This is a genomic window from Clostridium sp. (assembly GCF_047777555.1).
Lineage (GTDB): Bacteria > Bacillota > Clostridia > Clostridiales > Clostridiaceae > Clostridium_H.
This window is the reverse complement of record NZ_JBKEEV010000006.1, coordinates 115,343-168,242: the sequence shown is the minus strand read 5'-3', so window position 1 is coordinate 168,242 and position 52,900 is coordinate 115,343. Positions and strand designations below refer to the sequence as shown.

At 30.9% G+C, this 52,900-nt stretch carries 51 protein-coding genes, 5 pseudogenes and 4 riboswitches (1 of these 60 only partly in view); of the genes and pseudogenes, 16 read left to right on the top strand and 40 right to left on the bottom strand.

The window, feature by feature from the left end; translation table 11 throughout:
- Window positions 1–20: 20 nt before the first annotated feature.
- The 11 genes and pseudogenes from ACFWTK_RS10785 to ACFWTK_RS10735 all read right to left on the bottom strand — a co-directional run bounded on the left by ACFWTK_RS10785 (window position 21) and on the right by ACFWTK_RS10735 (window position 15,276).
- A pseudogene (locus ACFWTK_RS10785) lies at window positions 21–1,440 on the bottom strand (NCS2 family permease).
- Between the two features lie 88 nt (window positions 1,441–1,528).
- A riboswitch (purine riboswitch) is annotated at window positions 1,529–1,630 on the bottom strand.
- Window positions 1,631–1,714: 84 nt separating this feature from the next.
- Window positions 1,715–5,487 (bottom strand): annotated as a pseudogene (locus ACFWTK_RS10780) (phosphoribosylformylglycinamidine synthase).
- A 12-nt stretch (window positions 5,488–5,499) separates the two neighbouring features.
- Window positions 5,500–6,765, bottom strand: a complete 1,266-nt coding sequence (gene purD, locus ACFWTK_RS10775; protein ID WP_415876013.1) for a phosphoribosylamine--glycine ligase — start codon at window positions 6,763–6,765, stop codon at window positions 5,500–5,502.
- A 54-nt stretch (window positions 6,766–6,819) separates the two neighbouring features.
- Window positions 6,820–8,322: a bifunctional phosphoribosylaminoimidazolecarboxamide formyltransferase/IMP cyclohydrolase gene (gene purH / locus ACFWTK_RS10770; protein WP_415876012.1), complete on the bottom strand. Its 1,503-nt coding sequence runs from the start codon at window positions 8,320–8,322 to the stop codon at window positions 6,820–6,822.
- 45 nt (window positions 8,323–8,367) lie between these two features.
- Window positions 8,368–8,973: a phosphoribosylglycinamide formyltransferase gene (gene purN / locus ACFWTK_RS10765; protein WP_415876011.1), complete on the bottom strand. Its 606-nt coding sequence runs from the start codon at window positions 8,971–8,973 to the stop codon at window positions 8,368–8,370.
- Window positions 8,961–9,956 carry a phosphoribosylformylglycinamidine cyclo-ligase gene (purM, locus tag ACFWTK_RS10760; RefSeq protein ID WP_415876010.1) on the bottom strand — a complete coding sequence of 332 codons (996 nt, stop codon included), beginning with the start codon at window positions 9,954–9,956 and terminating at the stop codon, window positions 8,961–8,963. Before purM ends, purN begins: the two co-directional genes overlap by 13 nt.
- A gap of 8 nt (window positions 9,957–9,964) precedes the next feature.
- Window positions 9,965–11,371: an amidophosphoribosyltransferase gene (gene purF, locus ACFWTK_RS10755; RefSeq protein ID WP_415876009.1), complete on the bottom strand. Its 1,407-nt coding sequence runs from the start codon at window positions 11,369–11,371 to the stop codon at window positions 9,965–9,967.
- Between the two features lie 18 nt (window positions 11,372–11,389).
- Complete coding sequence (gene purC / locus ACFWTK_RS10750; RefSeq protein WP_415876008.1) at window positions 11,390–12,097, bottom strand: phosphoribosylaminoimidazolesuccinocarboxamide synthase; 708 nt, start codon at window positions 12,095–12,097, stop codon at window positions 11,390–11,392.
- A 1-nt stretch (window position 12,098) separates the two neighbouring features.
- The gene (purE, locus tag ACFWTK_RS10745; protein WP_273091925.1) at window positions 12,099–12,578 is read right to left on the bottom strand and encodes a 5-(carboxyamino)imidazole ribonucleotide mutase; all 480 of its coding nucleotides are present in this window, start codon (window positions 12,576–12,578) and stop codon (window positions 12,099–12,101) included.
- A 110-nt stretch (window positions 12,579–12,688) separates the two neighbouring features.
- A riboswitch (purine riboswitch) is annotated at window positions 12,689–12,790 on the bottom strand.
- Window positions 12,791–13,017: 227 nt separating this feature from the next.
- Window positions 13,018–14,402: pseudogene (locus ACFWTK_RS10740) on the bottom strand (alanine/glycine:cation symporter family protein).
- Between the two features lie 77 nt (window positions 14,403–14,479).
- A riboswitch (glycine riboswitch) is annotated at window positions 14,480–14,584 on the bottom strand.
- A 179-nt stretch (window positions 14,585–14,763) separates the two neighbouring features.
- On the bottom strand, window positions 14,764–15,276 hold the full coding sequence (locus ACFWTK_RS10735) for a folate family ECF transporter S component (RefSeq protein ID WP_415876007.1): 513 nt from the start codon (window positions 15,274–15,276) through the stop codon (window positions 14,764–14,766).
- Window positions 15,277–15,333: 57 nt separating this feature from the next.
- Window positions 15,334–15,436, bottom strand: a riboswitch (THF riboswitch).
- A gap of 170 nt (window positions 15,437–15,606) precedes the next feature.
- On the opposite strand from ACFWTK_RS10735, the gene ACFWTK_RS10730 reads away from it, so the two are divergent.
- Complete coding sequence (locus ACFWTK_RS10730) at window positions 15,607–15,861, top strand: hypothetical protein (protein ID WP_415876006.1); 255 nt, start codon at window positions 15,607–15,609, stop codon at window positions 15,859–15,861.
- 334 nt (window positions 15,862–16,195) lie between these two features.
- The gene (locus ACFWTK_RS10725; RefSeq protein ID WP_415876005.1) at window positions 16,196–17,092 is read left to right on the top strand and encodes a tyrosine-type recombinase/integrase; all 897 of its coding nucleotides are present in this window, start codon (window positions 16,196–16,198) and stop codon (window positions 17,090–17,092) included.
- A 785-nt stretch (window positions 17,093–17,877) separates the two neighbouring features.
- Here the strand turns inward: ACFWTK_RS10725 and ACFWTK_RS10720 are convergent.
- The 3 genes from ACFWTK_RS10720 to ACFWTK_RS10710 form a co-directional block, all read right to left on the bottom strand.
- Window positions 17,878–19,278: an SIR2 family NAD-dependent protein deacylase gene (locus ACFWTK_RS10720; protein ID WP_415876004.1), complete on the bottom strand. Its 1,401-nt coding sequence runs from the start codon at window positions 19,276–19,278 to the stop codon at window positions 17,878–17,880.
- Window positions 19,279–19,328: 50 nt separating this feature from the next.
- On the bottom strand, window positions 19,329–20,195 hold the full coding sequence (locus ACFWTK_RS10715; RefSeq protein ID WP_415876003.1) for a Swt1 family HEPN domain-containing protein: 867 nt from the start codon (window positions 20,193–20,195) through the stop codon (window positions 19,329–19,331).
- 837 nt (window positions 20,196–21,032) lie between these two features.
- On the bottom strand, window positions 21,033–21,353 hold the full coding sequence (locus ACFWTK_RS10710; protein WP_415876002.1) for a hypothetical protein: 321 nt from the start codon (window positions 21,351–21,353) through the stop codon (window positions 21,033–21,035).
- On the opposite strand from ACFWTK_RS10710, the gene ACFWTK_RS10705 reads away from it, so the two are divergent.
- The 3 genes from ACFWTK_RS10705 to ACFWTK_RS10695 all read left to right on the top strand — a co-directional run bounded on the left by ACFWTK_RS10705 (window position 21,334) and on the right by ACFWTK_RS10695 (window position 22,396).
- Window positions 21,334–21,600 carry a hypothetical protein gene (locus tag ACFWTK_RS10705; protein WP_415876001.1) on the top strand — a complete coding sequence of 89 codons (267 nt, stop codon included), beginning with the start codon at window positions 21,334–21,336 and terminating at the stop codon, window positions 21,598–21,600. The genes ACFWTK_RS10710 and ACFWTK_RS10705 overlap by 20 nt on opposite strands.
- Before the next feature lie 53 nt (window positions 21,601–21,653).
- The gene (locus ACFWTK_RS10700) at window positions 21,654–21,908 is read left to right on the top strand and encodes a hypothetical protein (RefSeq protein WP_415876000.1); all 255 of its coding nucleotides are present in this window, start codon (window positions 21,654–21,656) and stop codon (window positions 21,906–21,908) included.
- Window positions 21,909–22,006: 98 nt separating this feature from the next.
- Window positions 22,007–22,396 (top strand): integrase core domain-containing protein, encoded by a 390-nt coding sequence (locus ACFWTK_RS10695; RefSeq protein ID WP_415875999.1) that lies wholly within the window; start codon window positions 22,007–22,009, stop codon window positions 22,394–22,396.
- Between the two features lie 35 nt (window positions 22,397–22,431).
- Here ACFWTK_RS10695 and ACFWTK_RS10690 read toward each other — a convergent pair whose 3' ends face one another.
- The 4 genes and pseudogenes from ACFWTK_RS10690 to ACFWTK_RS10675 form a co-directional block, all read right to left on the bottom strand.
- Entirely contained in the window at window positions 22,432–22,584 is a 153-nt protein-coding gene (locus tag ACFWTK_RS10690; RefSeq protein WP_415875998.1) for a hypothetical protein, read from the bottom strand.
- 835 nt (window positions 22,585–23,419) lie between these two features.
- A pseudogene (locus ACFWTK_RS10685) lies at window positions 23,420–23,729 on the bottom strand (hypothetical protein).
- A 148-nt stretch (window positions 23,730–23,877) separates the two neighbouring features.
- Window positions 23,878–25,056 carry a C40 family peptidase gene (locus ACFWTK_RS10680; protein ID WP_415875997.1) on the bottom strand — a complete coding sequence of 393 codons (1,179 nt, stop codon included), beginning with the start codon at window positions 25,054–25,056 and terminating at the stop codon, window positions 23,878–23,880.
- Between the two features lie 56 nt (window positions 25,057–25,112).
- On the bottom strand, window positions 25,113–25,256 hold the full coding sequence (locus ACFWTK_RS10675; protein WP_415875996.1) for a FeoB-associated Cys-rich membrane protein: 144 nt from the start codon (window positions 25,254–25,256) through the stop codon (window positions 25,113–25,115).
- 271 nt (window positions 25,257–25,527) lie between these two features.
- Between ACFWTK_RS10675 and ACFWTK_RS10670 the strand changes: the two genes are divergently transcribed.
- Window positions 25,528–26,145 (top strand): TIGR01906 family membrane protein, encoded by a 618-nt coding sequence (locus ACFWTK_RS10670; RefSeq protein ID WP_415876018.1) that lies wholly within the window; start codon window positions 25,528–25,530, stop codon window positions 26,143–26,145.
- A gap of 72 nt (window positions 26,146–26,217) precedes the next feature.
- Here ACFWTK_RS10670 and cysK read toward each other — a convergent pair whose 3' ends face one another.
- On the bottom strand, window positions 26,218–27,150 hold the full coding sequence (cysK, locus tag ACFWTK_RS10665; protein WP_415876017.1) for a cysteine synthase A: 933 nt from the start codon (window positions 27,148–27,150) through the stop codon (window positions 26,218–26,220).
- A gap of 315 nt (window positions 27,151–27,465) precedes the next feature.
- Here cysK and ACFWTK_RS10660 point away from each other — a divergent pair, with 315 nt between their 5' ends.
- The 3 genes and pseudogenes from ACFWTK_RS10660 (at window position 27,466) to ACFWTK_RS10650 (ending at window position 29,897) form a co-directional block, all read left to right on the top strand.
- Window positions 27,466–27,723, top strand: coding sequence for an SHOCT domain-containing protein (locus ACFWTK_RS10660; RefSeq protein WP_106023953.1), 258 nt, complete (start codon window positions 27,466–27,468; stop codon window positions 27,721–27,723).
- Window positions 27,724–27,784: 61 nt separating this feature from the next.
- A pseudogene (locus ACFWTK_RS10655) lies at window positions 27,785–28,500 on the top strand (response regulator).
- Entirely contained in the window at window positions 28,497–29,897 is a 1,401-nt protein-coding gene (locus ACFWTK_RS10650) for a sensor histidine kinase (protein ID WP_415875995.1), read from the top strand. Before ACFWTK_RS10655 ends, ACFWTK_RS10650 begins: the two are co-directional and overlap by 4 nt.
- Before the next feature lie 226 nt (window positions 29,898–30,123).
- Here ACFWTK_RS10650 and ACFWTK_RS10645 read toward each other — a convergent pair whose 3' ends face one another.
- Window positions 30,124–30,354: an SHOCT domain-containing protein gene (locus ACFWTK_RS10645; RefSeq protein WP_415875994.1), complete on the bottom strand. Its 231-nt coding sequence runs from the start codon at window positions 30,352–30,354 to the stop codon at window positions 30,124–30,126.
- Window positions 30,355–30,527: 173 nt separating this feature from the next.
- On the opposite strand from ACFWTK_RS10645, the gene ACFWTK_RS10640 reads away from it, so the two are divergent.
- The gene (locus ACFWTK_RS10640) at window positions 30,528–31,061 is read left to right on the top strand and encodes a hypothetical protein (protein WP_415875993.1); all 534 of its coding nucleotides are present in this window, start codon (window positions 30,528–30,530) and stop codon (window positions 31,059–31,061) included.
- A gap of 48 nt (window positions 31,062–31,109) precedes the next feature.
- Here ACFWTK_RS10640 and ACFWTK_RS10635 read toward each other — a convergent pair whose 3' ends face one another.
- The 3 genes from ACFWTK_RS10635 to ACFWTK_RS10625 all read right to left on the bottom strand — a co-directional run bounded on the left by ACFWTK_RS10635 (window position 31,110) and on the right by ACFWTK_RS10625 (window position 32,730).
- Window positions 31,110–31,982 (bottom strand): IS3 family transposase, encoded by an 873-nt coding sequence (locus ACFWTK_RS10635; protein WP_415875992.1) that lies wholly within the window; start codon window positions 31,980–31,982, stop codon window positions 31,110–31,112.
- Between the two features lie 53 nt (window positions 31,983–32,035).
- Entirely contained in the window at window positions 32,036–32,365 is a 330-nt protein-coding gene (locus ACFWTK_RS10630) for a transposase (RefSeq protein WP_242976316.1), read from the bottom strand.
- Window positions 32,366–32,466: 101 nt separating this feature from the next.
- A complete protein-coding gene (locus ACFWTK_RS10625; RefSeq protein WP_415875991.1) occupies window positions 32,467–32,730 on the bottom strand; it encodes a hypothetical protein in 264 nt (87 codons plus the stop codon).
- Between the two features lie 82 nt (window positions 32,731–32,812).
- Between ACFWTK_RS10625 and ACFWTK_RS10620 the strand changes: the two genes are divergently transcribed.
- The 4 genes from ACFWTK_RS10620 (at window position 32,813) to ACFWTK_RS10605 (ending at window position 36,686) form a co-directional block, all read left to right on the top strand.
- Window positions 32,813–33,130, top strand: a complete 318-nt coding sequence (locus ACFWTK_RS10620; protein ID WP_415875990.1) for a hypothetical protein — start codon at window positions 32,813–32,815, stop codon at window positions 33,128–33,130.
- A 302-nt stretch (window positions 33,131–33,432) separates the two neighbouring features.
- The gene (locus tag ACFWTK_RS10615) at window positions 33,433–33,594 is read left to right on the top strand and encodes an aspartyl-phosphate phosphatase Spo0E family protein (RefSeq protein ID WP_415875989.1); all 162 of its coding nucleotides are present in this window, start codon (window positions 33,433–33,435) and stop codon (window positions 33,592–33,594) included.
- Window positions 33,595–33,635: 41 nt separating this feature from the next.
- On the top strand, window positions 33,636–35,333 hold the full coding sequence (locus tag ACFWTK_RS10610) for a methyl-accepting chemotaxis protein (RefSeq protein WP_415875988.1): 1,698 nt from the start codon (window positions 33,636–33,638) through the stop codon (window positions 35,331–35,333).
- 318 nt (window positions 35,334–35,651) lie between these two features.
- On the top strand, window positions 35,652–36,686 hold the full coding sequence (locus ACFWTK_RS10605) for a cell wall-binding repeat-containing protein (RefSeq protein ID WP_415875987.1): 1,035 nt from the start codon (window positions 35,652–35,654) through the stop codon (window positions 36,684–36,686).
- Window positions 36,687–36,775: 89 nt separating this feature from the next.
- On the opposite strand, the gene ACFWTK_RS10600 is transcribed toward ACFWTK_RS10605, so the two are convergent.
- From ACFWTK_RS10600 to ACFWTK_RS10580, 5 genes are all read right to left on the bottom strand, one after another.
- A complete protein-coding gene (locus ACFWTK_RS10600; protein WP_415875986.1) occupies window positions 36,776–37,387 on the bottom strand; it encodes a hypothetical protein in 612 nt (203 codons plus the stop codon).
- Window positions 37,388–37,427: 40 nt separating this feature from the next.
- Window positions 37,428–38,450 carry a cytochrome D1 domain-containing protein gene (locus ACFWTK_RS10595; protein WP_415875985.1) on the bottom strand — a complete coding sequence of 341 codons (1,023 nt, stop codon included), beginning with the start codon at window positions 38,448–38,450 and terminating at the stop codon, window positions 37,428–37,430.
- Window positions 38,451–38,491: 41 nt separating this feature from the next.
- Complete coding sequence (locus tag ACFWTK_RS10590; protein WP_415875984.1) at window positions 38,492–38,842, bottom strand: YHS domain-containing protein; 351 nt, start codon at window positions 38,840–38,842, stop codon at window positions 38,492–38,494.
- 58 nt (window positions 38,843–38,900) lie between these two features.
- Window positions 38,901–39,131, bottom strand: a complete 231-nt coding sequence (locus ACFWTK_RS10585; protein WP_415875983.1) for a heavy-metal-associated domain-containing protein — start codon at window positions 39,129–39,131, stop codon at window positions 38,901–38,903.
- A 138-nt stretch (window positions 39,132–39,269) separates the two neighbouring features.
- Entirely contained in the window at window positions 39,270–41,582 is a 2,313-nt protein-coding gene (locus tag ACFWTK_RS10580) for a hypothetical protein (RefSeq protein WP_415875982.1), read from the bottom strand.
- Window positions 41,583–41,886: 304 nt separating this feature from the next.
- Here ACFWTK_RS10580 and ACFWTK_RS10575 point away from each other — a divergent pair, with 304 nt between their 5' ends.
- Both ACFWTK_RS10575 and ACFWTK_RS10570 read left to right on the top strand, forming a co-directional pair.
- Window positions 41,887–42,456, top strand: a complete 570-nt coding sequence (locus tag ACFWTK_RS10575; RefSeq protein ID WP_415875981.1) for a LemA family protein — start codon at window positions 41,887–41,889, stop codon at window positions 42,454–42,456.
- A 17-nt stretch (window positions 42,457–42,473) separates the two neighbouring features.
- The gene (locus tag ACFWTK_RS10570) at window positions 42,474–43,259 is read left to right on the top strand and encodes a TPM domain-containing protein (protein WP_415875980.1); all 786 of its coding nucleotides are present in this window, start codon (window positions 42,474–42,476) and stop codon (window positions 43,257–43,259) included.
- A 129-nt stretch (window positions 43,260–43,388) separates the two neighbouring features.
- On the opposite strand, the gene ACFWTK_RS10565 is transcribed toward ACFWTK_RS10570, so the two are convergent.
- The 12 genes from ACFWTK_RS10565 to ACFWTK_RS10510 form a co-directional block, all read right to left on the bottom strand.
- Window positions 43,389–43,880, bottom strand: a complete 492-nt coding sequence (locus ACFWTK_RS10565; RefSeq protein WP_415875979.1) for a hypothetical protein — start codon at window positions 43,878–43,880, stop codon at window positions 43,389–43,391.
- 146 nt (window positions 43,881–44,026) lie between these two features.
- Window positions 44,027–44,914: a multicopper oxidase family protein gene (locus ACFWTK_RS10560; RefSeq protein ID WP_415875978.1), complete on the bottom strand. Its 888-nt coding sequence runs from the start codon at window positions 44,912–44,914 to the stop codon at window positions 44,027–44,029.
- A gap of 628 nt (window positions 44,915–45,542) precedes the next feature.
- Window positions 45,543–46,034 (bottom strand): DUF2691 family protein, encoded by a 492-nt coding sequence (locus ACFWTK_RS10555; protein ID WP_415875977.1) that lies wholly within the window; start codon window positions 46,032–46,034, stop codon window positions 45,543–45,545.
- Window positions 46,035–46,275: 241 nt separating this feature from the next.
- Window positions 46,276–46,701, bottom strand: a complete 426-nt coding sequence (locus ACFWTK_RS10550) for a SoxR reducing system RseC family protein (RefSeq protein WP_415875976.1) — start codon at window positions 46,699–46,701, stop codon at window positions 46,276–46,278.
- A 57-nt stretch (window positions 46,702–46,758) separates the two neighbouring features.
- Entirely contained in the window at window positions 46,759–46,974 is a 216-nt protein-coding gene (locus tag ACFWTK_RS10545; RefSeq protein WP_415875975.1) for a heavy-metal-associated domain-containing protein, read from the bottom strand.
- 116 nt (window positions 46,975–47,090) lie between these two features.
- On the bottom strand, window positions 47,091–49,547 hold the full coding sequence (locus ACFWTK_RS10540; RefSeq protein ID WP_415875974.1) for a heavy metal translocating P-type ATPase: 2,457 nt from the start codon (window positions 49,545–49,547) through the stop codon (window positions 47,091–47,093).
- 19 nt (window positions 49,548–49,566) lie between these two features.
- The gene (locus ACFWTK_RS10535) at window positions 49,567–49,722 is read right to left on the bottom strand and encodes an LDCC motif putative metal-binding protein (protein WP_415875973.1); all 156 of its coding nucleotides are present in this window, start codon (window positions 49,720–49,722) and stop codon (window positions 49,567–49,569) included.
- 101 nt (window positions 49,723–49,823) lie between these two features.
- A complete protein-coding gene (locus ACFWTK_RS10530) occupies window positions 49,824–49,979 on the bottom strand; it encodes an LDCC motif putative metal-binding protein (protein WP_415875972.1) in 156 nt (51 codons plus the stop codon).
- Window positions 49,980–50,001: 22 nt separating this feature from the next.
- Window positions 50,002–50,268 (bottom strand): metal-sensing transcriptional repressor, encoded by a 267-nt coding sequence (locus tag ACFWTK_RS10525; RefSeq protein WP_415875971.1) that lies wholly within the window; start codon window positions 50,266–50,268, stop codon window positions 50,002–50,004.
- A gap of 233 nt (window positions 50,269–50,501) precedes the next feature.
- Window positions 50,502–51,332 carry a prolipoprotein diacylglyceryl transferase gene (gene lgt / locus ACFWTK_RS10520; protein ID WP_415875970.1) on the bottom strand — a complete coding sequence of 277 codons (831 nt, stop codon included), beginning with the start codon at window positions 51,330–51,332 and terminating at the stop codon, window positions 50,502–50,504.
- 55 nt (window positions 51,333–51,387) lie between these two features.
- Complete coding sequence (locus ACFWTK_RS10515) at window positions 51,388–52,764, bottom strand: sensor histidine kinase (protein WP_415875969.1); 1,377 nt, start codon at window positions 52,762–52,764, stop codon at window positions 51,388–51,390.
- Window positions 52,765–52,900, bottom strand: the 3' portion of a protein-coding gene (locus tag ACFWTK_RS10510) for a response regulator transcription factor (protein WP_415875968.1). Its footprint extends 551 nt past the window's final position; 136 of the gene's 687 nt are visible here — the last part of the coding sequence; the start codon falls outside the window, past its right edge — the gene reads right to left on this strand; the stop codon is at window positions 52,765–52,767.

Here is a 52,900-nt window from a genome sequence, read left to right as displayed (position 1 = left end):
AAAATGCTGCGCATTTTTCTTTATTGCGGCAGCATAACAAATCTAAAGATAAATAATAATGCTAACACATACATAATTGGATGTACATCTTTTTGTATTTACCTGTAACTAACTTCATTATTGGGTAAAAGATGATTCCGGCTGCTACTCCATTAGCAATACTGTAGCTAAATGGCATAATAGCAATTGTAAAGAACGCTGGTAATGCTTCTGTAAAATCGTCAAAATCAATTTCTTTAACTGCTCCTAACATAAGAACTCCTACAATAACCAATGCTGGCGCTGTAGCTTCTGATGGAACTATCCCAATTAATCCGCCGAAGAAAAGTGATACTAAAAATAAAACTCCAACTACAAAAGAAGTAAGTCCTGTTCTTCCACCTTCTGCAATTCCTGCCGCTGATTCTACAACTGTAGCTAAAGTGGTAGTACCAAACATTGCTCCCATAGTCGTTGCTAAAGAATCTGATAAAAGTGCTTGTTTCATGTTTTTAACTTTTCCATCTTCCATTACCATATCTGCCTTTTGAGCTGTTCCTACTAATGTTCCTATACTATCGAATAAGTCTACAAGACTAAATGTTACTATAACCATGAATATGCTCACAATGGCACCAATTACTCCACTTCCTCCATGTCCTAATAATCCTTGAAAATCAAATGAGAAAAAAGTTTTTCCGATTGGTGGAACATAGAATAACTGCATTCCTCCTGTCTTAGTTATTCCCATAGGTATTCCTATAATTGTTGTTATTATCATGCTTATTAACATAGCACCTTTTTACTTTTTTAGCCATTAATATAGCCATAATAACTATACCTATTATAGTAAGTATAGTACTTGGATTTTTAAAATCTCCAAAACCAACTAAAGTACCTGGATTGGACACTATTATATTTCCACTCTTCAATCCTATTAATGATATGAATAATCCAATTCCTGCTGTTATAGCAAGCTTAAGATTTTGTGGTAGTGCATCTACTATTTTTTCTCTTATAGAGGTTAATGTTATTAATATAAATACACTTCCTGATATAAAAACTGCTGTTATCCCCTGCTGCCACGTATATCCTAGATTTAAGCAAACACTATATGAGAAAAATGCTGTAAGTCCAATTCCAGGAGCTAATACAATTGGTAAATTAGCATAAAATGGCCATTATAAAGGTACCTATAGCTGATGCTATACAAGTACTAGCAAAAGCCGAACCTACGATTGGATCATTCAATATAGTCAAAGTTCCTGCAGCATCTCCCTGTAATCCTGCTGAGTTCATGCCTGATGCCTTAAGTGTATTAGGAATTACTAAAAGCACATAAGCTACTGTAATAAATGTTGTAAGACCCGCTAATATCTCGGTTTTTATGTTTGTGTTATTTTCTGATAGTTTAAATGCTTTTTCAAGTATAGAAACTTTATCTTTGTCTGCTACTTCCATGTTATTCCTCCTTCGTTATAAAAAACTTTTTTAAAGTAAAAAATTCTAGCTACAGGCACAAGTAAACCTGCAACTAGAATCTATGACAATCGTAGCTAAGCTTACTCATAGTAGAAAAATTTAAGGTTTTCCTGTAGAAACTTCCGAACCGTATTATCGGATTTATATGAGTTAAATAAAAAGATATTTTGTTTTCTACTATGTTATCACCATATTCTACATTAGTCAACACATATGAACATTTTTTTATTTTTAAATTAAATAGCATTATTATTTATTTAAAATAGCTAACTCCAGCTTCAAATATTTTTTGATCCTTTTCACCTGCTATGTTTTTATAAAGATTTTCTCCAATTCTCTCTGAATGCCCCATTTTCCCAAATATTCTTCCATCAGGACTTGTTATGCCTTCAACTGCATACATAGATCCATTAGGATTAAATTCTATATCATAGGTTGGATTTCCACAAAAATCAACATATTGAGTTGCTATCTGTCCATTTTTTAATAACTCTTGAGCCATTTTAGGAGTACATACAAATCTTCCTTCTCCATGAGATATAGGTATACTATAGACATCTCCAAGACTTATATTAGAAAGCCACGGTGATAGATTTGAAACTTTTTTGGTCATTACAAAATTTAGAACTATGTCTTCCTATAGTATTGTAAGTTAATGTAGGAGATTCTTCATCTATATCCCTTATTTCTCCATATGGAAGCAGCCCCAGTTTTATTAGAGCTTGAAATCCATTGCATATACCAAGAATTAAACCATCTCTATAATTTAAGAATTTCATTACTGCATCTTTAACCTTAGGATTTCTAAATACGGTTGCTATAAACTTCCCTGAACCATCTGGCTCATCACCAGCGCTAAAGCCTCCTGGAAGAGCTATTATCTGAGAATTATTTATACTATCTACCATATCTTCTATAGATTCTTTTATATCCTTAGATGTCAAGTTTCTGAATACACTTACTTTGGTTTCAGCTCCAGCTGCTTTAAACCTCTTTTCTATATCATATTCACAATTTGTTCCAGGAAATACTGGAATATAAACCTTAGGTTTTGGAAGTCTTTATACAGGGTGCTCTACTTATCTTTCCTATCATATAGCTGTAATTCTATATCTTCACATATCTTTTCTACTTTAGTTGGAAATACATTCTCTAAAGGACCTTTCCCAATGCTCTATCAATGTCTCTAAATCTATTTCTACATCTTTAATCTTTATTTTACGTGTACTTTGAGTAAATCCAAGCAATATATAATTTATATCGTTCAATTCTTTCTTTAATTCTACCTTGTTGCATATTTCTAGAATGATAGAGCCATAATCTGGAGTGAATAAGTCTTCTACCTTTATATTATTAGAAAAATTAAAACCTATCTTATTACCAAAGCTCATCTTAGATATTGCTTCTGCAATTCCGCCCATTTTTACACTGTAAGCTGACAAGACTAACTTTCTGTTTATTAATCTATTAACTAATTCATAATTTTTTTTCAATTCATTAAAATCTGGTATATCATTTTCATTCTTTGGAGTCTTTATTAAGATTACTTTGCTCCCCTTTTTCTTAAATTCTGGAGATATAATATTGTCTATATTTGTTACATTTACTGCAAAAGCAACTAAAGTAGGTGGAACACTAATATCTTTAAAGGTTCCAGACATACTGTCTTTTCCTCCTATTGCTGCTATACCCAACTTTCTTTGTGCATAAAGCGCTCCTAAAAGTGCTGATAAAGGCTTGCCCCACTTTTTAGGATCATCTCCAAGCTTTTCAAAGTATTCTTGAAGCGTAAGTCTAACATTTTTATAATCTCCTCCTGAAGCAACTATCTTTGTTACTGCCTCTACTATAGCATATAATGCTCCATGAAATGGGCTCCATTTGCCTATTTTAGGGTTGTATCCATAAGACATCAAAGTACACTGTTGAACTCTCTCCATTTAGCACAGGTATTTTGAAGCACATAGCTTCCGCCGGGGTTTTACAGTATTTTCCACCAAAAGGCATAAGTACTGTTGATGAACCAATAGTATTATCAAATCTTTCTACAAGTCCTTTTTGACTGCATATATTTAAATTTTCAATAGTCTCTATCCATTTGCCTTTTATGTCTTCTATATTTGTTACCTTGAAATAGGACTTCTTCTGAAGGACTCTGTACTTTTACATTAACTCTTTTGCTTAACTCCATTAGTATCTAGAAAGTCTCTGCTTATATCAACTATGGTTCTGCCCTCTCCACAGCATTTTAAGTCTTCTATCTCCAGAAACCTTTGCTACTTCTACAGCTTCAAGATTTTCTTCTTTAGCATATTCTATAAATTTTGCTGCATCATCTTTTCCTACTACCACAGCCATTCTCTCTTGGGATTCAGAGATGGCAAGCTCTGTTCCATTCAATCCCTCATATTTTTTTGTAATTAAATCCAGGTTTATAGAAAGACCTTCACTTAATTCTCCTATAGCAACAGAAACTCCTCCAGCTCCAAAATCATTACATCTCTTAATGATTCTGCTTACTTTTGGATTTCTAAAAAGCCTCTGAAGCTTTCTCTCTTCAGGAGCGTTTCCCTTTTGAACTTCAGCGCCACAATTTAGGATAGATGTTTCATCATGTTCTTTTGATGAGCCTGTTGCACCACCACAGCCATCTCTTCCTGTTCTTCCTCCTACAAGTATAATAGAGTCTCCTTCTATTGGAGTTTCTCTAATAACATTTTCTTTAGGCGCTGCACCAATTACGGCTCCAATTTCCATTCTCTTAGCCAAAAAATCTTCATCATAAACCTCTGCTACATGACCTGTAGCAATTCCTATTTGATTTCCATATGAGCTGTAACCTTGAGCTGCTTTTATAGTAATCTGCCTTTGGGGAAGTTTTCCTTTTAAAGTTTCTTCAACTGGTTTTCTTGGATCTGCGCTTCCTGTTACTCTCATAGCCCCATACACATAACTCCTTCCTGATAGAGGGTCACGTATAGCTCCACCAAGACAGGTTGCAGCACCTCCAAAAGGCTCTATTTCTGTTGGATGGTTGTGAGTTTCGTTTTTAAACATTATAAGATACTTTTCACTTTTTCCATCCACATCTACGTCACATTCAATGCTGCAGGCATTAATTTCATCAGATACTTCTAAGTCCTCTAGAAGTCCTTTTTTTCTAAGTTCTTTCATACCAATTGTTGCTATATCCATTAAACATATATCTTTATTCTTTTCTTTATCTTCATAAACATAATTTCTCAAATTTTTATATTCTTCATAGGTTTTCTTTATTATATCTGTATACTTTCCTTCTTGGAATTCTACTTCTTGGATTTGTGTTTGAAATGTTGTATGTCTACAATGATCTGACCAGTAAGTATCTATTACTTTTATTTCTGTTATGGTAGGATTTCTTTTTTCTATATTTCTAAAATAATCTTGACAAAATTTTAGGTCTTCAAAGCTCATAGCAAGTCCATTATCATTCATAAATTCTTTAAGCTCATATGAATCTTTACTTATAAAATTCTCTAAAACTTCAACATCTTCTGGAGCTTTTAAATTCATTTCAAGACTTAGTGGTTTTTCTAAAGTTGTTTCCATAGAATCTACAGTATTTATATAATAGTTTTTAATATTTTCCAAATCTTCCCTGCTTAGATCTCCCGAGATTATAATAACCTTTGCACATCTAACTATTGGCTTATTATTCTGAGTTAATATCTGAATACACTGAGCTGCAGAATCAGCTCTTTGGTCATATTGTCCTGGCAGATATTCTACAGCAAATATATTTTCACTCTTCTTAACAGTTATTTCTTCATCATACACCATATCTACTACAGGCTCTGAAAAAATTATGCGTTTTGCTTTTTCATACTCTTCCTTTGATATTCCAGATACATCATAACGGTTTAAAACTCTTAGATTTTCTATAGTTTTTATATTCAAATTTTCTCTAATATCTTTTAAAAGCCCTTTTGCTTCTACATCAAAAGGAGATTTCTTCTCTACAAATATCCTTCTAATCTCAGTTTTCATGCACCTGTCTCCTTACAAATTATTTTTATCCAATCTTACTCCTATATCTCTTCTATAATAAATACCTTCAAAGGTAATCTTCTCAATTTCACTGTAAGCTATTTCCCTTGCCTCTTCTAAAGTACTTCCTAGAGCTACTACATTTAATACTCTTCCTCCAGAGGTAATTAAATTTCCCTCTCTTTCTTCTGCTCCGGCTATAAATACTTTGCAGTTTGTATTTTCTATACCTTTTATTTTATATCCTTTTTCATATTTTCCCGGATATCCCTTAGATACAGCTGTAACACAACAAACATGAGAATTTTTCCACTTTATATTATAGTTTTTCAGCTTTCCATCTAAGGCATTTAATATTAAATCTACGTAATCACTTTTCATAAGAGATAAAACTGCTTGAGTTTCAGGGTCTCCCATTCTTACATTGTATTCTAAAAGGTATACTCCTTTTTTAGTTATCATAATTCCAAAGAATATAGTACCTACATAATCCATTTTTTCTTCTCTTATTCCTACTAAAGTAGGCTCTAAAATATCTTTATTAAATTTCTCTAAAACTTCTTCAGTGCAATAAAAATTTGGTGCTATAACTCCCATTCCACCAGTATTAGGCCCCTTATCTCCATCAAATATCTGTTTATGGTCCTTACTTGATATAAATGGAATTATAGTTTTTCCATCAGTAATTGAAAGAATTGAAGCTTCTACTCCTTCTAAAAATTCTTCAATAACTATCTTAATTCCAGCACCTTCAAATATGTCTTTAATCATAATCTCCTGCACAGCATTTCTTGCTTCTTCCTCATTCTGGCATATAACAACGCCTTTTCCTGCTGCTAATCCATCTGCTTTTATTACTGTAGGATAAGTACATGTTTTTAAATATTCTAAAGCTTTAGCTGCATTATCAAAAGTTTGATACTCTGCTGTTTTAACCCCATACTTTTTCATAAAACTCTTTGAAAAACTCTTACTTCCTTCAAGAGCAGCAGCTTTTTTGCTTGGTCCAAAGATTTTTAAATCATTCTTCTTAAATTCATCCACAATTCCCTCTACTAAAGGCACCTCTGGTCCTACAATTGTAAGTTCTATTTTTTCTTTCTTTGCAAAAACAATAAGCTCTTCTATAGTTCTTAGATCTACATTCTCACATTTTTCTTCCATTCTTGTGCCTCCATTTCCTGGAGCACAATAGATTTTGTCTACTAAAGGACTTTGTGATATCTTCCATGCCATAGCATGTTCCCTTCCGCCAGAACCAATGATTAAAATCTTCATATTTTTAACCCCCAACCAAAATTTCAACTAAAGAAAATTGCTATGCAATTTTCTTTAGTGCTTAAAGTGCCTTGTTCCTGTGAACACCATTGCTATACCATTTTCATTACATGCTTTTATAGAATCTTCATCTCTAATAGAACCGCCTGGCTGAATAATAGCCTTAATTCCATATTCCGCTGCTGTTTTTACTACATCGTCAAATGGGAAGAAAGCATCTGATGCCATTACTACAGCACCTTTTCCTCTTTCTAGGGCTTCTTTAGCTGCCCAAATCCTATTAACTTGTCCTCCACCTATACCCACTGTCATTCCGTTCTTCACTACTACAATAGCGTTGGATTTTACATATTTACATATCTTCATAGCAAAGATTAAATCCTTCATTTCTTCTTCACTTGGCTTCTTTTCTGTTACTACCTCCATTTTCTCTGCAAATAAAGTATCTTCACTTTGAACTAGTATTCCTCCGTCCACTTTTGCTAAATTAAATTTATCCTCTGGCTTTACAGCACACTTTACAACTCTTAAGTTTTTCTTTGTTTTAAGTACATCTAGGGCATCCTCATCAAAATCTGGAGCAATTACTATTTCTAAAAATATAGATATCATTTTTTCTGCTGTTTTCTTGTCAACTTTTCTATTAAAGGCTACTATTCCTCCAAATATAGAAACAGGATCACAGGAATAAGCCTTCATATAAGCGTCATATACATCTTCCCCAAGGGCAACTCCACAAGGAGTATTATGTTTAAGTCCACAGCAAGCTATGTCCTCAAATTCAGAGACAGTCTTCCAAGCTATATCCATATCTTTAATATTGTTATAAGAAAGTTGTTTTCCATTTAATACTTTAAAGTTATTTATGGCACCTTTACCACTTGTTGCTGTGTAGTAAGCAGCAGTTTGATGAGAGTTCTCTCCGTATCTCAAATCCATAGATTTTTTATAAGAAAGTGACAAATATTCTGGATATTCCTCATCTTCTAAAAGAAAATTGCTTATAGCAGCGTCATAAGCTGACATAAGGTTAAATACCTTTCCTGCAAACCTTTTTCTAGTTTTATAGTCTACATCACCAGTATTTTCAATTTGTTCTATAACATTTTTATAATCCTCTGTATCTGTAAGTACCACCACATCTTTAAAGTTTTTGGCAGCTGCTCTTATCATGGTTGGACCGCCTATATCTATAAATTCTATCTTTTCATCAAAATCTAAATTCTCTTTAACTTTTTCAAAGAAAGGATATAAATTAACCACTACCATATCTATGGGCTTTATATTTTTTTCATTTATAACCTTCATGTGCTCTTTCTTATTTCTTATAGCCAATATTCCACCGTGTATGCTAGGATGAAGGGTTTTTACTCTTCCATCTAAAATCTCATCAAAACCTGTGACTTCGTTAACCTCTATAACATTAATATCATTCTCTTTTAAGTATTTGTATGTACCACCTGTTGATATAATCTCCACACCTTTGCTAACTAAAAATTTTGCTAATTCTAATATGCCCTCTTTGTTAAAAACGCTTATTAACGCTCTTTTAATCATATCAGTACCCCCTTGTTTAATAATTTATCACTTTAATAAACTAAATTATACGTAAATCTTTCCCTTTTGTAAAATCACCTTTTTCTCTGATATGAGTTTTATTGCTTCTACTAGTGCTTTATGTTCTTCTACAAGCACTCTTTTTTGAAGACTTTCTGGTGTATCGTCCTCTTCAACCTTCACTGCCTTTTGAATTATTATAGTGCCAGTATCAGTACCTTCATCTACAAAATGAACAGTGCATCCTGTAATTTTAACACCATATTCTAAGGCTTTTTCATGAACCTTTATTCCATACATACCTTTACCACAAAAGGATGGTATTAATGAAGGATGAATATTTATAATTCTGTTTTCAAATTTTTTTAGTATTTCGCCTTTTAAAATAGATAAATAACCTGCAAGAACTATTAAGTCTACCTTTTCATCTACTATCTCTAAAATTTTATCTGACAATGCTTGGCCATAGACTTTTCTGTTTAATACAAAAGTTTTTATATTGTGCTTTTTAGCTCTTTCTATAGCAAAGGCTTCTTCTTTATCGCTAATTACAAATTCTATGCTGCATTTTAAATCCTTTCTTTCTATGCTATCAATAATAGCTTGCAGGTTGGTTCCTCCTCCAGATACTAAAACAGCTATTTTAAACATACACCTTTTCCTCCAGCTTCTACATATCCTATTTTATATGCCCTGCTTTCCATTTTTTCTATATCCTTAATAATGCTATCTGAATTTTCAGAATCAACGCATAAAACGAAACCTATTCCCATATTAAATGTGTTAAACATATGTTCCTCTTCTACGCCTAAAGACATAATATATTTAAATATTTCTGGCACATTAAAGCTTCCTTTATTTATAACTGCTGTATAGTTTTGCTTGAACATTCTTGGAATATTTTCATAGAAGCCTCCTCCAGTTATATGAGCCATTCCTTTAATTTTATACTTGTTCATTAAATCGAGAATTAATTTTACGTATATCTTTGTAGGAGTTAAAAGAATCTCTCCTATTTTCTTTCCATTAAAATCTCGATTTAAATCAGTAATGAGTTTCCTGACCAAAGAATATCCATTGCTGTGAATTCCAGAAGACTCAATTCCTATAAGTACATCATTAGGCTTTATTTCACTTCCATCTATAATCTCATCCTTCTCTACAATTCCAACACAAAAACCTGCAATATCGTATTCTCCTTCTTTATAAAATCCCGGCATTTCTGCTGTTTCTCCTCCAATTAGAGCACAACCTGCATCTATGCATCCACGACTTATACCTTTAACAATATCTGCAGCCCTTTCTCCTTCCAGCTTTCCACAAGCAATATAATCTAAGAAAAACAAAGGCTTTGCACCATGACATAAAATATCATTAACACACATGGCAACACAGTCAATTCCTACAGTATCATACCTATTCATATCAAATGCTATTTTTAATTTAGTTCCAACTCCATCTGTGCCAGATACAAGAACTGGATTATGATATTTTGGTATTTCAAACATACCTGCAAAACTTCCTAGGTTATTAAGAACACCATTTGTAAAAGTTTCTGATGCATGTTTCTTCATAAGAGTAACTGCTTTATATCCTTCTTCTATATTAACCCCTGCTTCTTTATAAGTTACCATAATATGCCCTACCTTTCTAAATAATCCTTTGAATTCTCAATAGGTGCTGACATTGGATATTCTCCATTAAAACATCCTAGACAAAAGCCTTCTTTTCCCTTTAAAGTGTTGAGCAAACCTTTAATACTCAAATAACCTATACTATCTGCTCCTATAAAATCTCTTATTTCATCCATAGTCCTTTGAGATCCGACTAACTCTTTTCTATAAGGTGTATCTATTCCAAAATAGCATGGATACTTTACAACAGGTGATGACACTCTAAAGTGAACTTCTTTAGCTCCTGCTCTACGAAGGATTTCAACTAATCTCTTGCTAGTGGTTCCCCTTACAATGGAGTCATCAATTAGCACAACCCTTTTACCCTCTACATTCACCCTAAGAGCATTTAATTTTACAGAAACAGCCCGTTCTCTTAACTTCTGAGAAGGTGTTATAAATGTTCTTCCTACATACTTATTTTTTACTAACCCTATTCCGTAAGGTATTCCTGATGCCTTTGCATACCCTACAGCAGCTGCTATTCCAGAGTCTGGAACACCTACAACAATATCGGCATCTATGGGTGCTTCCCTATAAAGCTCCTCTCCAGCAGCAATTCTCGAAGTATAAACATTAATACCATCAATAGTGCTATCTGGTCTTGCAAAATATATATACTCAAATGCACAGGTCATACATCTCGTTTTCTCTGCAAATTCTATAGATTTCAAACCATTGTCATCTATTATTACAATTTCTCCTGGTGCCACATCTCTTAAAAATTCAGCTCCAACAGCATCTAAAGCACAGCTTTCAGAGCATAGAATATAATCCTCTCCTATTTTCCCTATGCACATAGGTCTTATACCATTTGGATCTCTGAGGCCTATTAACTTTTCTTCTGTAATCATAACCATAGCATAAGAACCCTTTATTGCCTGCACTGTATCTACTATAGCTTGTTCCAATCCCTTTTTTGCTTTCCTAGCTATAAGATTTAATATTACCTCCGAATCTATAGAGGTTTGGAAAAGGACTCCTGCGTCTTCTAATAATTCTCTTATTACATCTGCATTTATTAAGTTTCCATTATGTGCAATAGCTATTGATCCCAGCTTAAACTTGCTTAATAGAGGCTGTGCATTTTCAGCCTTGCTTTCTCCTGTAGTAGAATATCTAACATGTCCTATAGCAGCTTTGCCTTTCATATTCTTCAATATGTTTTCGTTAAAAACATCCGCTACAAGTCCCATATCCTTGTGGCACATGAGATTTTTCCCATCAGAAACTACAATTCCAGCACTTTCTTGTCCTCTATGCTGCAGGGCATAAAGGCCGTAATAACTTACGGCAGCCACATCTAAGCCTGACTTAGAATAAATTCCAAAAACCCCGCATTCTTCTTTAAACTTATCAATTTCTATGTTCTCCATGATATCCCCCATCTTTTACTATTGAGCTCTGGATATTCTATTTAATATTTCAACATAGGCTTCCTCTACATTACCTAAGTCTCTTCTAAATCTATCCTTATCTAACTTCTCATTAGTCTCGGCATCCCAAAATCTACAGGTATCTGGTGATATCTCATCAGCTAAAATTATTTCTCCATTATATCTTCCAAATTCTAATTTAAAATCAATAAGTTTTATACCCTGTTCTAAGAAAAACCTTTTGAGAATTTCATTTATCTTCGATGTAGTATCATAAATTGTATGTAATTCTTCGAAGGTAGCAAGTCCTAACGCTGCTGCATGATAATCATTTATAAGAGGATCTCCAAGTTCATCATTTTTATAGCAAATTTCGAATACTGTTGTTTTCAATTCCTTTCCCTCTTGTACTCCAAGTCTCTTTGCCATACTGCCTGCAGCTACATTTCTTACTATTACTTCAAGAGGTACTATTTCAACTTTTTTGCACAACTGTTCTCTTTCATTAAGCTTTTTTATAAAGTGAGTTTTTACTCCATTTTTGTGAAGAAGTTCAAATATTGCAGAGGTTATACTATTATTTAGGACTCCTTTATGATCTATTTGAGACTTTTTAGCGCCATTAAAAGCTGTTGCATCATCCTTATAATATATTATTACTTCATCTGGATTCTCACCTTGAAATACCTTCTTTGCCTTTCCTTCATATAACATTACCTTTTCCATATTAAAGTTCCACCCCTTCTGAATTTTCCTTTATAAATTTTTCTTTCATACTTTCTCTATACTTAATTAATTTTTCTTTTAACTCTGGATATTTTAAAGATAAGATTTGAATTGATAACATGCCAGCATTAAAACTATTGTTTATTCCAACTACTCCTACTGGAACAGGCTTTGGCATCTGTACCATAGAAAGAAGAGAATCTAGTCCATTTAGGGAAGCATCTATTGGTACTCCTATAACTGGAAGTATAGTTTGAGATGAAATGACTCCTGGTAGATGAGCTGCAAGTCCAGCCCCAGCTATAATACATTCATATCCTTCATCTTCTATTTCCTTTATCTTTCTACATAGTTCTTCCGGTACTCTATGAGCTGATAAAATATAAGCCTTATATTCCACATTGAATTCCTTTAGTATTTCTGCTGCCCCTTGCATTTTCTTAATATCTGACTTGCTACCAAAGATAATTGCTACCTTCACAGTAATTCCCCCTATGTATATTTTTAAATAAAAAAACTACCATCAGACTAAGAGCAAATCTGGTGGTAGTAACAAACTCAAAAAAGAGTAATAATAATTTGAAAATTATTATTCCACAAAGATTCACTCATAGACGAAGAATTTACGGTTCTTACGTAGAGACTCCTAAACCATATTATTAGGATTATATGAATGAATGAATTTATTTACTTGTTATGATTAAATATTATCATTGCATAATATAATTGTCAATACATTTATATCGAAATTATATAATTTAGTTCGTTATATTATGTATATTAAAACTTATTATAAGTATAATATTCGCATAAATTTATTCCTTAAATAATTCCTTAAAACATAGTCCATCCAAAATAAAAAAGCACAGGAGTTAAGAAATTTTTAATCTCTTTACTCCTGTACTTTAATCTTTAAATTTTTAACGTTGAGCTACTGCTTCTTCGTTATACTCTTTGTCTTGTTTTAATTCTTTAAAATATTGCTTAGTTTCACTTACTATAACCCCGCTTAGTCCTACTAGAGCAATAAGATTCGGTATTGCCATAAGACCATTAACTATATCTGCAATTGTCCAAATTAATTCTAGCTTTATAAATGCTCCTGATGCAACTAAAATTATAAATATAATTCTATACGGCTTTATCCCCTTAACTCCTGTTAAGTATACTATACATCTTTCACCATAATAATTCCATCCAAGTATTGTTGTAAATGCAAAGAACATAAGACCTATTGTTACAATCATCTGTCCTATAATAGGAACTCCCAAACCTGAACTAAAAGCTGCATTAGTCATAGCAGCACCTTTAAGATCTCCACTCCATACACCTGTTATAATTAACACAAGACCCGTCATAGTACAAATTACTATAGTATCAAAAAAAGTTCCAGTCATAGATATAAGGCCTTGACGTACACAGGATTTTGTTTTAGCTGCCGCAGCTGCTATAGGAGCACTACCAAGGCCAGACTCGTTAGAGAATACACCTCTTGCTACACCGTTCCTAATGGCTATAATAACAGTTGATCCAGCAAATCCTCCGACTGCAGCTGTTGGAGTAAATGCCCCTTTTATTACTAAACCTATAGCTTCAGGCAAATCTCCTATATTAGCCCCTAGTATAGCTATAGAACCTAAAATATAGAACACAGCCATAAATGGTACTATTTTTTCAGATACAGCTGATATACTTTTTATTCCTCCAAGAGTTACTAAAGCCGTCAAATTGCTATTATTATACCAGTTACCCATACTGGTAAATTAAAAGCTATCTTTGCTGCATCAGTAATAGAATTAACCTGTGCAAAAGTTCCTATTCCAAAAAAAGCTACACCTACACCAAATATGGCGAACATTCTAGCAAGCCATTTGTTGCCTAGCCCTCTTTCTATATAATACATAGGCCCCCCTGCCATTTGTCCATTATCATCTACGACTCTATATTTTATAGCTAATAATCCTTCTGAATATTTTGTTGCCATACCGAAAAATGCTGCTATCCACATCCAGAATAAAGCACCAGGACCTCCAACTTTCATAGCTGTTGCTACACCTACTATATTACCTGTACCAATTGTAGCAGATAAAGCTGTGCATAGTGCTCCAAAGCTGGATACATCTCCTTCTTCTTCTAATTCATCATCTTTTCCAAATACATATTTTAAAGCTAAGGGTAATTTAAAAACTTGTAATAGACCTAATCTAATGGTTAAGTAAATACCTGTACCAACCAATAGAATTAATAGTGGTGGACCCCACACAATAGAATCGATTTTGTTAAACATTTCTAATACATTTGACATGTTATCATCCTCCTAAAGATATGTTGATGTTTCGGAGGAGGAATGCGAATTACTGCAAAAAAGCAAATTGCAACATAATTCCTTCCTCTGTCCTTTTACCTGAGAGTTTCAATAGCATCTTGGCGCCAAGCTATTTTTCTCCTTCGGTGTCCAATTAAATGGATCTCTCCAGAGGCTCGTCCGGTAACGGTCATCTGCTAAAAATAGCTACCTGAAAGATTAACCTCTTCGGTGGATGGAAAAACCATCTCTCTCCCACTACCTTCATCCGAACACAATTTAATATATTCAACTATGATTCATATTATAACAAAACCTCAATAATTGTGCAAGCTCATTATTAAAAGCTTGCACAATTATTTTATGCTTCTTTTATTTTACTTGTTAATTCTAACTTGTTACAAAACTTCCATATGGTATACACAAGGATAGTCTCTATTGGAAACATAATAAGATTTTTAACTAATCTTGGAATCAGTAGTGCCATAGCTGCTTTCCCTGTAATTATAGACAGCCAGTAAGTATTCATAATAGAGTCCACTAGAATTATTATTAAGGCTACAGCTAGTGAAGTCCTTACAGCAGAGATTTGCTTTTTATGCAGTACCAATCCATAGATTGCCCCTTCTACAAAAGCACTTAGTGTAAATCCTGGAAAGTATGCACCACTTGGGAAAATTGCCATACCAATTATATCTGCTGCGGCTCCCGTAATGCCACCTGTAATAGGACCAAACATTATAGAACATAAAGAAATTGGCAAAAATCCAAAACCTATTCTTATTATAGGCGTTTGAATAGATAAAAACCTAGTAAATACAACATTCAATGCAATAAATAAAGCCATATAAATCATAGTACTTGTTTTTTTCAATATTTTTCCCCCTTTCTCTTGCAACCTGCCAAAAAAGAGGGCTATGCTTCTCTTTTTAGCAGCGGAATGCGGTATATGTATCGCAAATGAAATCTCATTTTTCGTCTAAAAGACAACTTCCCGTTCCTTTAGCACTTAACGCACAAATACCTACTCTGCTTTTTATTGCAATATTAATTTTTGATATAAATTATAGATGATAATTAAGATTATTACAAGAAAAAATATAAATATAATAAAAAAATTTTCTAATGAACATTAAAATTTATTAACACATTAGGTACTTGTTCATATATATAATATTGTAATAAATCTCATGGAGGTATCTTAATGAATACTATGGATGACAATAGTATGGACAATATGTACACATACAATACTGAAGATGACTACGATTATTCTGATTCATTATATAGACAAAGAAGACCTAGGCCTAGACCTAGACCTGGATTCCCTTATTATTTTACACCATTCTTTTTCATAAGACCATTTTATCAGAGACCATTTTATCCACCATATTATCCATACTATCCACCATATATGCCATACTATAATGATTATGACTATGATGATGACTGGGATTAGTAAATAGATATATATATTACGAGCTCATCATGTATATGATACACGATGAGCTCGTAATATTTCTTAGAATATCCTTTTATACTTTTCAAGCATTAAATTAAACAATCATTTAGAGTGTTTATTTCAAAAAATAAAAAAGCACCCGTAAAATCGGGAGTTTTCTATGCTTTTTAATGGAGTAAGTCTATAAGCCGAGATATGTACCATGAAAATTAGCATGGATTATTCCCCGTAGAATCAGCGTTTTCAAGGCTTTCAATTTTAAAGCTTTGTAATAACAGTATAAACTCATAGTTATGTACTGTTAAAAATCGTAAAAATGGAGGGAAAATTTATGCAATTACAGGACTGTTTTAATGAATTTATTGACTACATGAAATCAGAGAAAAATGCCTCGAAATACACCTTAAAAAGTTACGAAAGTGATTTTGAAGTCTTTTCATATTTTTTATCCATTAAATGTATAGAACCTAGGGTTGATACTATTACAACTCCTATATTAAGAAAATATATTACCTATTTAAAAAATGATAAAGATTATAAGGTTGAAACCATAAGAAGAAAAATCAATTCTACTAAATCATTCTTTAATTTTTTAGTTAGCCAGGAATATATAGATAAGAACCCAACTGCAGCTATTCATGCTCCTAAAAGTCCAGAAAGACTTCCTATATATATGACAACTGAAGAAATAAAAAGTATTATTAGTATGCCTATGAAACATAATGCTGAACATGGACTTCGTGACAAATGTATATTGGAGGCGTTAGCCATGACTGGGGTTAGACGTAGCGAACTCGTAGCTCTAAATTGGGAAGACATAGACTTTAAAAATAATATTATCATAGTAAAACACGCGAAAGGCAATAAACAAAGAGTAATTCCTATTACAGAACCTCTTATATCTGACATTTGGGCATACCTGCAAACACGGTTGCCTCTAAAAAACAACGCCATTTTTATATCAGAGTTAGGTAATCGCCTAAGTTTTACTCCTTTAAATCAATTATTCCATAAATACTTAAAGCTAGCTGGACTAGATGATAAGGGATATACATTGCATAAATTTAGACATAGCTATGCAACATTACTTCTGCAAAATGGTGCTGATCTTATTTCAATTAAGGAGTTAATGGGACATTCTGACTTAAATTCTACTAAAATTTATACTCACGTTAGTACAAATCATTTAAAAAATGAAGTGAGAAAACTTCCATTATGTATTGAATAAATAAAGGCTTACAATAACCTCATGAAAGTTAAGATTAAATCTATTGAATAAATGATAACTTAAAATTAGATTATGTCAAGGATACTATTTATACAGTATCCTCAGGCTGTTGATAAACATATTTTCTCAACAGCCTTTTCATATAACATAACTAAATTTATAATTTCATTTACCAAAAAACTTTATTTAAATATTAATTTTTATTAATATTAAGACTATATCAATTTTTTCTGTATACTATATTCATCTTGCGACAGCCTCTTTTCAATTGGATCTCCTGAAGTGAATCGAACCCACGACCTACTGATTACGAATCAGTAGTATTCATTATTTTAACCTATAGTATATTGTTGTTATCCTTGATATATGAAGGGTTTATATTTGCAACATATTCTATTTTTAGATGATTTTTTATATTAGTAGTACCCAAATAGTATCCAATATTTTTTTGAAAGTAACTTAAATACCTTGCTTATCACGAGTCCTATTTCATTTCATATCTAATTCTATATAACTTTGTTTAATATTGAGCAACAAAAGTCTAGTGATTGTAGTGGCTAATAGGTATTGTATTTAACTATTCATAACATTATATTACATTGATTAACGCCTCTTATATCAGCAAAATGTTCGCAAAAAACTCTATCAATATTTTCAGTATATTTATACTAATATTATTCATGTTATATGGATAATGTGAAGTTCAACTATACACAAAGGCCTCACATTACCTATGATACGGCTCTCCATATCAGTAGTAAGTGAGGTTTTTTAATCATTAAACATTATACTATTTTTCTAGTGAATTCTTCTAGATTCAACAATAAATATTCTTTTGAATAATTATATAACTGTCTAATCATTTCTTTAGGTATATCATTTTTTCTTCTATGCCAAGTTCTAGTAGCATCCCAACTATCACCATAATAATATGTAGTAGTATCTTTTCCTACATATGCTAACACTCTATTTAACGCTTGGGACGTTATTTGAAATAATCTTGGTGGCATTTTCTTATAATCATAATTAATAATAATGTCTAAAATAATATTCAAGTATTTATCATATGCATGAAAAGCACCATCTATAGATGTTTGTATCCACACTTTGTTAATGCATCTAGTAAAAAACTCTATATATGAATAAATCATGTTATATTCAAACTCAGATAATAAATCTAAAAGGTTTATTCTAAATTCTTTTTCTTCTATAAACTTTTCTATTAACTCCTCATCACCTCCATCTAACCTTCCAATAAGATTATTTAATTCTTGTAACTTAATTTCATACTCTTCCTTTTTATCTAATAAATAGTCAACTAGTTCTTCTAAAAAGCTTTGTAAATCACTTATCTCTATTATTATATTTCCATTCTCATCTCTATATGGATTCTCTTTAGGTGATGATGTCCAAAATGCTTGTACAATTTCATAAGGATATTCATTTTTTTCCGTATATATATTTTTTGACCAATCTAATGCTGATAAAACATTTATATCACCTAAACCGTATCCAAGAACTAATGTTGTTGATTCCCTGATTGTCATAGCCAACTTAGATTGTCTATACTCATTTGGTCTAAAAAGTGGAATATAATCATCTTGTGTTATAATTATTGAATCTTTATCTAACCTTGTTCCATGTATATGATAAATAGGAATAATACCTTTAGGTGCTGATAAGTAATTAAATGGGCTTAAACTTTTACATTGTCCTGTCAATATGTCTTCTAATACTAGATCATAATTTGTAGTAATTATCCAATTAGGCTCGATAATATCAAATATTTCTCTAAATACTTTTATTCTTTCTTCACTTGGTAGCCAATTAGAAGTCTCACATATTTTCGTTTTGAATATCAATTTAGCATCATAATAACTTATTCCGTCCCTTTCTTGTAATTGTTTGCATAACATAGTTGATAATTCAGGTAATGATACTCCTATTAATTGCTTATCTTCTGGAAAATCTAGTTCTAACTTCTCACTTACATTTTTTATTAACTCAAACCAATTTAATGCTCGTTGAGTTCTATCTCCGATAGCAGCTTTAGAAAATCCAGCTCCAATAAACATTCCTAAGTTTCCATAATTATAGGAATTAAATAATTTCTCAAATACAATTTCTCTACTTAATTCTGTATCTATTATCTCCTTATTTTTCACTTCATTGTCTATTATAGTCATATTAATTCTTTTCTCCCATTTATTAAATATCTACTCTAAAAAATAATTTATTATTTTTGTACATTTTCAATTATCTGTTTTAATATAACATTATAATATGTTTTAATTAAATTTCTTTCTATATCACCTATATAGCTATTATGCGCTATTAAATTTCTACAATCTGCCATTTCATTTAACTTTGGGAGTATAAATTCACGATTCGGAAAATAATCCTTAAATAACTCCCAATTATTATCTATCAAATTTCCTAAATCCTTAAAATCTAAATAGAATAATTCATTTCCTCTAATGCTTAACCATTTCTTATTTTCAGCATTTTCCTTTCTATTATTTATTGTATTTTGTAATGCTCTTGGAACATTTATTTTTGTAAAATACGTTTCTCCATAAGCCTCTTTACAAATTTTTTCTATGAATAATCTCAAAGAATTCTCAACCGAATATAAATAAGTATACACTTCTGCCATATGATATCCTTTTATCTTTATATCCTCTGGAAGTATTTCTTTTAATATTTTAGAAGCTAGACTATTAGTGTTTTTTTCTAAATCTAAAATTAAATCATCTTCAATCTCAAAATCTTTAGTCAAATCAATTGTAAATGAAATCCCTTTTACATCAAAACCAACATTTGCCGGTATTAATTTACTACATATACTCTCTAGTATTGCTTTATTTTCAGCAGTATCCAGCATCTTTATATATTGAGGATTTACATAAAACTTTATATAAGCAGACATAGCATTCCATCTACCACCACCGTTATAATGTGAGTATCCTCCCTCCTCAATTTGTAAGCTTGTCCCCTTTAATAAATTAGCAAGGTCATATTTATCCTCATTTTTTAATTCATATATTATACCGACCATAAATTTTTGATTTGTAAATGGTAAACTATAAGTATATTCATTCATTCTCCTGTTTCCCCCTTATATTAACTTCCCATTATAGACATTATGGGCATTATATAGAGCTTCTCCTATAATGTCATTATTCTACAAATAACAATTATTCCCTTCAAAATTTGTTTATTTTAGAAGATAAAATTGGACTTTAAAAAAGCTATAATCTTTTCAGATTATAGCTTTTCGACCAACTGGTTCGTAGCCAGTTTTTTCATTTAACTTTATTAAATCTTTTCTGACTTTACATGCATACATCTATGCTTTTAAGCCATTCTAGACTCCACTATTTAATATTTAATGTTTAATATTTAATAATTCACAAAAACTTAATTATATATTTCTTATGTTTGCAAAATGTTAGCATTTTAAAGTATATATATTATTTTTAAAAGTAATTTATTTTCATATAACTTAGATGCCAAATAGTATAATGTGCTAACTATTAAATTAAAATAAAAAATTAAATATTAAATATGAGAGTCTATAATCTTATTGAGATGAAGATTATAGACTCTCATATTTAATATACTGCACTCTATATAACTATTAAAATCTAATAGGATTTAAACCTGCGACCCCCGGATTCGTATAGGTTAATTTCAAAACATTTTATAAAAGCTCAAAGCCTTGTTATATAGGCATTTCATTTTTTAGCTTGTCCTTAATTATGCCAACTCATTTTAAACTATAAGGGGCAAAAAAAGGGGCAAATTTTTATTGCCTAATTATCTATTTTCAGTGCTTTTACTTTATTTGATAGATTATTCAATGTAGAAAATATATAAACTTTTAATAGAAGGCAATTTTACTTCTCTTAATACCCCTTGTTAGAAGATTGTTCACTAACTAAAAAAAGATATTAACCATTTCCAAATCATAACTTAACCTACAGCCTTCCATAGTAACAGAAGACAGCACCTCTTCTTCTCCAAAATAAAGCCATCTATTTGATATTCCATTAAGGAAATCCTCCTTTATCTTACTATCAAGTGGTTTATATAATTCTAATTGAATTTCAGCCACTGTAGTATTGTGAAATTTCCAGTAAGGTTCTGTTTTAATATCCTTATATTTTATATTGTCTTCGTTTATATATGACATTAAGCATTTAATGACCATTGCTACCTTATCATTATCTGTAGTTTTTATGAATAATTTAATAATCATTTTTACTCTTGGAATATCAAAATCAACAATATTTACTTGGATTAAGGAATCTAAGAATAAAGATGAGATTAAGATTAAGCCAGGAAGAAAGGCTTTAGTTGAGGGAGATAAAGAGCTAGAGAGTGAATTGACAGAAGTAACAAAGGAGAATGATCAGCTAAAGAAGCTTCTAGGTGAGAAAGACCTTGAGATAGCAATACTTAAAGACTTAATAAAAAAATCAAACCCTCAATTAAAGATAAAGTAGAAATAGCTAAAAAATATATAGAACAAGGATATAACGCAGTTTTTGTACTAAAGGTGGTCAAACTTAGCAAATCAACATATTACTATAATTTGAATGTAGAAGGTAAGGAAAAGGCAAAGCCTAGGGGATACAGCATAGACCAGGAAGAAAAGAAGGTATGCGATGAGCAGATCAAAGAGTTTTTATGTCATCAATTGTTGGAGATGCAGCTGACTACGGCTATAGAAAAATATCTAAAAGATATAAACTCACAATTAACCATAGAAGGTTGTACTGTCTTGAATACTAAAAGACCAAAGAGTTATTAAGCCTAAAGTAAAGAACTATTGTCATATAACAGCAACTACATGGATATCAAGTATGGCATATCCATGGCGAGGATAAGTTTTTCTATCTCTAATTATTGATGTCTTTGATAGAAGCATCATTAATTACCACATGGGATTCGCTAAAGATCGGCAGCATTACTGAGAAAATGTCAGCAAAGAAATCTATTTGCAGAAGGAGCCTTAAAGCTACAGATAATGGGCCACAGTTTGTAAGCTATAAATTCAGCGAATGCTGCGAAGAAATTGCAATAGAACACGAGAGAATACCTGTTAAAACACCAAATAAGAATGCACATGTAGAATCATTTCATAGAATACTTGAGGATGATTGCTTGAAAAAATATGAGTTTCAAAGTTATGCAGAAGCATACGAAGTAGTAAACGAATTCATGGAATTTTATAACAAAAGGAGAATTCACTTCAAGTTTATTGAATTGTTATATACCTTCATTGCTATAGTAACGTAATCCTTGAAATACTGTTTACAAAACTAAAGAATTTATTATGTTTTGTCCAAAAAAGGGGTTAATCCGTAATCATTTATAAAAGAAAGAATTTCACGTATTAAAGTTACTGAATAACTATCAGTTTCTTCCTCTAATACTTTATTTAAAATATCTATTATTTCAGATCTTGTATTTTTTATTATAGACATACCAAAATTATATACTTCTAATAGTCCTTCTGATTCATTAATTCTTATATTTTACATGTTTCATCACCCCTTAGTTTAGATGCCAGACCATTGACTCTAGCGTTGAAACCCCTTCTTTAGCTTAAATTTGTAGGTGATATAATTATCTTAACAATATATTTTTTAAAAGTCTAATTTTACTCATGTATAATTTTATAACATCTTAACTTTTCCAATTTGAAATAATAATTGTATATAAGCAACACCATATCAGTTAAAAGATGTGTCCTAGAGTATTAAAAAGCATCTAAAACGTAATTAGATATATAATCAGGTGTTTATTAACATTCATATTAGACAAAAAATTAAGTAAGAAGACTGTAGGTAGATTTCAATTTATCTTCTAACTTTAATGAAATTGTTAGAACCATTAAGTATATTTTAGTTCCACATGAATCTGATTAAGAATTTAGTCAGTGAATTCTTAAATATGTTGCTCTCCTCTTCCCTACCGAATTTTTTATGTAGACTTCAAGAACTATTCAATTCCTCTGTATATTTTTTATCTTGAAATATACTTTTGTAAATCCACAAAGCCATGAAATATACGGACAAATAAATTTTACTGTATTTCTTTATAACTTCTTAAATTTTTGTTGACTTACACATTTGTGGAAGATTTGTATCTTTCCCCATTATATCTTAAAATTTCTAACTTCTAAGATTCCTAAGAAATCTTATCTTTATATTCTCAAGATCTCAAATACAAAAAATTTTTAATAAATTTAAAAGAGAGCACTATTTATCAGTACTCTCTACATATAGACTTTAATATTTTTTCAATACCAATGAAATGCTATTCTACTGGTTTAGTTAACTCAATTGGTTCCTTATTACTAGAACCATTACCTTTATTATCACAGCAACTGCCTTTCTTACTTCCCACCCATCATCATTGGTATCATTCCAATCATCATTAATGGGCATATAAATGGTGCTATTTTGGCTAACACACCAGCAGCACTTGGGCTAATCTTAGATATAAATGGTAGAAGTCCTATAATAACTATTGGTAATCCACAACAAAGAATCATATGCAACATATGCTTTAATGGGCTGTGCTTGTGATCACCTGGATTTCCTTTGTTATTTCCATGACATTTCATACATATCCCTCCAATAAATCTTTCTTATTCTAAATTAATTTACTTTAAATACATTCTATCTAATTAATGTGAAGAAGATATGAAGAAATCAAAGTATTATTTCTTTTTCTAAAGTGATTAAAAAAGAATCAGACCTTAGTCTGACTCCTTATCTTATAACTCTTCTAGCAGTTATATAATCTTTTCTATCATAAGATGATATCTTAATAACGTCTCCTGTTCTTGGAGCATGTATATACATGCCATCACCAATGTAAATTCCCATATGACTCGGTATACCATTTTTCCCGTAGAAAACCAAGTCCCCTGGCTGAAGCTGATCCCTTGAAACTGCATAACCATCATATATTTGATTTTTAGTTGTTCTACCTACATTAATACCAAAATGCTTGTACACATATTGAGTAAAACCTGAACAGTCAAATCCCTCTGGTGTTGTTCCACCCCACAAATAAGGTGTACCTAAAAACTTAGAAGCATAAGCCACTACATCACTACCAGAAACTGCTATTGATCCTCGTGATAGCCTTACCTTGCTTGTACTTTTCTTATTTGTGGTTTCCTTATTTATGTTTTCCTTATTTATAGTTTCATTATTTATAGTTTCATCATTTATAGTTTTCTCATTTGCGATTTCCTTATTTGTAGTTTCCTTACTCTTAGTTTCTATCTTCTCTAGAGTTTTATTAACTTCACTCTGTGCTATTTCAATTGAAGCTTCATATAGCCTATCTTGTCTTTCTGCTTCTTCAATTAGCTTCTTCTGTACCTCTTTATCAGCCTTTAATTTGTTTAATTTTTCATTATTTTCCTTATTTAATGCTACCAGTGTACCATTTTGCTTATTCAACTTATCTTTTTTATCATTTAAACTTTCTTGTTTTTCTTTTAATTCTTTAACTATTTCTTTATCGAGTTCAGTTAATTTCTTAACTGCCTCAATCTTTTCGTATAAATCACTTAAATCTTTAGCTCCAAGAATTACATCTAAATATCCAAAAGAACCGTTCATATACATGACTCTCATTCTTTCATTATATAATTCTTGCTCATCTTTAATGTCCCCTTCTGCTTGTTTTAAATCTTTCTCTGCAGATTTAATATCTTCCTGTATCTTTGCCCTTTGCTTTTTATTATCTTCTATCTTGTCCATTACTTCTTCAATTTGCATATCTAGATGTTCTATCTTTTGCTCAATTTCAAATCTTTGATTTTGTCTTTGATTCGCTGTGGGCTCAGCGGATACTGGTTTATGTACAGAAACTACTGCTATAAACATTAACATAAGATATGTTAGTGCCTTTTTCATAAGTGCTATCCTTTTCATCGCCATCCTCCTCTAAAAATATCAAGTTAACTGTAATTCTATAGGTTACTTATTTCCTAAAATTTACTTTTAAATTTTCTTTTTGGCTCATTCCCATGACCACAGCCGCACCCACCTGTAGACTTCTTTCTAAACTTGGCAAATATAACAGAAGCAGCAAAAGCAACTATTCCTATAGTAATTAATACCTCAATTCCCAATCAACCCAACTCCTTTTATTTTTTGTTGAAAAAAGTCTCTTACATATGATATCATTTTTTTATGAAGAACATATGAAGATATTATGTAAAATACTCATGCATGTCCTAAATAAACTTAAAAAGCATACAAATCGTCATATCATCTTCATATTTAAATCTTATAATGCTTACTATACACGAAAAATTTTATAAGTGGGGGTTATAGGATGTATTCACCAAGTTACGCATATCGAGTTAAAACAAAAAACAAAGAAAACATAAATTACTTCAAATACTATTTTCTTTAACCTTTAGTTTATTTATTATTGCTTCTGCAGTAAAACTTACTTTAATGTTTAGACCTCTATACTATTTTGATATCGAATATCTAGACATCGTGGAGCAATCAAACTTTAGTAGAAATGAAATAGTAGAAAACTATAACTATGTTATTGACTATCTAATGAGCCCAAAAGAGCTGGAATTCAAACTTCCTTCTATTCCATATTCAGAATATGGACAAATTCACTTTAAGGATGTAAAAAACATCTTTACTACAGTTGATATTTTATTAATTGTAACTGGACTTTTCAGCGCTGTAGGAATATATCTTAATCTAAGACATAAAAATTTAGATTTTCTGAAGCGGACTTCTACCATGTTAACAATACTTCCAATAACACTCTTAATCGCTTTCATGATAAACTTTGATACTTTTTTTGTTATATTCCATAAGATATTTTTCAGAAATGATTATTGGATATTTGATCCTAATTTAGATCCTATTATCAATATACTACCTCAAGAATTTTTCTATCATGCAGCTTTGTTAATAGTAATTTTAATAATATCGAGCATTATAGTGTTAAAACTGCTTTATAAAAAATTTAGTAAAATAAATCATTATTAAATAGTTAGTAACAAAAATACTACCTCAGCTTGGAGGTAGTATTTTTATTGAACTTAAATTTTTACTTATAAGCTATTCTTCAAATACAGTAGTTGATAGATATCTTAAACCTGTATCAGGCAATATAACTACTATATTCTTACCCTTATTTTCTTCTCTTTGTGCTAATACCTTAGCTGCATGAACTGCTGCTCCTGAAGATATTCCTACAAATAATCCCTCTGTTTTTACTAGCTCTCTAGTAGCCGCAAAAGAATCTTCGTTGCTAACTTGAATTATTTCATCTATCACATCTACATTTAAAACCTCTGGGATAAAACCTGCACCTATTCCTTGAATCTTGTGTGAACCTGGTTTTCCTCCAGATAAAACCGGTGAATCTACTGGCTCTACAGCAACAATCTTAATATTGGGATTTCTTTGTTTTAGAACTTCTCCTACTCCAGTTATTGTACCGCCTGTTCCAACTCCAGCAACAAAAATGTCTACATTTCCATCAGTATCTCTCCAGATTTCTTCTGCTGTAGTTTTCCTATGGATTTCTGCATTTGCTGGATTATCAAACTGTTGAGGAATAAATGAATTTGGAGTATTTTTCGCTAATTCTTCCGCCTTTGCAATAGCTCCCTTCATTCCATCAGCTGCAGGGGTTAATACAAGCTCTGCTCCATAAGCTGCTATCACTTTTCTTCTTTCAATGCTCATTGATTCAGGCATTGTTATAACTAATTTATATCCCTTTGCTGCTGCTGTTAAAGCAAGACCTACTCCAGTGTTACCACTTGTTGGTTCAATTATTACTGTATCCTTATTTATTAGTCCTTTTTCTTCAGCATCTACTATCATTGCATATCCAATTCTATCTTTAACACTACCTGCTGGATTAAAATACTCTAATTTCGCTATTATGTTAGCATTTAAGCTATTTACCTTATCATAATTCTTAAGTTCCATTAATGGTGTGTTTCCTATCAATTCAGTTAAATTTTTTGATATTTTCATTATTTATCCTCCTTGTATATGTAATATAATATTTTAGTTGTCTATTGAAATATGTTGTTCCTCTCTTTTTCATATTGCTTAATATCTAATAAGTCAATATTGACCTTGATATCTTATTATTATTCTATATCCTAATTGTGAAGAAATTGTGGAGAATTGCTTTATTTTTATAATTTGTATGGATAACGTATGAAAAACCTTAGATATATTTTTAAATTCTTTTTCATTGGTATAATATTTCTCCATAATTTCTTCACACTTTATTTATATAATTAATCTCGTAAAGAATAAATTAATCACAAAAGGAGGAATTAAACTATGTTTTGTGGAGGTTTAAGTCCATTTGGATTTGGTTCTTCAAGTATAGGCTTTGTGGGAATGTTTTTTTCAATGATATTTAACTTACTAATATTTATTGGATTAATAGCTCTTGCTGTTAAATTATTTAAAAGCAATCCTATCAAATTAAATAATACAAATAAAACAATGGCAATCCTTGATGAAAGATTTGCTAAGGGTGAAATTAACGAAGAAGAGTACCTAAAAAGAAAAACTATTCTACAACAGAAAAACTAGAGAGTTATTCTCTAGTTTTTTTAATAGTAATGAACTATAATTAAGTTTTGAGGTGATATTAGTGGATAAGAAATTTAATATATTAGTTGTAGATGATGAGAAAAAAATAGTAGATGTAGTTAAAGCCTATCTAGAAAAAGACGGCTATAATGTTATTACTGCATTAGACGGAGAAATGGCACTAAATATATTTAGCAATGAGACTATTCATCTTATAGTTTTAGACTTGATGCTTCCTAAACTATCTGGAGAAGAAGTATGCCATAGAATAAGATCTGCTTCTAATGTGCCTATTATAATGCTTACAGCTAAAGTAGATGAAGATGAAAGAATAGAAGGAATATATATTGGTGCAGATGATTATTTAACAAAACCTTTTAGTGTTCGTGAACTAGTAGTAAGAGTAAGCGCTTTGCTTAGAAGAACTTATAGAGATACACTTCCTCTTGCTGATATTCTAAGCTTTAATAAGGGCGATTTAGAGATAGATATTAAAAAATGATTGCCAAAAAACAAGGTAATGTTGTGAGCTTAACCACAAATGAATTCAAAATACTCACAGCCTTACTTACAAATCCAGGGCAAGTATTTTCTAGAGAACAATTAGTAGAAAAGGCTTTTGGAATTGACTATGAAGGCTTTGATAGAACAATAGATACTCATATAAAAAATATTCGCCACAAGATAGAAGATAATCCTAAAGAACCAAAATATATAATAACTATTTACGGAATGGGATATAAGTTTATTCCAAGTCCTACTGAGGTGAAAAAATGAAGCTATCTTTAATAAAGAAACTATCTCTAGGATTTCTTTTATCAATCTTGGGATCTATTATTTTAACAAGCCTTATATCTAATTATTCAATAGAAAAAGAATTTAAAAAGTATCTAATTGATGAGCATAAAATGAAAATAGATAATGTAATAGAAACTGTGGAAGACCTTTATACTGAGAAAAATAGCTTTTCAAATATAAATAAATCTGAGCTACAAAGATACGCTGAAATGCAAGAATTATATATTGAAGTAAAAGATGTAGCTAATAATACTATCTATTCCTCTGGTAATTCTCATTTGTATCACAAAAGCATGATGCAGAATATGATGGGATCTTCCATGCATAATTTCTCAGGAATGAATGTAGGTGAGTATACCGAAAACCAATACCCCTTACTTACAAGTAATAAAAATATAGGAACCATAACCATTGGATACTTTGGAACATCTTACTTATCTTCTGGTTCTGTTACCTTTATAAACACCTTAAATCGTTCATTTATTATATCTGGTTTTATAGCTTTACTTTTTGGCCTTATAGTTAGCATAATTATTTCAAAGCAGATATCAAGACCACTTGTTAAAATAACTGAAACCGCAAATAAAATGAGAGATGGAAACCTTAAAGTACGAGCTTTAGTTAATACAAATACTACAGAAATAGACGAACTTTCTAGTTCAATAAATTATTTGGCAGAAACATTGAGCAATCAAGATATGCTTAGAAAAAGATTAACCTCTGATATGGCTCATGAATTAAGAACCCCATTGACTACGTTAAAAACCTATGTGGAAGCATTTATTGATGGTATATGGGAACCAACCCAAGAAAGGCTAGAAGCCTTCTATGAAGAAATCGAAAGACTAACAAAGCTTGTTGACAATCTTCGTAACTTATCAAAGCTTGAAGGATCAAACCTGAATCTAAATAAAAGTAAGGTTAATTTGTCCAATGAATTAGAAAAAATTATAGATACCTTTAAACCTTTATACATTAAAGAAGATTATGAGTTACTCCACAATATAACTCCAGAGGTAGAAACATTAATAGATAAAGATAAGTTTAAGCAAATAATGAATAACCTCCTTTTAAATTCCTATAAATATTTAAAGCCTAAGGGAAAAGTAGAGGTAATTTTAAAGAAGGAAAAGAAAAGTATTATCATAAAAGTAATTGATAATGGTATAGGTATATCAGAAAAGGATCTGCCTTATATATTTGAAAGATTCTATAGAAGTGATGTGTCTCGAGCTAAAAATACAGGTGGCACAGGTATAGGACTTACAATTACAAAATCATTGGTCGAAGCTCATGGTGGAAAAATATATGTTAATAGTGTATTAAATGAAGGAACTACTTTTACTATTGAATTTCCTAATAGTATATCTATTTAAAAAAGAAGCTTAGTTTCCGAATGCTAAGCTTCTTTTTATTATCTTTTATTTATATTTGTTATAGAAATAAATTCATTTCTACAAGAATCATTGCAGAAATAACATTTAACCAGTTTCTTGTTAAAAATTCCATAATTCGTCACTCCTAATTTTCACACTTTTTATTTACTTTATCCTTATGCATACAGGTTAACAAAAGAATGTGAAAGAATTATGAAGAATTAATCTATCTTTTTTCTATCACATCTCTCATTCTTCTATATTGATCTTCATCAATTTCTCCTCTTGCAAGCCTCTGCTTTAATATTTCTATAGAGTCATCGTTAATAGTTCTATTTTCATTTCCTTTTCCGCTTGTAGTCATTTTATATACAGATATACCTACTACTATAATTAAAACTAAGATCACTAGCCAAAATAAACCACCCCATGCCATCATATTATAACCATATCCCATAATAAATTTCCCGCCTCTACTCTTTTTTAAATTAGTTTTTCCCTTTTTCTATTAAATATTATTAAAGTTATAAACTAAACATATACTTGCTTATCTTCATATTATCTTCAAATTTTTAGTTTATAGTTAATACTAAAATAGCATGTATTTACATTTTAGGGAGATGACATAACTTGAAGAAATCAAGTATTAGCTTAGATAAAAATAAAAATCGAATCAAATATACCTTTATTATAGTTGTAGTTATGTTCATGTTATTAATTGTGCGATTATCCTATATTATGATTTTTAAATCCAAGGAATATAAAAGTATTGCAGAAAGCCAATGGATCAGTGAAGTAAAGCTAGCACCTAAGAGAGGAAGAATATTATATAGCAATGGAAACCCATTGGCTGTTACTGCTGAGATATATAGAGTGGACTTAGATTTAATTACTCTTAAACAAACTATAGAGGAAAAAAACATACCAATTAGTGAACTTACTTTAAAATTATCAGATGCATTAAGTATGCAATCCGAAGATGTTAATAGGATTTTAAATAGAAAGCTAGATAACGATCTTCCAGCAAGTTCAGCTATCCTAAAAAGAAAAGTTGAGAAAACTGCTGCTGATAAGGTAAAAGCACTAAATCTGCGCGGCATAATTATATCCTCAGATAATAATAGGTATTATCCAAATAATAACCTACTTTCCCAAGCGGATTAACCCCTTCGTTTTGGACAAAACCTAATAAATTCTTTAGTTTTGTCAGAATTACACCCTTATTTCAATATTAGTTAGACTTTCTCCAAAATGAAGGTTATAAAATTCATTCGGTGACATAAACTTTAAACTTGAGTGAATTCTCCTTTTGTTATAAAATTCCATGAATTCGTTTACTACTTCGTATGCTTCTGCATAACTTTGAAACTCATATTTTTTCAAGCAATCATCCTCAAGTATTCTATGAAATGATTCTACATGTGCATTCTTATTTGGTGTTTTAACAGGTATTCTCTCGTGTTCTATTGCAATTTCTTCGCAGCATTCGCTGAATTTATAGCTTACAAACTGTGGCCCATTATCTGTTCTTATTACAGGCTTTAAGGCTCCTTCTGCAAATAGATTTCTTTGCATTAGACATTTTCTCAGTAATGCTGCCGCATCTTTAGCTTCGCAGTGGAATCCCATGTGGTAATCAATGATGCTTCTATCAAAGACATCAATAAGGTTTAGAAGATAGAAAAATTTATCCTCGCCATGGATATAGCCATACTTAATATCAATCTCCCAAAGTTGATTTGAGCCTGTTATAGTCCTGTTTACAGCGATAGTTCTCTTTACTTTAGGCTTAATAACTCTTTGGTCTTTTAGTATTCCAAGCTCCTTGCACAGCCTATAAACCTTCTTATGGTTAATTGTGAGTTTATAGTGTTTTCTTAGATGGTAGGTTATTTTTCTATAGCCGTAGTCAGCTGCATCTCCATCAATTGATTCCATAATAAACTCTTTGATCTGCTCATCGCATACCTTCTTTTCTTCCTGGTCTATGCTGTATCCCCTAGGCTTACCGCCTTTAGGCTTTGCCTTTTCCTTACCTTCTACATTCAAATTATAGTAATATGTTGATTTGCTAAGTTTGACCACCTTTAGTACAAAAACTGCGTTATATCCTTGTTCTATATATTTTTTAGCTATTTCTACTTTATCTTTAATTGAGGGTTCGATTTTTTTATTAAGTCTTTAAGTATTGCTATCTCAAGGTCTTTCTCACCTAGAAGCTTCTTTAGCTGATCATTCTCCTTTGTTACTTCTGTCAATTCACTCTCTAGCTCTTTATCTCCCTCAACTAAAGCCTTTCTTCCTGGCTTAATCTTAATCTCATCTTTATTCTTAGATTCCTTAATCCAAGTAAATATTGTTGATTTTGATATTCCATGTCTTCTTGAGACTAATGAAACATTTCCTACTTCTTTAACTTCTCTTAATATTTCTTCCTTCAATTCTTTTGTATAAGTTCTTCCTCTCATGGCTTACCTCCAATCACTTTCTACATTATAATAAATGTATAGGCAATTGTCCAAATCAATTTAGGGGCTTATGAGATTTTTAGACTAACGTTAGGCTATATCTAAGCCTGTGTGTTAATATTTACACCTATATTACTATCAGATATTTTGTTATTCAATTTAGCTTTAGCAACTGCTAAGGCATTTGTATCCCCATGCATTCCTTTCATATTACAGTTTGTATGCATCTGTTCGTTATTATTAGTACTATTCATTTTGGACATATCATGTTGCACTTGCCCCTTTTGCATACTCCTATGAGTATGCTTTGCATTAGAGCTTGTTTGTAAATTTGGTGTTACTAAATTATTATTTATTACTTCCATGATAATTCCTCCTCATCTTTATATTGTATTTATAGCATAGCTTATAATTATGAAGACATTATGTGGATTTTATCATTCTTGTATGATGAAACAAACCTATTTAAAATATTTCTCCATAATTTCTTCATATTTTACATATATAATAGACCTGAAGAAAGGGGAGAAGATAGTCATGATGCTCTTTATAAATATATACTTACCAATAATTGCTTTATTAGTTTTATTTATTTTATTAGCTTTATTACTCTATTTAAATCCATCTGAAGAAGAAAATGATCTAAATTACAAAAGAGTTAAAGTTATCAACTCAAACAAGGCATTAGATATTTTAGATATGCAATTTGCTAATGGACAAATAAGCGAAGGTGAATACTTAAAAAGAATATCTTTATTAAAATAATTAACAATAGATATTTATTTATGCTCAAAAGCGTAAGGTATTGTAAACCTCACGCTTTTTATATTATTACCACATAATTAAATTTAAAATCGTATTAATATATTTTTGATTGCTGTACATTTTTATAAAATGAACATATCTATTTTATGCACTTTATTTATACCTTTAACCTACTTCTTTACAACATATTAACAAATTATGTTAGTATCTTCATACTTCCTTCATAATCTTTGTTTAAAATTACATTATATAGAATTATTATTTAATTATTGCATTTACATGTACAATACGGAGGGACTATAATGGGATATGTAAAAGAAGTTGATATTATTAAAAAAATTAACATTCAAAGAGAAGTACTTGAAGTTAAACTTAAGTTAAATAAAGGCAATATAACAAAAGAAATACTCGAAATAAGCCAGAATTTAGATAAATTAATAGTGAACTATTATCAACAAAACTAATACAACTATTGTATAAATTTACATATTATGGGGGTAATTAAATGAACAGCATTAGAAAAAAACTACTTTTAGCCTTTAGCGTTACTACGCTTTTTATGTTCTTGCTAGGTTCCATAAGTTTATTTGAGTTAAGTCAAATAAATCAAAATGTTAAAGTGATGTATCATGATCAGGTAAACGGAATTAATTCCATTAAGAATGCCCAATATTACATAGCTAAAGTTCAACGTACAGAAAAAAATATTCTTTTATCACCTACTATCGATGAGAAAAAGGAACATACTATGCATTTAGAAGAATATTATTCAAAAGGTATTATTGAAAGCCTTAATGAATTTAAAAAAATGTCTCATGAAAGTGATATGAAGCAAATTGATTTATTGTTAGAAGATATAAATATGGTAAAGGAACAGCAATTAGAAGCTATAAATAGAAGTATGGCTTTAAAAAATCAAGAAGCTTATGCAATTTCTAAAGATAACACCGAAAAATTTGCATCAATAGAAAAAACTATAGATGAGATAGCGGAACATAAACTTGAGGAAGCAAAACAAGAATATGATAACAGTATGTTTATTTACAAGAGAGTTACAACTTTAGTTATCATATTTACAGCTGTTTCACTTGTTATTAGCATTTTATTAGCAGTAACTATATCCTCATCAATTATCAAGCCGCTAAACAAAAGTGTTGATTTTGCTAAAAACCTAGCTGATGGAAACTTAACAAATAGTCTTAAGATAAAAGCTACAGATGAAATAGGTATACTAATCAATGCCTTAAACGACACAGGAATAAAACTTAATGATATTGTTACCCAGATAAAATCAACTTCTGGTGAAGTAGCATTAGGAAGTGAACAGTTAGCATCAGCAATGGAAAACACTACGAAAACTTCAACTGAAATAGTAGAAAAAATTTCAAACTCATCACATAATATACAAGATATTGTTTCTGCTGTAGAAGAAATAAATACAAGTATACAAGCTATTTCATCAAGTTCAGATACGGTATCGGCGTTCGCAGATGAAACAAAGACTAGCTCCTTTACTCTTAAAGAGTATGCCGATAAAGGAAGATTATCAGTAGATACAGCTGCTTTAGCTATGTCAGATATTCAAATCTCCACTACAGAAGTTAAGGTTATAATAGATGAACTCAATGTTTTATCAAATAAAATTGGAAATATAACTTCCATGATTACAAATATAGCAAATCAAACGAATATGTTAGCATTGAATGCAGCCATAGAAGCTGCAAGAGCTGGGGAACATGGCAGGGGTTTCTCTGTTGTGGCTGAAGAAGTTAGGAAGCTAGCTGAAGAAAGTGCTTCCGCTACCAATAGCATTGAAAACATGATTAAGGAAATTCAATCTAAAACTGAAGTTGCAGTAAATACTATCTCCTTAACAGAGGATAAAGTAAAAGAAGGTATTTCAGTATCAAAGTATGCCAAAGATCAAATTAAACTAGTTATAGATAACATGAATGACCTTATAGAAAAAATAGAGGAAATCTCTTCACAGACAGTTGAGCAAGCTAAACAAGCAGCTAATATCTCTCAAAACATGGATGGTATAGTATTAAGCACACAAAACCTTTCCTCTGCCACTGAAGAAATCAATGCTAACATTGAAGAACAGACAGCTGTCATTGAAGAGGTATCTTCCACATCAGAAACACTTTCTTCAATGACTGAAAACTTAAATTCTATGGTAGAATACTTCAAGGTTATTTAGTTAATTATAAACTAATATCTTGAGTTATAATTATTCAAATCATTTTAAAAGCCTGCAATATCTTAGTTGCAGGCTTTTAAAATTTATTGTTTTATTATCTAATAAACCTTCCTAAGTTCCAAAATTCTTAAAAAGTTCTATTCTTAAAGTTTTATTCTTAAAGTTTTATTCTTAAATTTTTATACTATATAGTCCCTATAGTTTTATTTCATAATATGGAGATTTTTAAATTAAATATTATATAAAAGATTTAGTAGAGCACCATTTAATAACTCTTTTTATATAATGTTAGTAAATGATACAGATAGGAGTATTTTTATGTACTATAATATAAACCCTTATGCTAGATGTGCTTCAACCCTGAACACCACTCGAGTTTGCGCTAATAATATTATCTATTTAGCTATAGAGGCATCAAGAATGACCTTTACCCATATGAAACCTAATGCTATAATTCTTGTAAATATACAAGAGGTTTTTGACGGTATTGCAGCAACTTCTTTAGTTCATTTCCCTATCGATGCTGCTATTTTATTCACTGATAGAAATATGCTAAGTAGAGAAACCTTAGCTGAAATTTTTCGTCTTTCTCCTAAAGGATATAGAGGTGTACAAGTATTTTTAGTTGGAAATATCTCTGACAATGTGGCTTCTGAACTTAACTATGTAGGTTTGAAAACTGAGCAAATAAGAGGAAAGAATCATTACGACACCGCCTGTATAATACCTTCTATTAGAAAAGAATTTAAAAATATACTAATAGTCTCTGGTGAGAATTTTTCGGAGGGCATTCCAGCAGCTTATTGGTCTGCTCATCATGGAGATCCAATTTTATATGTAAAAAAAGATCAAGTCCCAAATTACACACTAGAAACAATACGTGGAATGAATGATATTAATATCTATATATTAGGTTCTATTAACACTATATCAAAAGCAGTAGAACAATCTTTATCCAAATTGCCAAATGTGAAACATATAGATAGAATTAATGGTGCTACCCCTTATGAAATTGCTGTAAACTTTTCAAAATATAAGAGCCCTGATGGAGAATTTGGCTGGGGAAGAAACTATAGGGATGGTCATGCCTTTACCTTTGGAGCATTGTATAATCCTATGGATATTATAGGTGGAGCAACCTTTGCCCACATGGGCAAGCACACTCCTCTGCTTTTAATAAAACCTAATTCTGTACCTTCTGTTGTTGTAGATTATTTACAAGCTATTAAACCAAAACCACCAAAAGATATGCCTCGTCCTCCATTTATGCATGGTTTTATCCTAGGATGTCTAAATCAAATTTCATATAACACCCAAATAGATATTGAAAGTTTAATATCTATTGAACATTAAAATATTAATGTATAGACATATAAATTAATATAACTCACCATAATAGAAAAAAACGTCCTTGAATTTAGGGATGTTTTTTTTATTATAAATTATTTATTTTCTATAAGCTTTAAAACATCTTTATCCCACTTAAAGCTTCTATTTGGTACATCATCTAAATTAGAAATGTTTAGTTCAATAGTACTTGTATTTTTAGAAATAATAAGCTTACCATTTATTTCTTTAGGAACTTTATAAATTCCTAAATAGTGGTGTCCCTCTCCTTCTATCTTTTCCCATAAAATTTCCTTACTTAATTCAATTCCTTCACTGCTTTTAAAACTTGCAATTTTTGAAAAGTCATAATCGTCTAAACTTACCGAGTGTGTACTAAATTGAACCTTGATAACAATATACTGTTCATTTTCTTGTATAGGATTTTCAAGGGTTGCATTTATTTGCACAGCACCTTGTCCATCGAATCTTGATAACTTATCTCTAAGTTCCAATTCTTTGTCTACCGATTGGCTCTCCCCTATTTCATCATTGGTAGTTTCACTAATATTAACTGATTCATCTGTTACCAATACCTCATTATCTATTTGTTCATTACTTTTACTCTCTAAACCTTTCGGTCTGTTATATAAATTAAATCCTGCGAAAATTACTATTATTAATACCAGTGAAACAAAAGTAATATTTCTTACTTTTTTACTGTGCACATATTTCACTCCTTTATGTCTCTTAAATATACATTTAAGTTTAATCTTTAATTAAGGCGAAGTCTATCTCATGAGGTTCTTCTCCAATAGGAATTTTTTTTATCACTTCATAACTATCCATATCTATTACCTCAATTTCTTCTAAATCTTTGTTAGAAACATACATAATATTAGTGTCAGGTACAATAGATAAATGATTAGGCACACCACCTAATTTTATTGTCTTTATTACCTTGCTTGTGTCAGTATCAATAACTGATACATCCTGTGATGACCAATTTGCTGCCCACACCTGTTTATCATCTCTTGTTACTGCTATACCATGGGTTCCTTTGCCTGATTTTATTATATCAATAGTACTATAATCTTTTAAATTTATTACTGATAATGTTCCATCTCCTACACTAGCTACATATAGTTTACTTCCATCATTTGATGGTTCATTTTCATTTGGTATATTGCCAACTGGGATTTCTTTAATAACTTCTCTTGTATTTGTATCCACAACTGCCACTTCATTTGAAATTACATTGGAAACATAAGCAAACTTACCATCTTCACTAAAATCTATATGTGAAGGACTTTTCCAATCTGAGGTGATTTGTCCCACAATGCTATTTGTTTTTGTATCTATAATAGAAACATAATTATATTCCTCTCCATCTTTTAAATCACCACTTGCAACATAAACATATTTACCATCAGGAGTTATATCTATCCCATGAACATTTCTACCTGTTTTAACTTCTTTTACTTTTTCGCCCGTAGATGAATCTACAACAACTATATTCCCGCCATCTCCATTACCAGCGTAAATAAACTTTCCATCTTTACTTACTGCAATTCCATCAGATGCAGAAATACCTATATCTATATCTTTAATAACTTCATGTTTATTTGTATCAATAACTGAAATAGTACCATCTGCAGCATTAGGAACATATGCATAATAAGTATTATTTTTGCCAAATCCTAATTTCCCTTTGGAATAACCAATACCTACACCAACTGATATTATGCCTATTGCAGCAATAATTGTAAGTATCTTAGATCTTTTATTCATTCGTATTCTCCTTTATTTTGTTTAATTTGCAAATACTATATTTACTTTTGACTCTTAACAAATTTAGCTCTGCAGTGTTCACTACAAAAATAATAAGTTTCACCATCTATTTTTTGCTTTATTGCAGTTTCAGTATTTACACTCATTCCACATATAGGATCTATTGCAGTATCTAATCCATCGTTATACTGTTGATTTATCTTGTGTCCATGCTCTTCACTGCCGTGATTACCATGTTGCCCTCCCCCACAGCATCCACCCCCTTTTGAATCTCCACCATGGGAATGTGTATCTCGAGAATGTCCACCACAGCATCCACCACCCTTAAACATCATGAAAGCCATCAATCCTGCAGAAACAAAATATAACCAATATTCAGCTAAAAACTCCATAACATAACACTCCTTTTATTTTTATTTACTTTTATACATTATTAAAACAATTTAACTATTAGCGTAAAGCCAATTTCGTTTTTCTACCGATAATAGAATCGTTTATAACCTCCTTTATTATTTCTTTTGATATTTTATTACCTGTATACATTACCTGAACTATTTTAGAATCAATATCAATATTGAATCCCAGAACGCCTTTAATCTGGCTTAATGCTTTAGCTGCATTAATAACACATCTATGACAGAGTATATTTTCTTGCTTAAATTTAACTGTATGTTTCTTCACTTAAATCCCTTCCTTCTTTCTTATTTAATAAAATTATATCTTTAAATTGTGAAGAAATTATGGAAAAATGCTAAAATAAAAAAATAAAAGGGAAGTCTTGAGTTAAACAAAGCCTCCCTGATAAAAATCATTATTTTATTAACTAAGACCTTCATTAGTAAAGATTTTTAAAGGATTTAAAATGAAAAGTAAAATATAAATTACAGCTCCAGTATATATAGTTACATTGAATCCAAATTTCATAGAAATAACTATCGCTAATATGGAACCAAGTACAGAAAAGATACCATTTATACCATACATAAGTGGTACTATACTCTCTTCATTTCCAATGGCTCCCACTCTTCTAATTCCAGATGGAAATGGCATACCCATTAAAAATCCCATTGGAAATAGACTCAAGAATACTACAATGAATCTATATATCATCTTCCAATTCCTTGTTACATTTAAAATATAGCTTAGATTTAATTGATTTATAATAATCAAAATGCCTGCAGCTAAAATATATAAAGGCAATTTGGAAGTTAGCTTCCTTACTATATCAGTTCCACTAATAAAACTTCCTATCCCACTGCTGACTAATAGACTAAACAAAACAAAACTGAAAGCAATAGATGAACTTCCAAAATACAATACCATCTTTTGCACCATAGGAATTTCAACTAGCATAAATCCTATCCCTAATGCCGCAAAGTATATAGATGCTTTTTTCTCCTCACTCTTAGTTATATACTTTTTCTTTATAGATGAAAAAATAACTAAAATCATAGCTATTATATAAAGCATTTCACTTGGAACAAACTTTGAATTATTGTAGAAAAATGGACTATTATCACTAATAGGTTTAGAGTTAAAGCCTATATTATCTATAAGCTGTTTGTAATTCATTTTTCCAGTGGCTAGAGACCTATAGGGTTCTATTTCATATCCAGTATAGTGAATCATATCTCTATTTTGCATATTAGCTGCACTTACTACTGAATTAATTTCCTCTTGACTAAAAGATTCATTTTTAAATATTACTAAAGGCATTGCTACTTGGCTTCCATGAGCTGCCCCCTCTGATTTTGTTATACCATTTATTATTACAAAGTACTTAGTAACATCTTTTTCTTGAACTCCTCTATCCATCAATACCTTAATTCCTGTATTTACTACCTTCATAAGATCCTTTGTATCATGAAGCATAAAAGTTAACTTTCCATCTTCTGATAAATGATCAAAATATTGATTTAAAGCTTCCTGTGTAAATATATAATACTCTGCTAAGGAGTACATGGTATTTTCTATAGAATTTGTCATCACCATTGATAAATATATGTTGTCATACTTATCTTTGCTGTTCTCTATAAAGTACCTTCCGTCTTGATTATATAGATTAACACCTGGATAATTATATACATCCCCACTAAATTCTTTAAATTTTTCTACAGCTTCTATTGTTGAAGGATTTATTTCTACTGCATCAACTCTTTTACTTCCACCTAACAGAGCAAAAAGTACATCCTTACCTCCTCCTGAACCTATAACAAGAGATTTTTCGTTTTTTCCAAAGGAAAACGCAATAGAATTAACCTCAGATTTTAAATGCTGCACAGATTCTAAATCTCCATTAAACTTTACAATTGGCGCAGATGCTCCACCATCAGTGACTATAATCTTTTCATCTTTATCCTTAATATCAATAACATCTGTCCTAGATATAGCATCCCATTTTGAAAATGAAATTTCAGCTTTTTCATTTGAGCTTTTTAAGGACTCTATTACTGTTGCAGGGCTTGTATAGTAAGCATAAAATTTCTTTTCTATAGTATTAATTAAATTATTATTTGCTAACAGAAAACCCATTATTATTAGAAGACTTGAAGACAAAATTATATACTGTCTTTCTTTGTAAAATGCACATATAGCTACAGCTGAAACTATTGCTAAAATAACTACCAGTATAACACTCTTAAAAAATCCAAAAGAATTCATTAGTTTTATTATTAGTAAACTACCTATAGCTGAACCAAGCAAGTCCATAAGATAAAGCTTACTACTATTATTAGACTTCTCCTTGAACATTATGGATGTTATTATCCCTCCTAAAATAAAAGGAAAGAGCGCTGCTGGAATATATGCCAAGAAGGTTGGCGTAAAAGGGAAAAAATACATTATTGATATAGATGCAAGAAAACTTATAGGAAGTAATACTGTAGAAACTACTAAGATCTTTTCTGCACCCTTTTTCTTATTCAATATTTTATAAGCTAATATACCTCCTAATCCTCCTCCTAGAATTGCAAAAGACACTACTATAAAAACCAAATTATAACTCAAAATAACCGAGAATAATCTAGTGAGCAATGTTTCATATATAAAAAGCGACATGGTGACAAAAAATATTGAAAAATACATAATCCAAATTAAGCTAGACTCTTTTGTTATCTTATTATTCTTTATCAAAATCCTAACCCCCTACAATTAAATTTAATCTGTGTTTAGATTATATCTTTAAATTGTGGAGAAATTATGAAATCATCTTTAACTCAATTCGTTTATCTTTTAGTTTTACCCTTTCTTCATATTTCCTACATAATTTAAATTTAAAATAAGTATGTAATCAAATAATAAATATTCCTGTTTTTGATATGTATAAAACATTCATCCAAACACTTTATATGGAGGTGATTATAAAATATTAGCAATAAGAATTTCATCCTAAGTAATATTATCATATTTTGTACAGTTTAAAATTGGAGGTAAATATATGAAAAATAAGACAAGAAATTTGTTAATAACACTAAGTATATTACTATTATTGATTATACCTTTTATTAGTGGTTATAACAAAATGATAGGACTTGAGCAAGGTGTAGCAACATCCCAAGCCAATATAGATACTGAATTAAAAAGAAGAAGTGATTTAATTCCTAATATTGTGAATACAGTTAAAGGGTATGCAGCTCAAGAAAGCAAAGTTATTGGAGACGTAGTGGACGCAAGGGCAAAGCTTGGAGGAGCACAAGCAATAGAAGATAGAGCTAATGCAGATGCAGAACTTTCATCAGCATTATCCAGGTTGCTAGTAGTGGTTGAACAATACCCAGAACTAAAATCAAATGAAAATTTTAGAGATTTATCAGTTACTCTTGAGCAAACAGAAAATAGAGTTAAAATAGCAAGACAAGATTATAATAAAGCTATAAGCCAATATAATACAGCTATAAGAAGATTCCCAAACAATATTGTAGCAGAAATATTTGGATTTGATCAAAAGGAGTATTATAATGCTCCAGAAGGTGCTGAGGAAGTTCCAGAAGTAGATTTCACAAAATAAAAGGGGTGAATTAATGAATGACTATAAAAGTAATTTTAAAAAGCATTTCAACCCCCTTATTACTCTTTTTTTTATTTATATTAATTCCCTTTAAAAATGTAAACGGGGAGGTAGAATTACCTTCTCCAACGAATTTAAAATACGTAAATGATTATGAAAATCTGCTAGATATAGACACAAAAGAGTATATAATATCAGTAGGTAATGAACTAGAAAATAAAACAGGTGCCCAAGCTGTAATTGTAATAGTAAACTCTCTTGAAGGTAATGATATATCAGACTATGGTAATAAGCTATTTAGAAATTGGGGGATCGGACAAAAGGATAAAAACAATGGCCTTTTAATACTACTTTCTATGGAAGATAGAAAATGGAGGGTGGAAGTAGGAAGAGGCCTTGAAGGAGCAATACCTGATATTTTAAGCAATAGAGTTATGGAAAGTGCAGCAGTCCCTGAATTCAAAAATAATAATTATGGAGAAGGTCTAAGGAACACTTACTCTATATTTGCCGATATGATTGCTAAAGAATATGGAGTAACTTTAGAGAAAAATGAAAAAATAAATTATGATTTTAGTGAAGAAAGAAGCAATACTTCAGTTCCAGTAATCGCCATACTAGGATTAATCATAATAGATATAATGCTTAATAGAGGAAGATTATCAAGACTTTTACTAGATTTAGTTTTTTGGAGTTCCATCTTTGGTGGAAAACGATGTGGCGGAGGCAGAGGCGGATTCAATGACTTTGGCGGCTTCGGTGGTGGTGACAGCGGAGGCGGAGGTTCATCTGGAGACTGGTAAATTATAATTTATCCATAGCGTAAAAAAAGTCTGTTTCTCCATGCAGACTTTTTTATCATTATATAATCTTATGTTGATACTTGCTCTTAAAATTCAATAAGAGGTAACCAGTTTAGTTACCCCTTAAAATTATAAACTTCCACTCATCATTCCGTTAAAATTTCCATTCATCATTCCATTAAATTTCCTTGTACTTTTAGTATTTCCAACCCTTCCATTTGAACCATGACAAGATTCTGCTCCCCCCATAGACTTATGCATTTCAATCATTTCTTCTCTTCCTATACCTTCCATCATCCTAGCCATATTTTCATTGCCACTTTCCTTCATTATATCAACCATCTTTTGATAATCTTCTTCTGTGATATTATTCATAAAATCATCCATAGCTTTATAGTTACCTTTTTCTACCTCCTTCGCAAGATCTTTATAACCATTCTTTTTCATAATATCTAGCATATCATCATATATGTCATCCTTACTCTGATTAGATATTGTAGTAATTTCTGTTTTTATAGGCTGATTTACTGCCTTATCATCTTTTTCATTTGCATAGGCAAATGAAGCCACCCCTAATGTAAGTACTGCTGCTGTTGTTATTCCTATTACTTTCTTAATCATAGTTTATCTCTCCTTTTAGTTAGTTTTTCTATATAAAAAGTATACTTCTTAATTGTGGAGGAATTATGAAGACACCAAAAAATAAGCCTAATATTCATCTATCAGACTTATTTTAAGTAATAATTTTAAACCTCTACTATATTGACTTACTTGTAAACAATAGTCGTAAACATGCCTCCTATTGGATCTGTCATATTATTAGTCATATGATGTGGTATGTGACAATGAAACGGCCATATACCTGGATTATTAGCCAAAAACTCTACATCATAAGTTTCCCCTGAAGCTACATGAATTGCATTCTTTTTCATTCTATTACACGGATGTATTGTGTTTCCATCTGAAGCTGATATATAAAATTGATGACCATGGATATGAATTGGATGACCATCTTTCATAGCATTTCCTAATCTTACTCTTACTATATCCCCACAGTTTACTTCCAATGGAGTAACAAAAGGAAAACATCTTCCATTCATAGTAAAGAAATTAAAATCATGGGCATGTGGATCAATATCATACTTTCCTTTCTTAACTACTCCCATTGGCAATCCTTCTACCTTAAACTCCTGTAACATAATAAAATAGTCTCTATCTACATTTAAATGATAAGGATCTAATACTATTAGTCCCCCTTCTAAGCCCATCATCTGTTGTTTATGTGAAATATGATGAGTATGGTACATATGGGTTCCTGGTGAATTAATTATCTTAAATCTATAGTCAAAATATTCTCCGGGTTCAATTTTAGGTGAAGGCTGAACATCTGGTACACCATCCATGACATTAGGTACGTCCATACCGTGCCAATGAACACTGGTTGCTTCAGACAGCTTATTATACACTCTAAAGTTAACATAATCTCCTGGATAAACTTTGATAGTAGGTCCTGGTGTGCTTCCGTTGTAACCCCAAGCCTTAAGAAATACTCCTGGAAGTATTTCTCTTTCCACTTCTTCTGCTACAAGTTCAAAATACTTAACTCCCTTTATCTCCTTGCATGGAAGATTAGGAAGGTCTGGTGTAATAACCATTAAGTAATCCCCCAAAAATACTATTTATACTTTATTAGTATATGTTGTATTTTGAGCTAAGTGCTTCTTATTTCTTATTTAAAACTTTATAACTATATAAGTTTCTTCATATTTTCTACATAATTCGCTAATATAATATGTGTATAGCAAGTTAATCAATAATTCATCCTTAATTTTATAATAAAGAGGAGTCTGTTTTCTCCATGTAGACTTCTCTTTATTATTTTATATTTTAAAGTATACTACAATATTATTTATTATTTAAATTTTTTGTCATAGAAATATTTTAAGGAGCGAATGAAATTGGCAAAAAACTTAAATAATGAATTTATGAAAAGTAACCATGCTCATCACGAGGTAAAATTCCCTGCCCCTCACTCATAAGAGTGTGGAAGGATATGCCTTCACTGTGCAAGAGAATGTAGTCGCTTTGCAATGTCAATGATGTAGACTTTTACAAATAAAAATAAAACTTCTTAAGTTCTGAACTTTTAAAGTTCCAAAATTCTTAAGAAGCTACCATCTAATAAATCCTTCTATACACTATTAGTAAATAATATAGAAGGATTTCATATTTATCATTTTTCTACTGAATTTCTGTTTCTAGAAGAAGCATATGATTTATTAACTATACTTCTTCTATTCCTACTACTTCATACCCTGCATCATCAGTAGCGAATTTTATATCTTCAATATACTCAACATACTCATAACCCTTTGATAGAGCATACTCATACATGTTCGATACTAATTGGCTATCTTTACACCAAAACACAACATAGGAACAGTCATATACTGAAAGCATAATTTGGCAATCACTTTCTAAAAAATCCTTATACTTAGATACTGCTTTAATAGTTCCATCTTTAGAAAAAGCCCTTAAAGTTACAAAAATCATATAATAAGTATTATTTTTAGAACTTTCATAAAGTTTTTCCCCAGATATTATTCTATCATCATTAAATAAGAACTCATTTGTAAATTGATTATTTTTCAATAGATATATCTCGTCATCATCAACCAACCACTGATAGCATTTGACTGGTAAAGATTCTAATATATTAGATAAATAATTTCCATATTCATTTGGAATTTCAAACCTTACACCCACATTTTTCATTTACCTAGCCTCCAACCTTATTGATAAGTCATCTTACGATTGCGACTTACTTCATACTTTTTAATTTATTTTATTTAATTATTTTTTCTATATAAAAAGTATACTTCTTAATTATGGAGGAATTGTGAAGGACCTATAAAATTATGTAATTTTTAACTTAATAAATTTATTAGATATTAATCTTAGTAAATAAGGAAAAAAGCAGGTCTCGTAATCTATGTGACTACAAGATCTGCTTGATTTACTTAATTACTGTTGTCATTTGTAAAGTATATTCTTGTTTCTGAACAGTTTTTTTACTAATTTGGTGCAAAACACTATATGAAATTACAAGAGCTGCTACTCCTAATATTAAACTTAAAACCTCAGTATTTGAATATCCAAGAGTACCAAATATCCTGTAACCAAGACCTATTCCGGCAAGAAGCATAACTAGTGGAAAGGCATATACCCAAAGAAGCATTTTATTAAAACCATTTTCATGCATTTCAACATTTACTCGATCTCCTACCTTTGCTCCAAGAGTATTTCTTATTTCAGTTGTAACACCTGCTGATGCACAAGCAAGCTTACAACTAGCACAGCTATCACCACAGCCACCTTGTCTTTTAAAAGACATCATAGCATATTCTCCATTAATGGAAGTTATATATCCTTCCTTTATCATGTGATCAACTCCTAAAGCCTTACTAAAGTTTTACCCTCTAACAGGATGAACTAACAATTATAGTTCTTCTATTCCTACTACTTCATAACCTGCATCATCAATAGCGAATTTTATATCTTCATCATCTACAGCTACAGTTGCTTCAATCACTGCTGATTTAGAATCTAAGTTTACATCTACACTAGTTACTCCACTAAGTTCGCTTAATGCCTCCTTAACGTGATTAACGCAGTGTCCACAGCTCATTCCTTCGATTAATATTTTCTTTTTCATCTTTTACTCCTCCTAAAATTATATATTTAATGTTTAAAATTAACTAACTATTAGGAAACTCCTTCTCGTTCCTCGAATGAGAAAGTGACTCACACCAAATCGTAGATTTGGGTTCGCTACTTTACTGGCTTAAACGTTTTTAGCCTTAATGCATTACCAAGTACTGAAACAGAGCTTAAACTCATAGCTGCTGCAGCTATCATTGGATTCAATAATGGGCCTCCAAAGATGTATAAAACCCCCATAGCAACTGGAATACCTAATGTATTGTATCCAAATGCCCAAAATAGATTTTGTTTTATATTCCTTATTGTGCTTTTACTTAGCTGTATAGCAGTTGGAACATCCATTAAATCACTTCTCATAAGAACTATGTCTGCTGATTCCATAGCAACGTCTGTTCCAGATCCTATTGCTATGCCAATGTCTGCTTGAGCTAAAGCAGGAGCATCATTTATACCGTCACCAACCATGGCAACTTTCTTTCCTTCTGACTGAAGCTTTTTAACTTCATTAGCTTTATCTTGAGGTAATACTTCCGCTAGAATTCTATCTATTCCGACCTGTTTTGCGATAGCTTCAGCAGTTCTCTTGTTATCACCTGTAATCATTGCAACTTCTATACCCATCTTATGAAGATGTTCTATAGCCTTCGTGCTATTTTCTTTAACCGTATCTGCAACTGCTATTATTCCTGCTAGCTTCCCTTCAATGGCTACATACATTGGGGTCTTTCCTTCTTCAGCAAGCTTATTAGAAGCTTCTTCTAAGTTTTCTAATGAAATATTACGTTCCACCATAAGTTTTCTGTTGCCAGCTAAAATTTCTTTTCCATCAATTTTCACTTCAATTCCATGGCCAGGTATTGCTTTAAAGAAATCAAGATTCTTAAATTCTAATCCTTTTTCTTCAGCGCCCTTTACTATAGCTTCACCAAGTGGATGTTCTGATCCTTTTTCAGCTGATGCAGTTAATTGAAGTAATTCATCTTCTTTTATTCCATTTACAACTACAATATCTGTAACCTTAGGTTTACCTTCTGTTATTGTACCTGTCTTATCAAATACAATTGTTTTAATTTTATGAGTAGTTTCTAGTGCAACACCACTCTTTATTAATACTCCATTTTCTGCACCTTTACCTGTCCCAACCATAATAGCTGTTGGAGTAGCTAATCCTAGGGCACAAGGACATGCGATAACTAATACAGATATAAATATTGTTAAAGCAAATATAGGCGACTTACCTCCAAGGAAATACCAAGCTAAGGCTGAAACAATTGATAAGCCTATTACTACTGGAACAAAGTAACTGGAAATTACATCTGCTAATTTTGCAATTGGAGCTTTAGATCCTTGAGCATCTTCTACTAATTTAATAATTTGAGCAAGGGCTGTATCTTTTCCAACCTTTGTGGCTTTATATTTAATTGTTCCATTTTTATTGATACTTGCTCCAATAATATTATCTCCAGCATTTTTTTCTACAGGTATACTTTCCCCAGTAAGCATTGATTCATCAACTGAAGTATTTCCTTCTAAAACAACACCGTCTACTGGCATTTTTTCTCCTGGCTTAACTACAATAACATCTCCAACTTCAACTTCATCTATTGATATTTCTACTTCTTTACCATCTCTTATTATTGTTGCTGTCTTAGGAGCAAGCCCCATAAGTTTCTTTATTGCTTCAGAAGTTTTTCCTTTTGTAACTGATTCCAAATATTTCCCTAAAGTAATAAGAGTTAAAATTACTCCTCCTGCTTCAAAGTATAGTTCATTTGCATATTCTCCATTGCCTCCATAGATTTGTACTATAGCATATATTCCATAGATGAATGCTGCTGAAGTACCTATGGCAATTAAAGAATCCATATTAGGACTTCTTCTGAATAGTGACTTAAACCCTACTGTAAAGTACTTATGACCAACAATGATAGGTGGTAAAACTAATATCAATTGCGTTATTGCAAAGTTCCATGGATTCATCATTGGATCAATAACTTCTGGTAGTTTTATACCAAGGGCTTCACCAAACATATGTCCCATAGCCATATATAATAGTGGCACTGTAAAAATCGATGATATTATAAATCTTCTCCATAAAGATTTTATTTCTTTTTCTTTTCTTTCTTTATCTGTATCTACGGCCGCTTCATCTTCGACTGCCTTGTATCCTGCCTTTTCTACTGCTTTTTTTATATCTGAAACCTTCACCTTTGATGCTTCATAACTTATAGTTAATTTTTCTGTTGCAAAATTTACATTTGATTCAGTTACTCCATCAAGCTTTCTGGTAACTCTTTCTACGTTTTTAGCACAGGAAGCACAAGTCATTCCTTCTATCTTCAATGTCTTTGTACTAGACTCAATAAGTGCTTTGTACCCTGCTTTTTCAATAGCAGATTGAATGTCTGGTATTGACACCTTTGTTTCGTCAAAATTAATTTTTAGTTTTTCTGTAGCAAAGTTTACATTTGCGTCAGTAACACCTTGAAGCTTTTTAGATGCTCTTTCTACAGCCTTTGCACAGGCTGCACAGGTCATGCCTTCTATTTTAAGACTCTTTTCCAAACCTTACACCTCTTTTCCGCTATTCTTTATGAGCTTTATCTTGATTCCCTGCAAGATTAGCTCTATTCATAGCACAGCAATCTAGCTTACCAGTAGTATTGCCAAAGGCCTTTTCATTTTTTTTTGCCATTTTTTCTATACTCTTCTTAAAATATTCTTTTATAAAATTTTTCATAGTATACCTCTCCCCTAATAATTACTTTTGATAGCATTTGCACAAGCTCCAAAGGTCATATCTGTCTTTTATGACTTTTTGCCAACTCCTACCTCTACTTCTTATTTATTTTGAGAATTACCTTTATTTCCTCCAAGATTAGCTCTGTTCATAGCACAACAATCTAGCTTACCAGTAGTATTCCCAAAAGCCTTTTCATTTTCTTTAGCCATCTTCTCTATACTCTTTTTAAAATATTCTTTTATAAAATTTTTCATAACCTATCTTCCCCCTTAGTGATTATTTTTGTATAACCTTTTCTAAAATGTTTATTATCTCTTCTAATTTTTCTTCACTGCTATCTTTGCCTAAAGCATCCTTTACGCAGTGATGTATATGCTGTTTTAAAATTAGAATATTTGCCTTTTTTAAAAGAGCTTGTGCTGCAATAATTTGATTTGATACATCAACACAGTATCTTTCATCTTCAACCATCCTAATAATTCCTTCAATTTGACCTTTAGATGTCTTTAACAGTTTTACAGCATTCATTTTTTCCTGGTTCATCACTCATCTCCTTTTTCAAATCTACAGAACTATTATGATGATATTTAGGTGCAATCCACTATGAAAAGTAACTTTAACATTTACCCCCCTCCCTCCCCTGGAGGGCAAATTTGAAATAAAAAAATTTTCTTTAAATATATAATAATTAAATATTATGAAGATTGTATGAAGAAATGAAAAGTTTTGGATTTTTTTATTTCTTCATATTAACTCTGAAATACTCCATCTAATAATTAACCTTGTACAAAATAGAATATAGTTAAAGATACTAATATTAAAGCAAATAAATAAAATATCAAAGTACTTGTTTTAACTTCGTCTTCTATGGTAGTATCCATCTTTTCTTTACTTTGATTAAGAATTAATTTGTAAGCAATTAGTCCAATAATTATCAATACCAAACTTAAAAGATGAGAAATCGAAAAAGGTCCCCATATTACAGGATTTGTTCTAAAGAATTCCACTATGCCTCTTATTACAGGAAATGCTATTAGGTATATTACAAATAATTCACCTTCGAACTTCTTCCTAAAACTTCTTTTCCATAAAAATATAAATAGTATATAGTCTAAAACAAACTCATAAACTTGTGCTGGATGTACTATTTGTCCACCATTAAGAATACCCCATGGCATAATATTTATCATAGGTTTTCCAAAGACATCACACCCTACTCTACCAATACCTTGTGCTAGTGGTAATGCCATAACTACAATATCAGCAAGCTTAAAGAAGGATAATTTGCTTTTAATTGAGTATATATATCCTGCTATAATAGCTGTAAAAATACCTCCGTGTATTGAGAGACCCCCTTCATCTATTCTAATAATCTCTGATGGATTACTAAAATAAAATGATGGATTATAAAATAGTATATAGAATAGTCTAGCTCCTAATATCCCTGAAATAACTACTACCATAATTAGGTTTAATATTGAATCCTCATGGATTCCTCTTTTTTTCCCTTGTTTAATTGCAAATGTACCTCCTGCAATCATACCTATTGCTATCATTAAACCAAAAAAGTATATATGAATTGGTCCAAAACTCAGTAGTTCTTTCATGTTTATACCTCCTTCAATTTGTGTTGTTAATTAATTACAAAGTATTCTTTATCTTTTAAGCATCAGCAAACTTATTGAAATATATCCTAAAAGTAGTACCTTCCCCTTCCTCGCTTTCCACCTCTATACTTGCAGAATGAAGCTGCAATGTATTCTTAACAATGGTTAAACCTATACCACTGCCTTCAATTTCGTGTCTGCTTTTATCTCCTCTATAAAGTCGTTCAAATATAAAAGGTAAGTCTTCTTCCTTAATCCCTATACCATTATCCTTCACTTCCGCGATGATGTTTTTGTTATCATGATATACATTAATCCATACATTTCCTTTTTCTTTAGTGAATTTAAGTGCATTAGACATCAAGTTTATAAACACTTGTGTTAATTTATCTTTATCCCCAGAAATTCTATAATCCCTATTTGGCTGTATATAACAATCTATTTTTATATTTTTCTCTTCTGCGGCCATATAAAAACTCTTATATACCTCTCTAACTAATTCATCTAAAAACATGGTCTCAAAGCTAAGCTTCATGCTTTCCACTTCGAACTCTTTTAAAATATTTAGGTTATTTAACAACCTTCCAAATCTAATCACTTCATCATTAAGGTGGTTCATTCTCTCCGTTGTAACAGGAAGGATACCATCTATCATTGCTTCTAAATTATTTTGGAGTACATTTAATGGTGTCCTTATTTCATGAGAAATATCAGAAACTAATCGTCTTCTAAGTGTATCTTGATATTTTAATTTTTCAGCCAGTATATTAACACTATTTCTTAGATCCTCTAGTTCTTGTATATTACTATTTGTATTTGATTTTCTATTAAATTCACCTCTAGATAAGTGTACAGACATATTTGCCACCTCTTTTATTGGCATAGAAAACTGTCTAGAAAAATAAAGGCTGATTATTATTATGATAACCAGGGTCATAATACCGCTGGCAATTATGCTTTTATTTATAGAGGCTTTAAAGTTTATATCTTCCTCGCTTAACAATATAGAAGAATATTGACCAATTTCAATATATCCTACTACATTATTATTAGATTTTATTTCAAATTTTTGTGTAGAATATACGCCTTTATCCTGTACTTGCATATTGTTAAGATTAAATCTATTGTTTACATCCTTTGGATCCATTCCCCATATAACCTTATTATTATCATCATATAAGGTTAAACAGTAGTTTCCCATATAGGCTTCATGCATTAACTCTACTCCAGAATCCTCTTCCCATTTTCCTTCTCTCTTATAAGCTTCCTCTAAATATGAAACTATTCTTTCATACCGTTTGTTTTGAGTGTTTATCATATATTCATTAAATTTATGATTTATAGTTAAATTTACAAAAAAGGTAATAAGTAATATAGCAATAATCGAACAAAGCACAAATAAAATGCTCAACTTTTTTCTAATTGTCTGCAATTAACTTTCACCGCCAAACTTGTAGCCTACTTTAGTAACGGTAATGATATACTTTGGACTTCTCGTATCTTCTTCTATTTTTTTACGAATATTTTTTATATAAACATCAACAGTTCTATCATATCCATCAAAATCA

Coding starts and splice junctions, on each gene's coding strand:
- ACFWTK_RS10680 (WP_415875997.1), bottom strand. CDS start 25,056: ATGAAAAGGATAGCACTTATGAAAAAGGCACTAACATATCTTATGTTA.
- ACFWTK_RS10660 (WP_106023953.1), top strand. CDS start 27,466: ATGTTTTGTGGAGGTTTAAGTCCATTTGGATTTGGTTCTTCAAGTATA.
- ACFWTK_RS10560 (WP_415875978.1), bottom strand. CDS start 44,914: ATGGTTATTACACCAGACCTTCCTAATCTTCCATGCAAGGAGATAAAG.
- ACFWTK_RS10565 (WP_415875979.1), bottom strand. CDS start 43,880: ATGATTAAGAAAGTAATAGGAATAACAACAGCAGCAGTACTTACATTA.
- ACFWTK_RS10535 (WP_415875973.1), bottom strand. CDS start 49,722: ATGAAAAATTTTATAAAAGAATATTTTAAGAAGAGTATAGAAAAAATG.
- ACFWTK_RS10570 (WP_415875980.1), top strand. CDS start 42,474: ATGACTATAAAAGTAATTTTAAAAAGCATTTCAACCCCCTTATTACTC.
- purC (WP_415876008.1), bottom strand. CDS start 12,097: ATGGAAAAGGTAATGTTATATGAAGGAAAGGCAAAGAAGGTATTTCAA.
- ACFWTK_RS10605 (WP_415875987.1), top strand. CDS start 35,652: ATGTACTATAATATAAACCCTTATGCTAGATGTGCTTCAACCCTGAAC.
- purF (WP_415876009.1), bottom strand. CDS start 11,371: ATGGAGAACATAGAAATTGATAAGTTTAAAGAAGAATGCGGGGTTTTT.
- ACFWTK_RS10530 (WP_415875972.1), bottom strand. CDS start 49,979: ATGAAAAATTTTATAAAAGAATATTTTAAAAAGAGTATAGAGAAGATG.
- ACFWTK_RS10620 (WP_415875990.1), top strand. CDS start 32,813: ATGATGAAACAAACCTATTTAAAATATTTCTCCATAATTTCTTCATAT.
- ACFWTK_RS10555 (WP_415875977.1), bottom strand. CDS start 46,034: ATGAAAAATGTGGGTGTAAGGTTTGAAATTCCAAATGAATATGGAAAT.
- ACFWTK_RS10610 (WP_415875988.1), top strand. CDS start 33,636: ATGAACAGCATTAGAAAAAAACTACTTTTAGCCTTTAGCGTTACTACG.
- ACFWTK_RS10575 (WP_415875981.1), top strand. CDS start 41,887: ATGAAAAATAAGACAAGAAATTTGTTAATAACACTAAGTATATTACTA.
- ACFWTK_RS10645 (WP_415875994.1), bottom strand. CDS start 30,354: ATGGGATATGGTTATAATATGATGGCATGGGGTGGTTTATTTTGGCTA.
- ACFWTK_RS10550 (WP_415875976.1), bottom strand. CDS start 46,701: ATGATAAAGGAAGGATATATAACTTCCATTAATGGAGAATATGCTATG.
- purH (WP_415876012.1), bottom strand. CDS start 8,322: ATGATTAAAAGAGCGTTAATAAGCGTTTTTAACAAAGAGGGCATATTA.
- ACFWTK_RS10630 (WP_242976316.1), bottom strand. CDS start 32,365: ATGAGAGGAAGAACTTATACAAAAGAATTGAAGGAAGAAATATTAAGA.
- purM (WP_415876010.1), bottom strand. CDS start 9,956: ATGGTAACTTATAAAGAAGCAGGGGTTAATATAGAAGAAGGATATAAA.
- lgt (WP_415875970.1), bottom strand. CDS start 51,332: ATGAAAGAACTACTGAGTTTTGGACCAATTCATATATACTTTTTTGGT.
- ACFWTK_RS10695 (WP_415875999.1), top strand. CDS start 22,007: ATGTCTTTGATAGAAGCATCATTAATTACCACATGGGATTCGCTAAAG.
- ACFWTK_RS10595 (WP_415875985.1), bottom strand. CDS start 38,450: ATGAATAAAAGATCTAAGATACTTACAATTATTGCTGCAATAGGCATA.
- ACFWTK_RS10545 (WP_415875975.1), bottom strand. CDS start 46,974: ATGAAAAAGAAAATATTAATCGAAGGAATGAGCTGTGGACACTGCGTT.
- ACFWTK_RS10710 (WP_415876002.1), bottom strand. CDS start 21,353: ATGATTATTAAATTATTCATAAAAACTACAGATAATGATAAGGTAGCA.
- ACFWTK_RS10715 (WP_415876003.1), bottom strand. CDS start 20,195: ATGAATGAATATACTTATAGTTTACCATTTACAAATCAAAAATTTATG.
- purD (WP_415876013.1), bottom strand. CDS start 6,765: ATGAAGATTTTAATCATTGGTTCTGGCGGAAGGGAACATGCTATGGCA.
- ACFWTK_RS10625 (WP_415875991.1), bottom strand. CDS start 32,730: ATGGAAGTAATAAATAATAATTTAGTAACACCAAATTTACAAACAAGC.
- ACFWTK_RS10650 (WP_415875995.1), top strand. CDS start 28,497: ATGAAGCTATCTTTAATAAAGAAACTATCTCTAGGATTTCTTTTATCA.
- ACFWTK_RS10525 (WP_415875971.1), bottom strand. CDS start 50,268: ATGAACCAGGAAAAAATGAATGCTGTAAAACTGTTAAAGACATCTAAA.
- ACFWTK_RS10725 (WP_415876005.1), top strand. CDS start 16,196: ATGCAATTACAGGACTGTTTTAATGAATTTATTGACTACATGAAATCA.
- purN (WP_415876011.1), bottom strand. CDS start 8,973: ATGTTTAAAATAGCTGTTTTAGTATCTGGAGGAGGAACCAACCTGCAA.
- ACFWTK_RS10730 (WP_415876006.1), top strand. CDS start 15,607: ATGAATACTATGGATGACAATAGTATGGACAATATGTACACATACAAT.
- ACFWTK_RS10720 (WP_415876004.1), bottom strand. CDS start 19,278: ATGACTATAATAGACAATGAAGTGAAAAATAAGGAGATAATAGATACA.
- ACFWTK_RS10590 (WP_415875984.1), bottom strand. CDS start 38,842: ATGGAGTTTTTAGCTGAATATTGGTTATATTTTGTTTCTGCAGGATTG.
- ACFWTK_RS10690 (WP_415875998.1), bottom strand. CDS start 22,584: ATGTCTATAATAAAAAATACAAGATCTGAAATAATAGATATTTTAAAT.
- ACFWTK_RS10615 (WP_415875989.1), top strand. CDS start 33,433: ATGGGATATGTAAAAGAAGTTGATATTATTAAAAAAATTAACATTCAA.
- ACFWTK_RS10705 (WP_415876001.1), top strand. CDS start 21,334: ATGAATAATTTAATAATCATTTTTACTCTTGGAATATCAAAATCAACA.